The organism is Pseudomonas sp. Pseusp11, assembly GCF_047304405.1.
Lineage (GTDB): Bacteria > Pseudomonadota > Gammaproteobacteria > Pseudomonadales > Pseudomonadaceae > Aquipseudomonas.
In genome coordinates this window covers 1-57671 of the sequence record NZ_JBGLZF010000027.1, presented here as the reverse complement: position 1 = coordinate 57671, position 57671 = coordinate 1, and the positions used below count along the sequence as shown (strand labels likewise).

The 57671-nt window shown below is 59.7% G+C and carries 47 protein-coding genes (1 of these 47 running past the window's edge); 18 read left to right on the top strand and 29 right to left on the bottom strand.

The genetic code is table 11. From position 1 onward, the window contains the following. From glgX to ACCC96_RS21010, 10 genes are all read right to left on the bottom strand, one after another. Positions 1-1371 carry the 5' portion of a glycogen debranching protein GlgX gene (gene glgX / locus ACCC96_RS21055; protein ID WP_413696800.1) on the bottom strand. It extends 786 nt beyond the left edge of the window, so 1371 of the gene's 2157 nt are visible here — the first part of the coding sequence; it begins with the start codon at positions 1369-1371; its stop codon lies beyond the left edge, outside the window. 206 nt (positions 1372-1577) lie between these two features. Continuing rightward, positions 1578-1919, bottom strand: coding sequence for a DUF2934 domain-containing protein (locus ACCC96_RS21050; RefSeq protein ID WP_413696799.1), 342 nt, complete (start codon positions 1917-1919; stop codon positions 1578-1580). A gap of 21 nt (positions 1920-1940) precedes the next feature. Next, positions 1941-4727, bottom strand: coding sequence for a malto-oligosyltrehalose synthase (locus tag ACCC96_RS21045; RefSeq protein ID WP_413696798.1), 2787 nt, complete (start codon positions 4725-4727; stop codon positions 1941-1943). After that, positions 4724-6802, bottom strand: a complete 2079-nt coding sequence (gene malQ / locus ACCC96_RS21040) for a 4-alpha-glucanotransferase (RefSeq protein ID WP_413696797.1) — start codon at positions 6800-6802, stop codon at positions 4724-4726. The genes ACCC96_RS21045 and malQ overlap by 4 nt, the downstream gene beginning before the upstream one ends. Then, on the bottom strand, positions 6799-8595 hold the full coding sequence (treZ, locus tag ACCC96_RS21035) for a malto-oligosyltrehalose trehalohydrolase (RefSeq protein ID WP_413696796.1): 1797 nt from the start codon (positions 8593-8595) through the stop codon (positions 6799-6801). Before treZ ends, malQ begins: the two co-directional genes overlap by 4 nt. 13 nt (positions 8596-8608) lie before the next feature. Beyond that, positions 8609-10195, bottom strand: coding sequence for a glycogen synthase GlgA (gene glgA, locus ACCC96_RS21030; protein ID WP_019579255.1), 1587 nt, complete (start codon positions 10193-10195; stop codon positions 8609-8611). Between the two features lie 570 nt (positions 10196-10765). Further along, complete coding sequence (locus ACCC96_RS21025; RefSeq protein WP_413696795.1) at positions 10766-11719, bottom strand: D-2-hydroxyacid dehydrogenase family protein; 954 nt, start codon at positions 11717-11719, stop codon at positions 10766-10768. Between the two features lie 36 nt (positions 11720-11755). Continuing rightward, positions 11756-12202 carry a YqaA family protein gene (locus tag ACCC96_RS21020; protein WP_019649993.1) on the bottom strand — a complete coding sequence of 149 codons (447 nt, stop codon included), beginning with the start codon at positions 12200-12202 and terminating at the stop codon, positions 11756-11758. Beyond that, positions 12202-12648, bottom strand: coding sequence for a DUF411 domain-containing protein (locus ACCC96_RS21015; protein WP_123722935.1), 447 nt, complete (start codon positions 12646-12648; stop codon positions 12202-12204). Before ACCC96_RS21015 ends, ACCC96_RS21020 begins: the two co-directional genes overlap by 1 nt. A 145-nt stretch (positions 12649-12793) precedes the next feature. Continuing rightward, complete coding sequence (locus ACCC96_RS21010; protein WP_019649991.1) at positions 12794-13789, bottom strand: aldo/keto reductase; 996 nt, start codon at positions 13787-13789, stop codon at positions 12794-12796. A 115-nt stretch (positions 13790-13904) separates the two neighbouring features. Here ACCC96_RS21010 and ACCC96_RS21005 point away from each other — a divergent pair, with 115 nt between their 5' ends. Then, positions 13905-14831 carry a LysR family transcriptional regulator gene (locus ACCC96_RS21005; RefSeq protein ID WP_413696794.1) on the top strand — a complete coding sequence of 309 codons (927 nt, stop codon included), beginning with the start codon at positions 13905-13907 and terminating at the stop codon, positions 14829-14831. Here ACCC96_RS21005 and ACCC96_RS21000 read toward each other — a convergent pair. From ACCC96_RS21000 to ACCC96_RS20975, 6 genes are all read right to left on the bottom strand, one after another. Then, complete coding sequence (locus tag ACCC96_RS21000; RefSeq protein WP_413696793.1) at positions 14820-15779, bottom strand: GNAT family N-acetyltransferase; 960 nt, start codon at positions 15777-15779, stop codon at positions 14820-14822. The two genes, ACCC96_RS21005 and ACCC96_RS21000, sit on opposite strands and share 12 nt — an antisense overlap. Further along, entirely contained in the window at positions 15779-17068 is a 1290-nt protein-coding gene (locus ACCC96_RS20995) for a phenylacetate--CoA ligase family protein (RefSeq protein WP_413696792.1), read from the bottom strand. The genes ACCC96_RS21000 and ACCC96_RS20995 overlap by 1 nt, the downstream gene beginning before the upstream one ends. Positions 17069-17107: 39 nt before the next feature. After that, positions 17108-19510 carry an aldehyde dehydrogenase family protein gene (locus tag ACCC96_RS20990; protein WP_413696791.1) on the bottom strand — a complete coding sequence of 801 codons (2403 nt, stop codon included), beginning with the start codon at positions 19508-19510 and terminating at the stop codon, positions 17108-17110. A gap of 1 nt (position 19511) precedes the next feature. Continuing rightward, complete coding sequence (locus ACCC96_RS20985) at positions 19512-20642, bottom strand: acyl-protein synthase (RefSeq protein ID WP_413696790.1); 1131 nt, start codon at positions 20640-20642, stop codon at positions 19512-19514. A 21-nt stretch (positions 20643-20663) separates the two neighbouring features. Then, on the bottom strand, positions 20664-21905 hold the full coding sequence (locus tag ACCC96_RS20980; RefSeq protein ID WP_413696789.1) for an MFS transporter: 1242 nt from the start codon (positions 21903-21905) through the stop codon (positions 20664-20666). 296 nt (positions 21906-22201) lie between these two features. After that, positions 22202-22339 (bottom strand): hypothetical protein, encoded by a 138-nt coding sequence (locus tag ACCC96_RS20975; protein WP_177324953.1) that lies wholly within the window; start codon positions 22337-22339, stop codon positions 22202-22204. A gap of 158 nt (positions 22340-22497) precedes the next feature. Here ACCC96_RS20975 and ACCC96_RS20970 point away from each other — a divergent pair, with 158 nt between their 5' ends. Further along, the gene (locus tag ACCC96_RS20970; protein WP_007937845.1) at positions 22498-22686 is read left to right on the top strand and encodes a hypothetical protein; all 189 of its coding nucleotides are present in this window, start codon (positions 22498-22500) and stop codon (positions 22684-22686) included. On the opposite strand, the gene ACCC96_RS20965 is transcribed toward ACCC96_RS20970, so the two are convergent. Further along, a complete protein-coding gene (locus ACCC96_RS20965; RefSeq protein ID WP_019649983.1) occupies positions 22676-23077 on the bottom strand; it encodes a hypothetical protein in 402 nt (133 codons plus the stop codon). The genes ACCC96_RS20970 and ACCC96_RS20965 overlap by 11 nt on opposite strands. Before the next feature lie 234 nt (positions 23078-23311). Here ACCC96_RS20965 and ACCC96_RS20960 point away from each other — a divergent pair, with 234 nt between their 5' ends. Beyond that, entirely contained in the window at positions 23312-25657 is a 2346-nt protein-coding gene (locus ACCC96_RS20960) for an acylase (protein WP_413696788.1), read from the top strand. A gap of 55 nt (positions 25658-25712) precedes the next feature. Here ACCC96_RS20960 and ACCC96_RS20955 read toward each other — a convergent pair whose 3' ends face one another. Both ACCC96_RS20955 and ACCC96_RS20950 read right to left on the bottom strand, forming a co-directional pair. After that, positions 25713-26714, bottom strand: a complete 1002-nt coding sequence (locus tag ACCC96_RS20955) for a FecR family protein (RefSeq protein WP_413696787.1) — start codon at positions 26712-26714, stop codon at positions 25713-25715. A 98-nt stretch (positions 26715-26812) separates the two neighbouring features. Beyond that, positions 26813-31636 (bottom strand): dermonecrotic toxin domain-containing protein, encoded by a 4824-nt coding sequence (locus ACCC96_RS20950; RefSeq protein ID WP_413696786.1) that lies wholly within the window; start codon positions 31634-31636, stop codon positions 26813-26815. A gap of 229 nt (positions 31637-31865) precedes the next feature. Between ACCC96_RS20950 and ACCC96_RS20945 the strand changes: the two genes are divergently transcribed. After that, positions 31866-32906 carry an Ldh family oxidoreductase gene (locus ACCC96_RS20945; protein WP_413696785.1) on the top strand — a complete coding sequence of 347 codons (1041 nt, stop codon included), beginning with the start codon at positions 31866-31868 and terminating at the stop codon, positions 32904-32906. Positions 32907-32929: 23 nt separating this feature from the next. Here the strand turns inward: ACCC96_RS20945 and ACCC96_RS20940 are convergent, their stop codons facing one another. Continuing rightward, positions 32930-33247, bottom strand: a complete 318-nt coding sequence (locus tag ACCC96_RS20940; RefSeq protein WP_413696784.1) for a DUF883 family protein — start codon at positions 33245-33247, stop codon at positions 32930-32932. A 166-nt stretch (positions 33248-33413) separates the two neighbouring features. Here ACCC96_RS20940 and ACCC96_RS20935 point away from each other — a divergent pair, with 166 nt between their 5' ends. Then, complete coding sequence (locus ACCC96_RS20935; RefSeq protein WP_007937833.1) at positions 33414-33665, top strand: hypothetical protein; 252 nt, start codon at positions 33414-33416, stop codon at positions 33663-33665. Here ACCC96_RS20935 and ACCC96_RS20930 read toward each other — a convergent pair. Continuing rightward, positions 33658-34578 carry a LysR substrate-binding domain-containing protein gene (locus tag ACCC96_RS20930; RefSeq protein WP_413696783.1) on the bottom strand — a complete coding sequence of 307 codons (921 nt, stop codon included), beginning with the start codon at positions 34576-34578 and terminating at the stop codon, positions 33658-33660. The genes ACCC96_RS20935 and ACCC96_RS20930 overlap by 8 nt on opposite strands. 85 nt (positions 34579-34663) lie before the next feature. Between ACCC96_RS20930 and ACCC96_RS20925 the strand changes: the two genes are divergently transcribed. Together ACCC96_RS20925 and ACCC96_RS20920 are read left to right on the top strand one after the other, a co-directional pair. Next, the gene (locus ACCC96_RS20925; RefSeq protein WP_413696782.1) at positions 34664-35587 is read left to right on the top strand and encodes a carbon-nitrogen hydrolase family protein; all 924 of its coding nucleotides are present in this window, start codon (positions 34664-34666) and stop codon (positions 35585-35587) included. Positions 35588-35831: 244 nt separating this feature from the next. Then, positions 35832-37394 carry an alkaline phosphatase D family protein gene (locus tag ACCC96_RS20920; protein WP_413696781.1) on the top strand — a complete coding sequence of 521 codons (1563 nt, stop codon included), beginning with the start codon at positions 35832-35834 and terminating at the stop codon, positions 37392-37394. A gap of 7 nt (positions 37395-37401) precedes the next feature. Here ACCC96_RS20920 and ACCC96_RS20915 read toward each other — a convergent pair whose 3' ends face one another. The 3 genes from ACCC96_RS20915 to ACCC96_RS20905 form a co-directional block, all read right to left on the bottom strand. After that, positions 37402-37875 carry an LEA type 2 family protein gene (locus ACCC96_RS20915; RefSeq protein WP_413696780.1) on the bottom strand — a complete coding sequence of 158 codons (474 nt, stop codon included), beginning with the start codon at positions 37873-37875 and terminating at the stop codon, positions 37402-37404. A 55-nt stretch (positions 37876-37930) separates the two neighbouring features. Next, positions 37931-39406 (bottom strand): nucleobase:cation symporter-2 family protein, encoded by a 1476-nt coding sequence (locus ACCC96_RS20910; protein WP_258674185.1) that lies wholly within the window; start codon positions 39404-39406, stop codon positions 37931-37933. A gap of 231 nt (positions 39407-39637) precedes the next feature. Continuing rightward, positions 39638-40540 carry a LysR family transcriptional regulator gene (locus ACCC96_RS20905; RefSeq protein ID WP_258668555.1) on the bottom strand — a complete coding sequence of 301 codons (903 nt, stop codon included), beginning with the start codon at positions 40538-40540 and terminating at the stop codon, positions 39638-39640. A 101-nt stretch (positions 40541-40641) separates the two neighbouring features. On the opposite strand from ACCC96_RS20905, the gene ACCC96_RS20900 reads away from it, so the two are divergent. The 7 genes from ACCC96_RS20900 (at position 40642) to ACCC96_RS20870 (ending at position 46481) form a co-directional block, all read left to right on the top strand. After that, a complete protein-coding gene (locus ACCC96_RS20900; protein WP_258668554.1) occupies positions 40642-41733 on the top strand; it encodes a polyamine ABC transporter substrate-binding protein in 1092 nt (363 codons plus the stop codon). Between the two features lie 22 nt (positions 41734-41755). Beyond that, positions 41756-42715, top strand: coding sequence for an agmatinase (gene speB, locus ACCC96_RS20895; RefSeq protein ID WP_258668553.1), 960 nt, complete (start codon positions 41756-41758; stop codon positions 42713-42715). Between the two features lie 276 nt (positions 42716-42991). Further along, complete coding sequence (locus ACCC96_RS20890; RefSeq protein WP_019579228.1) at positions 42992-43708, top strand: helix-turn-helix transcriptional regulator; 717 nt, start codon at positions 42992-42994, stop codon at positions 43706-43708. A gap of 52 nt (positions 43709-43760) precedes the next feature. Continuing rightward, a complete protein-coding gene (locus tag ACCC96_RS20885; protein ID WP_008010768.1) occupies positions 43761-44102 on the top strand; it encodes a nuclear transport factor 2 family protein in 342 nt (113 codons plus the stop codon). 49 nt (positions 44103-44151) lie between these two features. Continuing rightward, complete coding sequence (gene zapE, locus ACCC96_RS20880) at positions 44152-45270, top strand: cell division protein ZapE (protein ID WP_258668551.1); 1119 nt, start codon at positions 44152-44154, stop codon at positions 45268-45270. Between the two features lie 18 nt (positions 45271-45288). Continuing rightward, entirely contained in the window at positions 45289-45870 is a 582-nt protein-coding gene (locus ACCC96_RS20875) for a DinB family protein (protein ID WP_413696779.1), read from the top strand. 119 nt (positions 45871-45989) lie between these two features. Continuing rightward, positions 45990-46481 (top strand): GNAT family N-acetyltransferase, encoded by a 492-nt coding sequence (locus tag ACCC96_RS20870; protein WP_413696778.1) that lies wholly within the window; start codon positions 45990-45992, stop codon positions 46479-46481. 225 nt (positions 46482-46706) lie between these two features. Here the strand turns inward: ACCC96_RS20870 and ACCC96_RS20865 are convergent, their stop codons facing one another. Further along, the gene (locus tag ACCC96_RS20865) at positions 46707-48452 is read right to left on the bottom strand and encodes a phosphoethanolamine transferase CptA (protein ID WP_413696777.1); all 1746 of its coding nucleotides are present in this window, start codon (positions 48450-48452) and stop codon (positions 46707-46709) included. Positions 48453-48659: 207 nt separating this feature from the next. Next, positions 48660-48842 (bottom strand): DUF6026 family protein, encoded by a 183-nt coding sequence (locus ACCC96_RS20860; protein WP_008069248.1) that lies wholly within the window; start codon positions 48840-48842, stop codon positions 48660-48662. Positions 48843-49114: 272 nt separating this feature from the next. Between ACCC96_RS20860 and gnd the strand changes: the two genes are divergently transcribed. From gnd to ACCC96_RS20845, 3 genes are read left to right on the top strand one after another with little or no spacing between them, the layout of a single operon-like run. Further along, complete coding sequence (gene gnd, locus ACCC96_RS20855; RefSeq protein WP_258668549.1) at positions 49115-50095, top strand: phosphogluconate dehydrogenase (NAD(+)-dependent, decarboxylating); 981 nt, start codon at positions 49115-49117, stop codon at positions 50093-50095. Beyond that, the gene (gene zwf / locus ACCC96_RS20850) at positions 50092-51615 is read left to right on the top strand and encodes a glucose-6-phosphate dehydrogenase (protein ID WP_413696776.1); all 1524 of its coding nucleotides are present in this window, start codon (positions 50092-50094) and stop codon (positions 51613-51615) included. The genes gnd and zwf overlap by 4 nt, the downstream gene beginning before the upstream one ends. Next, a complete protein-coding gene (locus ACCC96_RS20845; protein ID WP_413696775.1) occupies positions 51612-52433 on the top strand; it encodes an HAD family hydrolase in 822 nt (273 codons plus the stop codon). Before zwf ends, ACCC96_RS20845 begins: the two co-directional genes overlap by 4 nt. Before the next feature lie 23 nt (positions 52434-52456). Here the strand turns inward: ACCC96_RS20845 and nhaB are convergent, their stop codons facing one another. The 3 genes from nhaB to ACCC96_RS20830 form a co-directional block, all read right to left on the bottom strand. After that, on the bottom strand, positions 52457-53959 hold the full coding sequence (gene nhaB / locus ACCC96_RS20840; RefSeq protein WP_064618114.1) for a sodium/proton antiporter NhaB: 1503 nt from the start codon (positions 53957-53959) through the stop codon (positions 52457-52459). Between the two features lie 67 nt (positions 53960-54026). Then, positions 54027-55316: a hypothetical protein gene (locus ACCC96_RS20835; RefSeq protein WP_258668542.1), complete on the bottom strand. Its 1290-nt coding sequence runs from the start codon at positions 55314-55316 to the stop codon at positions 54027-54029. Positions 55317-55599: 283 nt separating this feature from the next. Next, positions 55600-55866, bottom strand: a complete 267-nt coding sequence (locus tag ACCC96_RS20830) for a hypothetical protein (RefSeq protein ID WP_064618110.1) — start codon at positions 55864-55866, stop codon at positions 55600-55602. Between the two features lie 343 nt (positions 55867-56209). On the opposite strand from ACCC96_RS20830, the gene ACCC96_RS20825 reads away from it, so the two are divergent. Next, positions 56210-57535 carry a sigma 54-interacting transcriptional regulator gene (locus ACCC96_RS20825; protein ID WP_413696774.1) on the top strand — a complete coding sequence of 442 codons (1326 nt, stop codon included), beginning with the start codon at positions 56210-56212 and terminating at the stop codon, positions 57533-57535. The last annotated feature ends 136 nt before the right edge of the window (positions 57536-57671 follow it).

Genomic DNA, 57671 nt, shown 5'->3' with positions numbered 1-57671 from the left:
AGCATACGGTCGACGGCCGCGCTGGTTGAACATCTCTCCGGAGGCGGTCATGCGGCTGGCGAAGTCGGCGAGCTGGCCGTCGTCACCTTTCCAGAACGCGCGCACGGTGTCGCGGAATTTGTCGTTCCATTCGACCCAGCCCGGCGGGAAGTTCCCGACCTGATAACCGCCGGGGCCACAGTCCCAGGATTCGGAAATCAACTTCACCTGACGCAGCACCGGGTCCTGGCGACAGGCGACGAGGAAGCTGTGCCGTTCGTCGAAGCCGTCATGGTAGCGGCCGAGGATGGTTGCCAGGTCGAAACGGAAACCGTCCACGTGCATTTCCGTGGCCCAGTAACGCAGCGAGTCAGTGACCATTTGCAGCACGCACGGGTGGCTCAGGTCCAGGGTGTTGCCGGTGCCGGAATCGTTGATGTAGTAGCGTTTGTCGTCGGGCCTCAAACGGTAGTAGGAGGCGTTGTCGATGCCGCGCATGGACAGGGTCGGGCCTTGTTCGTTGCCCTCGGCGGTGTGGTTGTAGACCACGTCGAGGATCACTTCCAGATGGGCGTCGTGCAGGTGCGCGACCATCTCCTTGAACTCGGCGATCTTGCCGCTGGCCAGGTAGCGCGGGTCCGGGGCAAAGAACGCGATGCTGTTGTAACCCCAATAATTGGTCATGCCTTTGTGCAGCAGATGCTGGTCGTTGACGAAGGCATGGATCGGCAGCAACTCCACAGTCGATACGCCGAGCTTGCGGATGTGTTCCAGCACGTCATCGACCATCAACCCGGCGAAGGTGCCGCGCAGGTTCTCGGGAACGGCGGGGTGAAGCATGCTGAAACCGCGTACGTGAGTCTCATAAATGATCGTCTTGTCCCATGGCACGCTGACCCGATGGTCATGGCCCCAGGTGTGGGCAGGGTCGATCACTTTGCACTTGGGCACGAAGGGCGCGCTGTCGCGCTCATCGAAACTGAGGTCGGCGTCGGGGTGACCGATGGTGAAGCCGAACAACGCTTCGGACCATTTCAATTGGCCGACCAACTGTTTGGCATAGGGGTCGATCAGCAGTTTGTTCGGGTTGAAGCGATGACCGTTGGCCGGGTCGTACGGCCCGTACACGCGATAGCCGTAGATCAGCCCCGGATGGGCGTCGGGCAAGTAGCCGTGGTAGATCTCGTCGGTGTATTCCGGCAGCTCGATACGCTCCAGTTCCACCTCGCCGGCATCGTCGAAGATGCACAGTTCGACCTTGGTCGCGTTAGCCGAAAACAGCGCGAAATTGACCCCCAGGCCATCCCAGGTCGCGCCTAGCGGGAAGGGCAAGCCTTCACGGATTCGCGAGGCCTCGTGAGGTTCGGGCGCGGTTTTCTTTGGACTGGTCATAGCTGCTCCTGCAACGGTATTTTTCGAGGGCGCTCTGTGGCGAGGGGGCTTGTCGGAACGCCGCATCGCCCCGTTGGGTCGCAAAGCGACCCTTAAACCAGTCACCGCAATTCTTTAATCAGCAACGTGGCGTCTGGTTTACGACTGCTTCGCAGCCGAACGGGGGCAAGCCCCCTCGCCACAAATCAGGACAAGACAGTGAAGCGTCAGACCTCGGGTGGTTTACGCGCGGTGCGCGGCTTTTTCACGGTGGTTTTTTCGCCCGGCGGGATCACTGCCGAAGCGGCAGCGGGTTTGGCTTTGGGCTTGGCGCGGGGTTTGGTTTCGAGGCCCTTGCCATTGACCAGCTTGCCGTCGGGCTTGCCGGCCGCGGGCTTGCTTGCGGTTTTGCTGCTGTTCGTTTTGGCTGGTTTGCCGGGCGCCAGGGCTTCGGCCTCGGCGAGTTTGCAGGCCATCTCCCAATGGCGGGCTTCCTGGCCCTCGGGTTTTCCTTCGGATTCCCAGATTTGATAGGCAAATTCGCGAATGCGTTTTTCGTCGGTACTCATCGCAATGCTCCTGAACTGAACTCAAGTTTGGGTAAAGAGATTGACCGGGAAATCCCCCAGCGCGGCGCCGACCATCAGCTCCTTGTGTTTTGTGACTGCGACGCTGGTAAAAAGTCCCTTCAGATTTTCTTCGGTGGCCGTGAACGGCAATTTGATTCGGGTATCGCCCCACAGCGACGCGTCAATCTGGGGGGCGGCACTGTTTTCCAGCAGTCCGGCACAACGTATCGGTACGGCCACGATTGCCCGTTTTCCCTGCCATTCTCGAGCAAACGCCAGTACCCGGTGAGCCTGGCTGCCAATCACTTCAAGGGCTTGATAAGTGCCTTTTTGAAACAGTTCGGCATGCCCGGCACGCCGGTTCAGCGCCCGGGCGATCAAGGTTTGCTTGATGCGCCCGTTACGCCAGTTCGCCAACACATCGGGCAGGCCAAGCGGTAGGTGCATGGCCTGCTGACGGCTGACGTAATCCACCGGCCGGCGGTTATCCGGATCGACCAGCGAGAAGTCCCAGAACTCGTTGCCCTGATAGAGATCCGGCACTCCCGGCACGGTCATTCGCAGCAAGGTTTGCGCCAATCCATTCAGTGCACCCGGGACGGCAATGCGTTGAGCGGCCGCCTCGATGGCCGCGCGCAATGGCTGACCTTCGGGGCTCAGCAGCAGGCGTTCGAGAAACCCGTGGGTCGCCTGTTCATATGCCTCGTTTGACGCGCTCCAGCTGCTTTGCAACTTGGCTTCGCGCAGGGCTTTGCGTTGCCACTGCCAGAGGCGTTTGGCGAAGTCCTCAAGCGCTGGTTGATCGTCGCTACACAATTCCAGTGGCCAACTGCCGAGGATTGCTTGATAGAGAATCAGCTCGTCGCCCGCCGAGGGCGCGCCGGGGTCGCTGCGCAGTTCGCCCGCGAGGGTTCGCCAGTGCTCGACCTGTTCGGCGTACCAGGCGCTGCGCTCGCTCAACACCGCCAGCCGCGCGCGGGTGTCTTCACCGCGTTTGTGGTCGTGGGTCGCGGTGGCCAGCAGGTTGTCGGGGAACTCGGCGAGGCGATTGGCGCAGGCGGCATGGAAGTCGGCAACCGGGGCGCTGAACTGCTCGGTGTTGTAGCCGACATCGTTGCGCGACAGCAGCACCGCCGAGCGATAAAGCGCGGTGTCTTCCACCGCTTTGGCGGCCGTCGGTGAGGTCAGTTGCTGGAAGCGCACGCAGGCATGCTTGAGCAGTTTGCGTGGACGGCCCACCGGGCGCTTGCGCCAGGGTTGGCCACCGAGCCAGCCGGCCAGGCAATCGAGCACCGGCCAGTCGGCCTCGCCAAGGGTTTGCCTGGCACCGGCCATGGCCTGCTGGAAAAACACCTCGTCCTGGGCCGCGCGACCCAACGGGCTGATGTAAGTGCGGTACACCGGGAAGTGCACGATCAGTTCCTGCAAGGCCCGCCGGATCGCGCCGAGGGTCAGGTCCCGGGTCATCAGGTCGTCCCGAGCCATTTGCAACAGGGCGTGGGCAACACTTTCGAAATCGCCTGCGAGGGAGCCGTTGAGAATCTGCTGGCGCGCCAGTTGTGCCTCCTGGCGGAAATCGGCGGGCCGTTCGCTGTGCCGGCTCCAGAGTTCGCCCAAGGCCTGGGCGCCTTCGGGGTCGTGTTGCAGCAGCGACAACTGGTTCATGAATTCGTAACCGGTACTGCCATCGACGCACCAGTCGCGGTGCAGGGTTTCGCCTTCGCCGAGGATCTTTTCGACGTAGATCGGCAGGTGTCGGCCCGGTGCCAGGCGATCGACCCTGCGCCGCAGTTTGCGGCAGTAACCGCGCGGGTCGGCGAGGCCGTCGATGTGGTCGATGCGCAGCCCGTCGACCAGACCTTCGGCCACCAGCTCGAAGATTTTTGCATGGGTCGCCTCGAACACCGCCGGCCGTTCGATGCGCAGGCCGCCCAGTTCATTGATATCGAAAAAGCGCCGCCAGTTGATGTCGTCCGCCGCGGTGCGCCAACTGGCCAGGCGATAACTCTGGCGCTCCAGCAGGTTATGCAGGCGCTGGAAACCGTCGGGAGTGAGCGAGTCGTAAGTGTCGAGGGTGTGCTGGATGGCGTGCAGAATGGCCGGATCACTGGCCAATTCCCGCAGCTCGGATTTCAATGGAATCGCCAGGCTGTACACGTCGGACTGATAACTCAAGGTGTCGAAGCGATCTGCCAGGGATTTGAGCCGTTCAGCCTGCTTGGCATTCAATCGGTCATCGGCCTTGAGCAGTTCGCCGTAGTCGGTGGGGCATATCGGGAAGTGGTGTTCATAGTGCTCGACATGAAAGGCGCCGCGCCGGGCATCGAAACGCAAGGGCAGGGTGCCGTCCTGCAAGGCGATGCCGTAGTCGCTGCCCAGAAAAGGCAGCAGCAACTGGCCTTCCATCAACGGATCGGGCGAGTGCCATTGAATGTCGAAGAACTCGCCGTAAGGGCTCAGTCGTCCCCATTCCAGCAAGTCGAGCCACCAGGGATTGTCGCCCCCGCCGACGGCCATGTGGTTGGAAACGATATCGAGGATCAGCCCCATGTTCTGTTCGCGCAACGCAGCGACCAAACGGCGTAACGCCGCTTCGCCGCCCAGTTCAGGGTTGACCGTGGTCGGGTCTACCACATCGTAGCCGTGCATGGAGCCGGCGCGGGCGGCGAGTAGCGGCGAGGCATAGAGATGACTGATGCCCAGGCTGGAAAAATACGGCACCAGTGGCACCGCTTGATCCAGGGTGAAGCCTTGATGAAATTGCAGCCGCAGGGTCGCCCGCAGCGGCTGGCTGAGCGGTTGATTCATTGGTCACGCTCGGCCGCCTGAAGTCGCGCACAGGCGAGCAGTTCGAGGCGGCGGGCCGCATCCGGATCATCGAGCAGTGCCTCGCTGTCGCCGGGCAACCGGCGGGACCAGTTGGGGTGGGTGTCGGTGGTGCCGGGCAGGTTGGCCTGCTGTTCGATACCCAGGGCATCTTCCAGCGGCAACAACACCAACGGCGCGCGGGTATGACCGAGGAACCGGATGGCGGCGTCGAGTACCTGATCGGTTTCATGGGACTCTTCGCGAAAGTTCTGCGGGTCCTGGCTCAGCACCCGGCGCAAGCCCTCGCGCTCGCGTTCGCGATGTTGACGCCATTCGATTTCACCCGTGGCGTCGACCAGGCCCAGGCGTGCGCTCCAATCGATATCGCGGCCATGCCACCAGCCATTGAGCGTCGGCAGGTCGTGGGTGCTGGTGGTGGCCAGGGCGTTGTCCGGCCAGTCGAGAATCGGTTTGAAGTGTGTGTTGTCCTGTTCGAACAACAGCACGCGCATGCCGAGGATCGAGCGCGCGATGAGTTTTTCGCGCAGGCCATCGGGCACGGTACCGAGGTCTTCGCCGAGGACGATGGCCTGATGCCGATGGGATTCGAGGGTCAGCAGGCGCAGCAGGTCGTCCAGCGGATAATAAAGGTAGGCGCCGTCGCTGGGCGGCGCGTCTTTAGGGATCACCCATAGCCGTTGCAGGCCCATGACGTGATCGATGCGCAGGCCGCCAGCATGGGCGAAATTGGCCCGCAGCATTTCGATGAACGCACGAAAGCCATTGCGCACCAGGCCTTCGGGGGAAAAAGCGGAAATCCCCCAGCCCTGGCCGGTGCGGTTGAGGATGTCCGGTGGCGCACCCACGGTCAGCGAGGCGAGCAATTCGTCCTGGCGACTCCAGGCCTGGCTGCCGCCGCCGTCAGCGCCCACCGCCAGGTCGGCGATCAGGCCGATGCCCATGCCGGCACCACGGGCGGCGGTTTGTGCGCGCTCCAGGCTGCGCGCAATCAGCCATTGGCAGAACGCGTAATAGCCGATGCGGGCCGAGTTCTCTTCGGCAAATTGCGCCAGAGCGGCGCTGCGCGGGTTACGCCATTGCTCGGGCCACTCGCGCCAGTCGAGGCTTTCACCGCGCCTTGCACGGGCTTCCTGGATCGCTTCGAAGCGGCAATGATTCTCCAGCGCTTCGCCACCGGCGTGACGGAAGCTGCTGAAGTCGGCATGCAAGGGGTGTGCGCCGTGGGTGAATCCTTCGTACAAGGCTTCCAGCAAGCGATGTTTGGCCTCGGCGGCGGTGGGCCAGTCGATCAGCGGCAATGCCTCGAGGTGCTTGAGTTCGGCGGCAAGGTCGGTGGCGTCGATCGCGGTGCGCAGGGCACGCTCACCGAGAATCGCACCGGGCGCCGCGTACAGGCTATTGAGGAACAAGCGGCTGGACGGCGAGTAAGGGCTGTAACGCTTGGTATCGCCGCTGAACATCGCATGCAGCGGGCTGATCGCCAACGCTTCGGCGCCCCGTTCGCCGGCCACCCGGGCCAGATCTTCGAGGGCCTGGGTATCGCCGAAACCGCCATCGCCGGGGCGGCGCAGCGAATACAACTGCACGCTCAGGCCCCAGGCGCGCGGGGTTTGACTGTCAACGGCGTCGCCGACGCTGTAGCAGCGCTCGGGTGCCACCGCCAGGGTGAACGATTGATCGTCGATGCTGACGTGCTGATAACCCACCGGCACCAACCCGGGTAACACAGCGTTGTCATCGAGCTTGAGGCTGAGCCGCGAGCCGTCTTCGAGATGGATCTCACACGGGGTTTGCGGTGCGAAGTAGTGGGCCAGATCAAGACCGACGCCAACGTCGCAGGTCAGCAGCGGCGGCAGGTGCCGGGTTTGTTGCACCTCCTGCAGTTGCAGCAGGCTGGCGTCGATTTCCTGGGCGGTGCTGGCGGGATGGCCAAGCCCGATGAGCACCGAGCGCAGCACCGCCGGCGTGACTTTTTGTGGCCGGCCGTTGGCGTCGATCCAGTCGACGGCCAGGCCGGCTCGGCTGGCCAGTATTTCCAGTTGCGCATCGCTCATGGTCGCTCTCCATCCGGGGGTAGCAAAGGGGCTGCGGCTGTGAGGCTGACGAGCGCGCAATACGGGGCAAGGGTGCCCTGATCCAACAGACCGGCCGAGTGCGGCGGGTATTCGAACAGCAGCGTCGCGTCGGCCTGTGGGGTGTGGACCACGGCTGCGTCGCTGAGGTTCAGGTCAATGCGCAACTGACTGCCATCGCCCAGCCGCCAGCGTGCCGACACCGCGCCCTCGGCCAGTACCTGCGCGCCCAGCGCATGGGCGCCGGGCAACTGCGGGATGATGTGTTGATGGCGGATTTGCAGCAGTCGACGATACAGCTCATGAATGGCCGGTTGCCGGGTGGCGGTCAGCTTCGGCCGCGACGCTTCGAAAGTCTGCATCGCGTTCGGGTCGGGAATCTGCTTGCGTTTGTGCGGGTCGGCAAAGGCGCTGAAGGCCGCGAATTCGTTGCGTCGACCTTCGCGCACCAACTCCGCCAGTTCACCGTGGTGGCTGGTGAAGAACAGGAACGGTTGCTCGGCGGCGAACTCATCGCCCATGAACATCAGCGGGATCATCGGCGACAACAGCAGCAACACGGTGGCGGCGTTGAGGGCCTCGGAACGGGCCAGTTGATGCAGCCGCTCGCCAAAGGCGCGGTTGCCGATCTGGTCGTGGTTCTGCAGGAACAGCACGAAGGCCGTCGGCGGCAAGTGACCGCTCGGCTCACCGCGCGGCGTACCATGGCGGGTGATATGGCCTTGAAACACGAAGCCCTGGCTCAGGCAACGGGCGAGTTGTTCGGTGGGGTTTTGCGCATAGTCGGCGTAATAGGCATCGGTTTCACCGGTAAGCAACACGTGCAGGGCGTTATGGCCGTCGTCGTTCCACTGCGCGTCGAAACCTTGCTCCAGCAGGCTGGCCTGGTTGTGCTCGTTTTCCGCCATCAGCCACACATGCCGCGCCGGGTCGATTTGCCGGCGAACCCGTTGCGCCAGCTCTTGAAGGAAGTCCGGGTCTTCGATGGCGTGCACGGCATCCAGACGCAGGCCGTCGAAGCGGTATTCCAGCAACCACATCAGCGCATTGTCGATAAAGAAGTCACGCACCTCGCGCCGGCGAAAGTCGATGGCTGCGCCCCACGGGGTGTGTTGGTCTTCGCGGAAAAAACCTTTGGCATAGCGATGCAGGTAATTGCCGTCCGGGCCGAAGTGGTTGTAGACCACGTCGAGAATCACCGCCAGGCCATAGCCGTGGGCCTTGTCGATCAGGTGTTTGAGTTGTTCGGGCGAACCGTAGGAGGCCTGCGGTGCGTAAGGCAGAACCCCGTCATAGCCCCAATTGCGCTCGCCGGGAAACTGCGCCAATGGCATCAGTTCGATGGCGGTAATCCCCAACTCGACCAAGCGCGCCAGATGCTGCTCGACCTCGCTGAAACCGCCGAGCGCACCGACATGCAGTTCGTAGATCACCGCCTCGTTCCATGGCCGACCTTGCCAGGCACTGTGTTGCCAGCGATAGGCGAGGGGATCGACCACCACGCTGTGGCTGCCGATATCCCCTGCCTGCGCGCGGGAGGCCGGGTCCGGCACCTCCAGCTCGCCATCGATGTTGTAGCGGTAGCGGGTACCCGCGGGGCAGCGGGTCTTGATCACAAACCAGCCATCGGCCTGAGGCAGCAGTGGCAGGGATTGTCCGTTTTCCAGTTCAAGACTGACGTAAAACGCATCTGGCGCCCACAAGGCAAAACGCGTGTGTTCAGCGTCCAGCATGATTGCGCCGTGGGGCCAGGTTTCAAGAGTCCGTAACGGCATCGTTGAAAACCTCTTACTGTTTGCCCGATTTACCCAGCGCTTTAGCCACCAGTTGTTCGTAGAGTTCGGCGTAGGGTTCGACCGCCTTGCACCAGTTGAAAGGCGCCGCCATGGCCCGGCAACGCATGGCGTTGAGCAGGCCGGGGAAGGCGAACACCTTGAACGCGCGGCTCAGGGCTTCGCGATAGCTCTCCACGGTGGATTCGTCGAAAAGAAAACCGGTCACGCCGTTTTCAATGGTGTCGGCCAGGCCGCCGGTATTGCGCGCCACCGGCAATGAACCGAAGCGCTGGGCGTACATCTGGCTCAGGCCGCAAGGTTCGTAACGCGAAGGCATCAGCAGGAAATCACTGCCGGCAAACATCCGGCGGGCGTCGGTTTCATTGAAGCCGATGTGCACGCCGATTTGCCCGGGGAAGCGCAACGCCAGCTCACGCATGGCTTGTTCTTCTTCCGGTTCGCCACGGCCGATAATCGCGATCTGCCCGCCGTTGGCGACAATGTATTCGGCCACTGCTTCGGTCAGGTCCAGGCCTTTCTGGTAGACAAGCCGCGAGACCACGGCGAACAGCGGGCCTTCGGAATCATCCAGGCCGAACAACCGGCGAACGTGCGCCGCGTTGACTGCTTTACCGTCCCAGTCGCCGATGCCGAACGGGCAGAACAGGTGCGGATCGGTGGCTGCGTCCCAGCTTTCATCGATGCCATTGGGAATCCCGCTGAGCAGACCTTGCTGGGTCTTGGCGGCGAGAAAACCGTCGAGACCGCAGCCGAAGGCCGGCGTGGTGATTTCCTGGGCATAGGTGGCGCTGACGGTGGTGATGTGACTCGAGTAGGCCATGCCGGCCTTGAGGAACGACATCTTGCCGTAAAACTCCATGCCTTCCTGCTGCAAGGCATGTACGGGAATACCGAGTTCCGGGCACGAACCGAGGCTGGTGACGCCCTGGTACGCCAGGTTGTGGATGGTGAACAGGGTCGGGGTGCGTTGGCCACGCCAGTGCATATAGGCAGGGGCCAGGCCGGCGGGCCAATCGTGGGCGTGCACCAGATCCGGGCACCAGTGAATTTGTGCGAGGTTGGCGGCGATATCGGCGGCCGCAAGGCCCAGGCGGGCGAAACGAATATGGTTGTCTGGCCAGTCACGGCCGTTGTTGGCGCCGTAGGGTGAACCTTCGCGCTCGTACAGTTCAGGGCAGATCAACACGTAAATGACCAGGCCGTCAGGCATGTCCATGCGTCCGATCTTGCAGGGCGGCAACGCGGCGTGCCCGCCCAGTTCACCGATGATATGAATCGGATTTTCGCTGTTCAGCACTTGCGGGTAACCGGGGATCAACACCCGGACATCGTGCAGGTGAGCCATGGCTCGCGGCAGCGCGGCGGAAACGTCGCCCAGGCCACCGGTCTTCACCAGGTCGGCAATCTCCGAGGTAACGAACAACACTTTCTTCTTGTTGGGATTCTGACGGACTACCGGTGCCAACGCCTTGGTGACCGGGACGCTGACCGATTTGGCGGTAAGGGCTCCCACGGTGTTGGCTTCGCCGACCTGCTGAAGAGCACGTTCTCCCTGAACATCTAACGCCGTACTGATCATATGCATCTCCCCGTGTTGTTGATCTGATTCCAGGCCTGGCACAAACGGTGTTGGCCAATTCCTGTGGCCGGGCGCAAACGCGCTACGCATCGGTGAGCAAGTGCTGCCCATGCGCTGAAGCTCAATGGGTGGAGTGGCTGTTGCAAGGAATGCACCAGTCGCTGTGCCCTACCTTTCAGCTGACCTGAAGCCAGCACCAAAAGTTTCTATTTATTTCACCGAATGACCAGTCGGTTTTATTCCCCGAAAACAGTCTAGGCCAGAACCTAGAGCGGGGTGGTCAACCGGACAAATTGTTCGACAATCGGTTGGAGGAGGGTACAAAACACACGGGCTTTATGGGGAAACGCACCGACGAAGGGCAGGTTTGTTTTTTGGGGTGGGTCAAATCGGGACCGGGAAGTCACGATAGTTGGGCACGATGGAATAGGGATTGCACCATTGCGGTGCGCAGGATTCAGGAGGGTGTGGTGGATTTGAGGGACTCTTCGCGGGCAGGCCGCGCTCTCACAGGGGAATGCATTTCACATGTGGGGGCGCGGCTTGCCCGCGAAGAACGATAATGCCGTCTCAGCCCAGCAACCGAATCGGCGCCTCGGCCGCCCAAGCCTGAATGTCCTCGATCATCTGCGAAAAGAACAGCTGATAGTTCTGTCGGCTGACGTACCCGATATGGGGTGTGGCCAACACATTGTCCAGGGTTCTGAACGGGTGATGGCGGGGCAACGGCTCGTGCTCGAACACATCCAGCGCAGCACCCGCCAGACGTTGTTTCTGCAGGGCCTTGATCAGCGCCGCTTCATCGACAATCGGCCCGCGCGCAGTATTGACCAGCCATGCCGTGGGCTTCATCCAGTCCAGCGCCTGAGCGTCCACCAGCCCTCGGCTGCGCTCGCTGAGCACCAGATGGACCGACAGCACATCAGCCTGTTCGAACAGTTCCTGCTTGCTGACATAGGTCACGCCGACTTCGGCGGCCCGTTCACTGGTGAGGTTTTCGCTCCACGCAATGACGCGCATGCCGAACACCTGGCCGAATTGGGCGACCCGTTGACCGATGCTGCCCAGGCCGAGGATCGCCAGTGTCTTGCCCTGCAAGTCGCCGCCCAGGCCTTGCTGCCAAAGGCCCGCGCGCAAGGCGTTGGCTTCGACCACCAGGTTGCGGGTCGCGGCCATGATCAGTGCCCAGGTCAGTTCTGGCGCGGCATGTTTGTAGCTGTCAGTGCCGCAGACCTGGATGCCCAGCGCGGCGGCGGCCTTAAGGTCCAGGGCGGCGTTGCGCATGCCGCCGGTGACCAACAGTTTGAGGGTGGGCAAGCGGCGCAGCAGGTCTTCGTCGAACCGGGTGCGCTCGCGCATCACACAGATCACCTCGAATGCGCCCAGGCGCTCGGCCAGGGTTTCGTTATCGGCCGGGTAGTCATGGATAAAACTCACCTGGCCGATGCTGTCCAGCACTGACCAGTCCACCACGTCGCGCGCCACGTCCTGCCAGTCATCGATCACCGCAATCTGCACCGCCATCAGCCTTACCTCATCAACGAACGGGATTGGTTTTGTTCAGCCAGCCGGGAAACCCATCCAGCCTAGTGTGGCCATTGCCAGCACGCCATAGCGGGCACCCTTGGCGAGGGTCACGATCATCAGGAAACGCCCCAGCGGTTCGCGCATGACGCCGGCCACCAGCGTCAGCGGGTCGCCGATGATCGGTACCCAACTCAGCAGCAAGGACCAATGACCGTAGCGCAGATAATGTATTTGGGCTTGTTGAAGATGACGAGGGCTGACCGGAAACCAGCGCCGCTCGCGAAACCGCTCGATGCCGCGTCCCAGCCACCAGTTCAGCAGCGACCCCAGCACGTTGCCCAGCGTTGCCACTGCCAACAGCGACCAGAGCCAATACCGGTCGCTGAGCAACAACCCCACCAGCACCGCTTCGGACTGCAAGGGCAGCAGGCTCGCGGCGCCGAATGCCGCGAGAAACAGCCCGATGTAAGCGCCGAGCATCAATGGGCGGGGTAGTCCGCCACCACCACGTCAGTGCCGTCCTTTTTCAGACCGATTACCTGGTAGGCGTCGCTCATGCCGTCCATTTCCATCCCGGGCGAGCCCATCGGCATGCCGGGTGCGGCAACCCCCAACAGATCGTCACGCTTGCTCAAGGCCAGCACTTGGTCGGCCGGCACATGGCCTTCGACGAACTTGCCGTTGATCAAGGCGGTGTGACACGACGCCAGGCGAGGCGGCACGCCGTGTTGTTGCTTGAACTGGCTCATATCGGCTTCGACGTGGTCTTCGACCTTGAAGCCGTTGGCTTCCAGATGGCTGACCCATTTTTTGCAGCAGCCGCAATTGGCGTCGCGGTGCACTTCGATCGGGATCAGGTCGGCGGCCTGGGCCAGGGAGGAGATGAAGAGGGCGCTCAGGGCGGCCAGACGCAGGTGGGTTCGCATGGGAGTCTCGTCTCGGGTTGCGGCCAAAAAAGATGCATTTTGACCAATTTACCTGACAAGGAGACAGGGGATTGTTTCTAAGTAATACAGAACAGCTGCGCAGCGTTCGGCCGCTCACACAGCCGAACGCACGCTTCGCCAGCAGCTACCGGTCGAGCAACTTCATGACTTCCTCCGGATAACGCAGGCCTGCCGTGGCATTGGCCGGGAATATCGCTTCAAGGGCCTGCAACTCTTCGCGGCTCAGTTTCACCTCCAGCGCGGCCACATTTTCCTCCAGGTATTTACGCTGTTTGGTGCCCGGAATCGGGATCAGGTAATCCCCTTGAGCCAAGACCCAGGCTAAGGCCAATTGGCCGGCTGTCACGCCTTTGTCGGCGGCCAGCGTTTGTACCTGCTGCACCAGCAACAGGTTTTTGGCAAAGTTTTCCCCTTGGAAACGCGGGCTGAAGCGACGGTAGTCGTCTGCAGCGAAGTCATCCGGGCTTTTCAGTGCCCCGGTCAAAAAGCCCCGGCCCAACGGACTATAAGGTACAAAGGCCACGCCCAGGCGCTGGCATGCGACCAGGCAACCGTTCTCTTCCTGATCGCGGCTCCACAGCGAATATTCACTTTGCAGGGCGCTGATCGGATGAACCTTGTTCGCTCGCTCCAGTGTGTCGACCGAGGCCTCACTCAATCCCAGGTAACGCACCTTGCCGGCCTTCACCAGTTCGGCCATGGCGCCGACGGTTTCCTCGATGGCCACCTGCGGATCGATGCGGTGCTGGTAATACAAATCCAGGGTTTCCACGCCCAGGCGCTTGAGGGTGCCGTCGATTGCCGCGCGAATGTATTCCGGGCGACCGTTGACGCCACGCGCGCCGGGGTTGGACGGGTCGCGGACAATGCCGAACTTGCTGGCCAGAAACACCTGGTCGCGCTTGCCGACAATCGCCTTGCCGATCAGCTCTTCGTTGGTGTGTGGGCCGTACATGTCTGCCGTGTCGAGCAGGTTGATCCCCAACTCCAGCGCACGATGCAGCGTTGCCGTGGCTTCGCGGGTGTCCACGCCGGTGGTGTAGAAATCGGTCATGCCCATGCAGCCCAGACCGATGGCTGACACCTGTGGTCCGTTCTTGCCCAGTTGACGTGTTTGCATGAAATGAACTCCCTGTGGATGTAGGCGCTTAGTGTCGATCTCGACAGGACGAAGATAAACCGGCTAAAAGTGCTATCACTGTTCGTAATTTCTAAATAATCATCGAGTCCTGACCATGGATCGTTTAAACGCCATGCGTGTATTCACGCGAATCGTCGAACTGGGCGGCTTCGCCAAGGCGGCGGACAGCCTGCAATTGCCGCGTGCCTCCGTGACCATTCTGATCAAGCAACTTGAGGCCCACCTGGGCGTGCAACTGCTGCAACGCACCACTCGGCAAATCAGCCTGACGCTCGATGGCGCAGCCTATTACCCGCGTTGCGTGCGGTTGCTGGCGGATCTGGAGGAAACCGAAGCCGTGTTTTCCGCTGCTCGCCACAACCCCAAAGGTCTGCTGCGGGTGGATATGCCGGCGGGAGTGGGGCGTTTGATCGTGATCCCGGCATTGCCGCAATTCACTGCACGCTATCCCTTGATCGAGCTGGAAATCGGTTTGAATGACCGGCCCGTGGATCTGATCCGCGAAGGCGTCGATTGCGTGTTGCGGGGCGGCTCGGCTCTCGACGACTCACTGGTGGCGCGGCCGCTGGCCACACTGGATCAGGTCACGTGTGCCAGTCCCGAGTACTTGCAGCGTTGCGGGACTCCGCAGTGTCTGGAGGACCTGAAAGGGCATCAGATGGTGGAATACTTTTCCAATAGCACAGGCAAACGCTACGGACTGGAGTTTGTCGTCGATGACCAGCTGCGATCGATCGACCTGCCCAGGCACGTTTCGGTCAACAGCTCCGATGGCTATCTGGCGGCGTGTGAGGCGGGATATGGCTTGGTCCAGGCTCCGTATTATCACGTTGCCCACCAGCTGAAAGAGGGGCGTTTGATCGAGGTGCTGAGGAACGTGCCGCCACCGGGTATGCCGCTGACGGCGCTCTATCCCCCTCACCGCCAGTTGTCCCGGCGGGTGCGAGTGTTCGTCGACTGGATGGTGGAGCTCTGTGCGCAGTCGGATAATGGATTTTATAGAAAAGACTCAAGCGGCTGAGCGGGCACCGATGGCGTCGGCACAGCGGTGGCCTATCGTGGCGTTGGCGTTCTGCTGTAAATCGTCATGCAACTGTTGCATGTGTGCGCAGTTCAGGTTGAGGGGGCGAGACTGGATACCTCGATGAAACAGGGCGAACCAGCCATTACTACCCGGTGTGGGCATCAGGCCGGTGAAGGCGAAGCCCAGCGCCGAAAAGCTTCGCAAGTCTCGCGTGAAGTGCCGGGACAGTTCGAGTCTGGCGCAGATCGTCCACTGCCTGGGCAGCTGCCAGAGTTGTTGGAGCAAGTGTCTGTTCAAGCGCTGAATGACGATATCGAACCGATGCTGGTGTTGCTTTATTTGCAAAGGCATCTCGGACCGTGACGCCATATCCCGCCGGGTTCCGAACACCGAGCACAGGTGCTTCATGAACGCCCGGTAGCGTTCAGGCCAGGGGATGTCGGGGAGCGGGCGCTCGTGTCCTTCGACCATGCGACACCCCATTACGATGGTTTCAGGGAGTGGTTCTGCGAATGGCGAAGGGACATAGTCGGGAAGCAATCCAGTGCTGTGAAAACCGATCTTTTCTGCCATGCGTTGAGTGTAGGGATGGTGGGTCACTTGCTTGATCGAGACGCTCGTGAGCCCCAGAGAACCTGACTGCCTCAATAACTCGCGGCCCAGGCGGGTTGCGATACTTTGTCCCTGTGCGGTGGGATGCACCACGCTGAGCGCCAGTTCCGCGGTATTCGAAAGCGTGTCGCGACACAATGCGGCATGCCCCAGAACGCGTGCGTCGCCCACGGCAAGCATCGATTGCCAGCGCCCCGCGGCGTGGTGTTGACTGATCATACTCGGCAGGTAGACATCCGGCTGAACGTAATGATCGCCGTAGACCTCTCGAAACAGTTGGCTCACGGCACCTGCGTCGGAGGGGCGGTAGGCGCGAAATATCAACCGGGTCATCACACAGACCCCAGCGAGGGAGTGTCATACACTCGCAAATCCACCACCCTGAGTTGTTTGCCCGAGCGAGGGTGAAGCTTCAGCTCTGTGGTTGTGCAGGTCAGCACCCGCAATTCCAGCAGACCCTCGCGGCTTAGCTCGTCGATGGCGGGGTAGTGGGCAAGCAGCGCCTCACGCAGTGCACGGCGATCCGGTTCGACGGTTTGCAAGTGAGGTTCAGGCACCCACCTCACGCTCAACAGATCTTTGTGACCGGTCTGCTCGATCAGCAATTGCCATTGCTCTGTGCGTGCTGCACGTTGAACGATCTCGTGTATTTCTTCGGTAAACAGCGACAGCACACCTACTCGTATACGTTGACTATGGGCACTGCGGCCCTTGAGGGCGAATTTACGCATCGGGGTTGCGGTCGGTTCACGCCAACAAGCACGGTCTCCTACCGGGTAACGCAGCAGCGGCATGAGCTGGCGTGTAAGGTTGGTCAGTACCAACAACCCGATGCGATCGCATTCTTCAATCACTTCACCAGTGTGTTCATCGATGATTTCCAGCAAGGTTTGTGGTTCGAATACCCGATGCTCGCCCAATGCACAGTCGCGATCGCTGGCACCAATGAGTCCGGCGTCTACGCTGGCATAGCCAATAGAGGCAATGCGTGCGTTGGGGAACACTTCTGCGAGAATTGCCAACTGCGGAGCAAACAGGCTTTCACCGCCATACAGCAGCGTCTCGACCCCGCACAAGACACGCTGATGTTGCGCCAGGTAGGCCGCGAATCGCAGTAACTGTGCAGGCACTCCGGCCAGAACATTGATCCGATGTCGTGCGATGGCATCCGCCAGTACGTCGAGCTCGACGCTTCCGGTAAACGGAAATTCACAGATAGGTCGCCCGACATGAGCCAGGGAGTCGTGGATAAACAGAAAGCTGGCGTAGAGATCCCCTGAAAAAAACAGGTTGGCCACCCGGTCGCCGTTGTTCAGTTGAGCTGAGAGGCTGGCGCCGAACGTGCTGACCAAAGTTTGCCATTCCTCGGAGGAGTAAACCGCAAGTTTGCCCTGGCTGGTCGAGCCGCCGGTTTTAAATACCAGTGCGTCATCGACATCTCCGGTCAGGACTGACCAATGACTCAAGTCGTTGCTACCGGACCAATAGTCGGCCACATTGGTTAATGGGAGATCTTTTAAAGTAAGCCCGTTCGCGGGCAAGTGTTCCAGATGTTTACGGTAGAAGTTGGAGTGTTGTCTTATATAAGGTACAAGTTGTTCAAGCGAGTAAGTTGGCTTCACGGCGTTCTCTTTTATAGTGAGCGTCTTGCGTCGACTTTTTTATTTTCGTTGATCGATAATTAACGGTGTTTTGCCGCTGTGTTTGTTTCGGGTGAATGCTTGTTCAGCGCATGTCGTCACCTCCACAATTAAAAGTTCAGCGCGCACCGCATTCGCCAAGGCTTCGTGGGTCAGCAGTTTTTCGTGTACCCACGCGGCGTCTGCATCCGCGCGAACGTGCATTCGTTCGATCCCGTCGGCGTTGTGGTCCAGGACCACTTGAATGGGGGATCCCACACTGAGTTCCAGCGCCGCAGGCGAAATGAATTCCGTGCCAATCCGCACCAGCTTGCCGTGTCGACTCAGCAGTTCGAATCGCGGCGACTCCAGTCCGCAAGGGCAAATCCCGGGTATCCAGCGGCCGGTGTCGCCGATGTCATATCGGTGCACGCGCTGACCTTGTCGGGCGCGAGACGTAAACAACAGACGGCCGATCTCATCAGCCTGCACTGGAACATCCTGTTCGAGATGAACGATTTCCAGGTGCTGGGTTTCGCTCATCAAATGGAATACGCCGTCCGCCGTTGCCCGGCAGGCATGCCCCAGGGGGCCGGCATCGACGGAGCCATACAGGGCGGAGCGAATCGTCGACACCCCACAACTTTCCATCAGGCGCCGACTGGCTTCTCCCGGATGTTCGCCGCCAAGGAATACTTTTCCGATACCGGCATAAGCGCGAAGTCGGGCCTGCTCTTTGAGAAACAGGCGATGCAGCGTACTGGGCATGCCGATCAGCACGGTGACACGCTGCTCCACGATCAGTCGGGCGATTTCGCTGAAGTCATCGTCCTGGGGAGCCCCCATGGGCAAATGCACAACACCCATCTGTTCAAGAATGTTGGAAAAACTGAAAAAACCACCATAAAGGTTGCCGCCGTAGAACAGGTTCATCACCCGGTCCAGAGACGGATCGAGGCCGACGCAGAACATGCCATCGGCTGCGGCGCGCATTTGTCGTTGAAAGTCTGGATAGCTGAATCCAGCCAACGCCGGCGTCCCGCTGCTTCCGCCGGAACGGAAGTACAGCTGTGCTGCGGACCCGATTGGCTGGGCCATAAAAGTGCATTTGTCCATGATCGGGTCATTAGATGTGTCAGGGGCGGGCGGAACCGGGTCGAGCGTCGCACGGCCCGTCGACACATGCGGGGGCAAACTCACCGAGAGGCGGCGACTCAGACGCGACAGCGCGTAGAGGCCATCGTGGGGCTCACCGGTGTAGCCGTCATGGATCGACTCGCAAGGCGCAATGCGGCTGACGCCGGCATTGACTAATGTTCGAACGATCTCAGGCGTTTTTGCCGGGTGGCACATCAACGCGCAGCTTTGCAGGAAGTTGCGCCAGGGCTGCAGTGTCTCGGCGAGCAGATGCTGCGGAACCGGTTTGAGCAGAATCGTACGAAACAGTGGTGACGGCGCGAGGGTCTGATGGTGCTCCCAGATGACACGCCATCCGAGGCCAGTCCACACTTGGCCGGTCTGATTGGCAAAGCACTGGTCGAGCCGCGCCATGGCGGTGCGGGTGGTGATTTCCGATGCTTCCTGATCTGTCGGCGTTAACGCTGGCCAGTGTGGGGCGCGACGGATGAAGGCTTCGGCCAGTCGATCTCCGAGGTTCTGCAAGACGGCCGGATCGTTGCTGTCCACCAGCACCCATTGAGGGCTGGAGCACGCCTGCTGATCCAGTCGACAGACTTCATCCACCAACGCATCGAGCGCCGAAGAGGTCGCCGCGTCAGGTGAGAGATAGGCGAAGCTGATTTTGTGTCCCCAATCGATCCAGCGACAGCCGGACGGGATCTGCTGACGGATCGATTTAAGCGCCGTTTCCCCGCCCCAGGCGGACACTCCATCGGCCTTGGCGCAGAGTTGAGCGATGCACGAGGTCTTCACCGGCAGAACCGCTACGAATTCGGCCAGTCTGCCGCTGGTGTCGCACCGCACAAGGGCGGCGAGCAACTGTGCGGTCAAACCCTGATCGCTGGAGCTGGGGCGAAGCCAATTGATGTTGCCGGCCAGCAGGCTTTCGAGGATCGCGCAGAACGCCAGCATCGGCGCATTGCCCGGGGTGATATGCACCACCAGCCCCAACGGGTGCCAGCTTTCGAAGCAGGGCTGCCGGTAGTCGATGCGTCGTAGCGAACGCGGTAGCTGGCCCAGTTCCCGCTCAAGCTTGGTGCTCAAGTTGCTGTGTTGGCAGAAATCGATCAGCCCTTGATATTGATCGTCGTCGAGGGACAGATCCAGGCTACGAGTTTGCAACTGCGTCGCAAAGCGAGCGGCGGACTCGATCACGATATCGCTGTCGATCGGCGTAGCCAGCAGCCGGGGCAGCGGTTGCTGAAGGAGGTCGAGGGCGCTTTGGGCAGAGATGTCGTCGCGCAACTGGCCATTGATCAGGTACATATCAAGCCCCCCCGATCAGTTCTGAAGCGGCCATGGCACAGCTGCGACTGGCGGTGGTGCCGGCACGTCCATGCAGCTCGAACCAATCGGTCTTCAGGCCGCATCCGCAACTTGTGCCGGGGTGCAATGTCGCCAGATCGCCCATGACCACAGCATGAGCAGGGCTGGACGAAATGTACGGGGAGACGAATCCCAGCAAGCCGCGCTGGCCGTAGGGCTGGACGGTGAAATCGGATGGGTTGCGCACGAAAACCTTCGAGTAAATCGGTACATGAAAATGATGGTGGGCACACTGGATATAGGGCACGGCATGCTCTACGGCGCCGTAACCGTCCCGACAGCGGGACAGGTCGATAGCCAATTGCCGGTTGATTCGGGCATATAACTGATGCAGGGGAATCTCCTGCGCGGCCTGGGTTTTCCAGCCACCTCCCAGAAACACCAGTGACTGGGCAGGCAACTGCAAGTCGGCCACGCCGGTGTCTTCCATGTGTTGCAGTGCATGGGAAAGGAATGCCGGAAAACCGATAATGCGAACGGGCAATCCTTCCTCGGCAAACTCCCGCAAGGCACGAATCACACCGAAAAGGTCGAATTCGTGGCCTTTTCCGGTCAGGCGCAAGCCGTAAACGACTCGGTTGACGGGGGCATAGCTGCAAAGAAACTGATCGGTGTAGGCCGTACCCAACGTGGTGGCCGCTTCGGGTTCATAGCTCAGGAGCAGGTAATTGCAGGGGATGTCCGGGGTATCCCAGCCGTAATGCCTGAAGATATGGCTCACCATGCCTTGTGCCGCAGTCATGCTGCGCTGGTCGTAGCGCATGCGACTCTTCTGGCCACTGGTGCCGGAGGATGTCAGCTCCAGCGCATCTTCGCCTGTGGGGCCGAGCAGCAAATGACGTTTGAAGTAATTGGCGAAAATCGGCGGCAGCCTGGACCAGTCATCCAGTGTCTCCAGGGTGTTGACATCGAGCCCATTGGCATTCAGCCAGCGTTCGTATCCGGGCGTGTGATGACAATGAAACAGGCTGATTTCACCCATCGCCTGATCGAACAGACCTTCTGGCATGGATTCCAGGCAATAGGGTTGTGCTAACGCGCAAAGCGCATCGGTGTGGGGTAGATGGATCATCAAAAGACCTGTGGGGTGGTGTCAGACGGCAAGCGTGATATGAGAGCTGCGCAGAAACAGTCGCAAGGGCGCCAGGCACAAGAGTCCCGTGAGACCGGCCATCAGGGCGAAAGCTTCAAGGCTGTCACCGGCACCCAGTGCGGCGATAATCGAGCCGCCGCTACCCATGACGGCGATGGAGATCATGCCGATCATGGCCGAGACCAGGCCTTTGCTGTCGTCGCTGGAGAACAGGGCGAGCCGGTACAGCGCCGCATTGCTCATGCCAAGACCGATGGCGTAAAGCGATAGGCAACTGACCAACAGCACCGTTGAAGCACCGGTGAACGTTATGGTGATCAATGCAATGAGCCCGCCGCAAAATGGCCAGAGCGCATATCGAATCAGTTGGGGCAGTTCAGTGTTGGCAATCAATCGGTTGAGTATCAGATTGCCGAGAATGACGGCTGCAAATACCGGGATTTGCCACAGGCCATACTGCGGAGGAGAAAGTCCCTGGCTCTGGATCAGCAAGATTGGCGCCAAGCCGATCCAGGCAATCAACGGCAGGCTCATTAGTCCCAGGGCGACGCTAGCGCTCAGGAATTGTGTGTTGGTGAGCAACGCGGCATATCGGCGCACAGTGCCGTTCCATTCAAAGGGCACTGCGGCCAATTGTTGACCGTCCTGGCGCACAGTGCCCACGGTTTCCGGCATGAACAGGTAAAGCCCCAGCCAGACCAACGCACCGCCGATACCCAAGAGCAAGAACAGCTCTCGCCAGGAGATCCATTCCAGAACCAGGCTGCCGAGCAGGGGGCCAAGCAGTGGGGAGAGCAGGGCAACGTTCCCCAGCAACGCCATGATTTTTACCGCATCGGCTTCGCAGAATACTTCTTGCAAGGCTGGGTAACTGACTGCGATGACAAATCCCAGCCCCATACCCTGAATCAGACGCAAGCCGTTGAAGGCAACAATGCTCTGCGCGTAGAACGCAGCGGCACAGGCCAGGGCGAACCCGGCACAACCGAGCAGCAACAGCCGGCGGCGACCGTAGTGATCAGACAGCGGACCTATAAGCCATTGCAGAAGAATGCCGCCAATCAAATAAAGATTGAAGGCATATGGAACGTGGCTCGGGCCGGCACCCAGTTGATCGGTTACGGTCAACATGGCCGGCATGATCATGTCGCTGCCCATATAAGTCAGTAGTTCGAAAAGAGTGATTGCAAGGCAAAAGCCAAACAAATGATGGGGGCTGATATTGATTAACGGCTTGAGCATGGCATCCCTGTTTTACTCGAAGTTGGACGGCGGATTTATTTGTGATGTTCCGAGAGTAGACATTGATCCCGAACAGCTCAAACTCACGATTGAGACTTAAAGCTTCAATGGTTTTCGCTATATTTCGAGGTGTGGGAGCACGCAAAAAAAGGTGGATTTGGCTGACAGACTGATTGGAACAGTCATGTACGAAAAATGCCCGCTAGAGAGCGGGCATTTATTCAGTGGGCCAAAGAATGATTATTTTCTTACGAACGATTGGCTGAATATTCGTCGTTTATGTCAGCTGTTTTAGATCATCGATGTTGATAGTAGCCCGGTCCGCCACGGTCGTAATGGTGGCCGCCATGCCAGCCGTTATTAGGAAAAATGATGCAGCCACTCAGGGTCAGGAGGGCGAGCAGTGGAATCAGCCGTGTGATTCGACGGAGCATTTCAAAAATCCTCATGGTTATCGCCGCAATGAAGTCAAAACTCTTCATCGGCTGTAACATGAGACCCCGTTTGCAGCCTCTCATTCGCGCAGAACTGTAGGGGTTTGGTATGCAATCGGATACAAACCGGATACATTTTTTTGGTTCAGGAACCCGTAATGACCCAGTCACAACGTTTGAAATACTCGATTCTGATTTCCCTGGTGGTACTGGGGATCATGTTCGGCCTTTCCTGGCTGCAAAACGCAGGGTTCATCAGCGAGAAGCTGTTCCAGTACATCGCCATTGGCGTAGCGGTGATCGTGGTGGTGATCAATGGCGTGATGCGTCGCAAGGTCAAGCCTTGAGCGACGCCTGCTGGCCTGATTGCTCACCATGAAGGACGGCGACAGCCTGTGGATGCAGGCTGTAGCTTTTGTCTGGATTGAGCGTAATCACGCCTTCACTGCACAAGCGTTTCAACACTTCGCGGACACTGAGAAAGGACAGGGGAATGTCCAGGTCCAGCAAATGACTGTGCACACCGCGCACACCCAGGCTGCGGTCGCCTTCGGCGGCGCTTAGCAAGGCGTCGATGACTTTCAGGCGAATCAGGCTGGTCCGCAGGCCAAAGCATTTGAGCAAAAACCTGATCCGTTCGTTGCCCTGGCGTTCGGTCTGTTGATCGCAAGCACCGGAGCTCATGGCGCTGCCCTTTGATGCATGGCTACCATCCGTTGGCAGTTGCGGGTTGTACATGCAAAAACTCCTTTCCAGAGCCTGATCATTAAAATGTGATGGGTGCTCTTGATCAATAAGACGAACGAGCCGGGAAATAATGAAGACCTGCATGTAGAAAATTTGTCGCCGCGACGTCAGCGCTCTGTGAGAAGGGCATTGGGGATGCCCTCAAAGACCTAATTTTTTTGGTGTTTGCTTCGTTTTTCTGGAAGGCGCATTGCGTGTCATACGTCTTTTCGATCAGGAGCGAGCGTGATTATTTCCAGGCAGTTAACCAGGTTGAGCCTGGCGGGTGTGTTTCTGGGGCTGAGCCTTGCGGCAAACGCGCGCAGTCAGCCAGAGCAGGCGACGGCCGACATCCGTCGAACCAGTTTCGGCGTACCGCATATCCGCGCCGAAAACGAGCGCGGGCTCGGCTATGGCATTGGCTATGCCTACGCTCAAGATAACTTGTGCTTGCTGGCCAATGAGATCGTCACCGTCAATGGCGAGCGTTCGCGGTATTTTGGCCCGGAGCAGGTGACACTCGAGGAGCGCGGCAACCTGGCCAGCGATCTGTTTTTCAACTGGCTGAACACCCCCGAGGCTGTCGCCGGTTTCTGGCAGGCGCAAACTCCTGAAGTACGTGAGCTCATTGAAGGCTATGTGGCGGGTTACAACCGTTCGCTGACAGAGCGTCGAGCGCAAGGTTTACCGCAGCAATGCCAGGGCGAATGGGTGCGCGCAATTACCGCCCAGGACCTGGTCAAGTTGACTCGTCGATTGTTGGTCGAAGGCGGCGTGGGGCAGTTTGCCGAAGCGCTGGCCGGCGCGACTCCGCCTAACGCCGTCGCTCATGTGGCAGGCGACCCGGACTCGTTCCAGTTGGCGGCTTCGCGCATGCAACGCTTCGCTCTGGATCGCGGCAGCAACGCCGTGGCGGTTGGCAGTGAGCGTTCGTTCAACGGTCGCGGAATGCTGCTGGCCAATCCGCATTTTCCTTGGGCGGGCGGGATGCGTTTCTATCAGATGCACCTGACCATTCCCGGCAAACTGGACGTGATGGGCGCCGCGTTGCCCGGTCTGCCGATGATTAACATCGGGTTCAATCAGCATCTGGCATGGACCCACACCGTGGATTCGTCCAAGCACTTCACCTTGTATCGCCTGCAACTCGATCCGAAGGAGCCGACCCGCTACCTGCTCGATGGCAAGTCTTTGCCGATGAAAAAGCAGACGCTGGCGGTCAGCGTGAAGCAACCCGATGGCCAGACCCGGCAGATTTCCCATGTGGTCTATAGCTCGGTGTTCGGGCCGATTGTGCAATGGCCCGGAAAACTGGACTGGAATAATCAGTTTGCCTACAGCCTGCGCGATGCCAACCTGGATAACGACCGGGTCTTGCAACAGTGGTACGCGATGAACCGTGCCACCAGTCTCAAGGATTTACAGGCTTCGGTGCACAAGATTCAGGGGATCCCGTGGGTCAACACCCTGGCGGTGGACGATCAGGGGCAGACGCTTTACATGAACCTGTCGGTGGTTCCGAACGTCGGTGCCGAGAAGTTAGCCAAGTGCAGCGATCCGCGAGCGGGGTTACAGATGATCCTGCTCGACGGCTCCAACAGTGCTTGTGCCTGGGACATCGACCCGCACGCCGCGCAAAAAGGTATTTATGCGGCAGACAAATTGCCGCAACTGCTGCGTAAGGATTTTGTGCAGCACTCCAACGATTCGGCCTGGATGGCCAACCCGGCGCAACCGCTCACCGGTTTCTCGCCGTTGATCAGTCAGGATAGCCAGCCATTGGGGCTGCGTTCGCGCTTCGCACTGGAGCGTCTGGGCAGCTTGAACAAGGCCGGCCCTGTCGCTGCGGCGGATCTGCAACGCATGGTGATGGACGATCAGGTGTATCAGGCGGCCCTGGTGATGCCGGACCTGCTGCAATTCTGTGCCACGGACCTCGGCACCGATGCGCCGACGCTGACGCCCTTGTGTGCGAGTCTCAAGGCTTGGGATCACCGAGTGAATCTGGACAGTGGGCTGGGCTTTGTGCATTTTCAGAACGTCATGCTGGCGTTGCAGCAAACCCCTGACTTCTGGCGTGTGGCGTTCGATCCGAAGGACCCGCAACACACCCCGAGTGGCCTGGCAACCGAACGGCCGGAAGTCGCCAAAGCGGTTCGAGCGGCGATGCTGGCTTCGGTAGAGAAGGTCGAGACCCTTGGCCTGAAGGCCGACAGCCGCTGGGGAGATATCCAGGTGGCCAGCAGTGGCGGGCAGCAAACGCCGATCCACGGCGGGCCGGGCACGCTGGGTGTGTATAACGCTATTCAAAGTGTGCCGAGAACCGACGGCAAGCGCGAAGTTGTCAGTGGCACCAGCTATTTGCAGGTGGTGACGTTCGATGACAAAGGGCCGCAGGCCCAGGGTTTGCTGGCATTCTCGTTGTCCAGTGACCCGGCGTCGAAGTATTCCCGGGACCAGACACAGGCCTTTTCGAAGAAACAGTTGAGTGTGTTGCCGTTCACTGAGCAGCAGATCACGGCTGATCCGCAGTACCAGGCTCAGACGATCCGCGAGCAGGATGAAAAGGTGGGGAAGATCGTCGCGCAGTAACAGCAACAGCGTTTAAATGAAAAGTGAAGGCCGCACCCCGCAAGGGTCCCGGCCTTCAGCTTTTTGGGGCTTGTTGCGGCATTGAGTTGAGGACCGGATTGCCGTCCTGGTTGCGGGTCAGGTAGACCGGTAGCACCTTGGGCAACGAAGCCACCAGGCTGTTGAGCTCTTTGATGTTGTAGATACCGCCGAGGCGAATCGAACCAGCGCTGTGGTCCGCGAGCATCACCGGTTTGTTCAGATAACGATTGATCAGGGGCAGGGCATCGGTCAGCGCCAGGTTATCAAGCACCAGTTTGCCGCTGCGCCAGGCCAGCGACTGGTCGTTGGCATAGGTCTGGCTGACTTGCGGGGTGAAGTCACCGTGTCTGTAACGCGCCTGCATCGCAGGTTCCAGACGTAGACCGTCGCCGGGCAGGGCATCGTTGCTGGTCACCAGCACGGAACCCTCGATCAAGTTCACGCGGACCTGGTCTTCATACATCCAGACGTTGAATTGGGTGCCGGTGACGCGAATCCTGCCGTCGCCCGCCCTGACAATGAACGGATGCTGCGCATCGTGGCTGACGCTGAAGAAGGCTTCGCCTTTTTTCAGCGTGACACGTCGTTGATCCTTGTAATTGCTGAACGTCAGTTCACTGCCCAGGTTCAGCTCCACCTGGCTGCCGTCGCCCAGCGTGACCTGACGAACATTATCGGTCGCCTCGAAATGCTGGTAGGCATTGGGCAGCCACCCCAGGTTCCATCCGGTATACGCCGCCAGGGGCAGCGCCAGGGCGCAGACGGTGGCGGCGATGCCGAAGGTGCGCCAGGGCGTTGCCGGTTTGAGCCGAACAGCCGGTATGGCGGATTCAGGACGAGGCAAATCCCCCGCAACATCCCAGATCTCCAGCATGGCTTCGTACTCGAAGGCGTGCAGCGGATGAGCATCACGCCATCGCTCGAACGCCAGGCGTTCCTCGGCCGTGCAGTCGGTGGCATGCAGACGCATGCACCAGTGCGCAGCGGCATCGGTGATGGCGTCGTATTGGGCTTGGGAGAGAGAGTGGTCGGTCATTGACTCATCCTGATTTCCTGCATTCTAACCTTGAGGGGAAGCCTGCGAGAACAACCGTCATGGCATTTCCCCATCAAAGTGGCGCTTATTTTTATGGTTCAAGGCGTGCCGGTGTGCAACTGGCGCCCTAACTGACCGATTAACCAGGACACGCTATCAGCATTGCCGAGTTGCACAGCCAGTCTGGTCGTCGAGTCCCTCATGAAGCGCTTGCGGGCATCGTCCAGAGTCTGTTCACCCGTTAATTTCAAAACATGTTCCAGCATCCGATCAGTATTCTCGTAAGTGGTACTGCCAAAATCTTCCCATAGCCCGGAATCAGCATTCTCGAGCCTGAACAGCTGATTCAAGGGTGACTTGCTCGATAAGGCGGTCCGCTGAACATCAGTCAATGCTTTTTTGAGCTGCCTGGCCCGGGCGCTCGACGTTTCTATCAAGTCGGCAAAAGGTCTGGAGGCGTCGAGATAACCAAGGTCTTCTGTGTCGCACACTATGTGCGACAGTTCGTGGATCAAGGTGGAGGCGCGGGCATGAGGCCGGATGGGGAAGGATGCATCAGACATATAATTGCGGTAATGGTCTAGCTGCGGGAGAAAGAATTTCTCTGCCAGGTAGACTTTCCGCTGGAGGTCCGTAGGAATCGTGAAGGCGAAAGTACTTTCCCTTTCTTCATGGGTTCTCCCGACCACAAACCGCCTGGACTTGGCATCCCTGAGTGTGGGATCCAGCAAAGCACCAAAAATATCGCCGACGACTTTTTCGAGCATCGTCATATGCTCGGGCAGCACGGTCGGTACATCGAGAAACTCCATAATGAGCTGATGTACAGGAGTGTCCTTGTTACCCGAGGTTCTGAGTAGTTGCAGGTTGCGAAAAGCGTTCCAGGCATACGTGGTCGCCTGGTCAAGACTTTCGTCGATCACTCGAGCCCTGACGGGAAACAGCATGCGGATTTCTGCCATTCCATCGGCTTCGACATTCATGCTTTCCCTTACAGCAAGAGCGGTCTCCAATCTGTTGCGCCTGCTGTAACGCGGAGCCAGCGCTTTCAAATCCAGCACCCATTGTCTGGAGGTGTTCTGGCGAAGATCGGGACCATGGGCATCGTCGCCACCGATGCACCAACGCGCGCCCCGTTTTTCGAGTGGATACACTTTGCCTTCAACCGGGGCATAGTGTTTTTTTGTCGTCGGATGGGTGTAAAGCCCAAGCGTCGGGCTCGGCGTCAACGAGCCCAAGTCGACATCGGGACTCTCATAGCGCTGCAAGTGAGTGCGTTCGGGAGCGGTGATGTCGACGTCTTTCCATTTGAACCGGGTGTCGGGTGTTGCGGGTGTCGGCTCATTCGCGGACAAGGATGAGGGCGTCTGGTTTTCCATCGATTGTCGCAAGGTGGCGAGTTGCCCGATGCCGCTGATGAAAGCCTTTATCGCGGGGCCCCACTTGTGCGTTTGCAGGTCTTCGGCGGACTGCTTGATGTCCCGGTAACTGCGCCATACCGTGATCGGATAAGCGAGCTTACCCATGCAAAACGTAAAAGCCTGATGCAAGTCCTCACCCAATACATGCTTGATGGTTGCCCATTCGCCCTGAGCATGGTTGTCCGACTGACACCCCAGTAAACGAGCGAGTAACGCAGCATTGTCGTTGAACAAGTGCCTGAACAGGTTTCCCTTGATCGGACTGGACGCCAGAGTGACTTCGCTGAGGGGATGACTGGTGTGCGCCATCCGGTTTTCCACCAGGATCCGATCAGGTTGCGGCAGATTCTTGAGTACCCAGTGATGCAGCGCGCCCCGGGTCTTCATTTCGGTCACCAGTTGTCGTTCATTTTCATATTCTTTCACGCCATGCCGAGGACTATAGGGCGCTATAAGCACCTGTGGCCCTGCGTTGTCCGACGTTGAACCGATCAAATAGAGGCCTGGCACTTTGATGGTCTGCCCACTCTTGATACCGATGAACTCAAGTGGGCGGATGATCGCCTTTGCGCCGTCGACTGCGGCACGGGCGATGGCGTCGGGCATGTCCATGACTTGCCGGATCAGATCAAACCCGGTCTCGCTCAGGCGCTCCTGCAGTTTTTCCGAATGGGCGTAGTGCATCAATTGCCAGGGCAATTGCGTGGCGAACCGCTTTCTGCGATCCGCCGCACTGACGTGTGTATCGGCAAACGCAGTGTTCAATATCGCTTGCTGATGCTCGCCCAGCTTCAGGTTACGTATCAGGTCTTTGATGTAACTCTGGTCCATGTCGTCAGGAATGGCGGTGGCATTAAGCGACATCAGCTTGAAGGCGGTTTGTTCCAGATCCTTAATGTGGGTCAACGCAAACTCGGTCAGGGTTTGTATCACTGCCCCGGATGTCGGACGTGGGCGGATGTGTATCTCGACATTGTCTGGGTCAATGTCGAAGGCGTCTGCCTTGAGTTGCTTCTGCAATTCATGGTGTGCCGTGCGCGCCAACGTGCGAATGCCGCTCAGGTAGTCCTTGTCATCGGTGGCGTTATTCAGATATTGCTGAAGCAGCTCGCCGTGCAGCATCTGGTCGGCGATAGAGGCCTTTGCCAGCCATGCCGGAAGCAATTGCTGGGTTGTCAGGGACCTGGCGATGTCCGTTGCACGTTGTAACCCCGTCTTCGGTTCGCGCAGTGCCACCAGGTTCAGCAGTCTGGATAGGTTCGTAACGGAAAGCGGTGTCTTCAGTGCATCCTCGATGGACGTCAGGTCGAGGTGGACATTGGGCCTTTGTACATGATCGAAGAAATTGCCGTGTACCCGCTGCAGAGGTGCCAGGCTCACTATCTGCCTGGGCAATCGCTGGCCGCGTTCGAGGTTTTCCAACAGCGTGCTACGTTCATCTTCGTCTTGCAGGCGTCTTTCAAGTTCGGTCAGCAAGGGTTTGAGTGACGGGAATGCTTCAAAGCCAAGCGCCGGGGTCCATACAATGGCCTTGCCCGAATGTATCGGGTCCAGTCCGCCTCGTTCAGTCAGCACAAAACAACTGGCCAGTTTCAACAAGTCGGCGGAGTTGCCCACCTTAAGCGCCAGAGAAAAGACGTCGGGCAGAAAGCCGTTAAGTGCAGTGCGTTGCAGGCGTACCGGGGTATCGAGCACCGTTTTGATGATCGCCTGTTCCGTTGCACCTAACGTATGGGCGACGGTTCGCAGTTTGAGTTCGCTGCGTAGCGCCGTCGACAGGGTATGGGTGAAGCTTGATTGCAAGCCTTCCAGCGATGAACCGACGAGACGTTGTGCTTCAGCGACCGTGCGGGTTGCGGTGGGAATGGCGGGGTGGTTTTCAAGGCGTTGTTCGAGCGCCTGTTCGACCGTGGAGAGCAGGTTCAGCTGTTCTTTGGCCGACTCGGCGCGCACGGTGGCCGGTTGCGCGCTCCAGCGCTGGTCTGCTTGGGTGCTCCAGCGCCCGGCGGCGTCGGGGACCAGCAGCCGATCGTCGATCAGACCTCGAACATCCAGTGCTTTGTCGAGCAGGGCGTGGAGGTTGAGCGTGCCTTCGCTTTCACGGTACCGGCTCAAGGCGTAGCTCAGGTTTTGCAATTGTTTGGCAAGCACGTCTGCCATCAGTTGTTCAAACACCGGACCGACAATCAGTTCACCGATAATCACTGGATCGTGGGGTTTCAGGTCAAGAAACGTGCTGCGCTCATCCAGCGACATGAAGTTGAGCAGCGTGTCTTCATGGCCTTCGCTTTTCAGCATGCGCAACACGATGTTCTTGATGGCGGACAGGTCGCTCGTGGCCTCGATGCCTCGGGATTGGGTGTACAAAAAACCGAGAGTATCGTCACCGCCGATCATCAAGGTCGAGGCCAGTTCTGCATAGTGCTTGTAGGGGGCGGTGACACGCACTTTTTCGATACGCAGAGAAGCGCCCGGGGTGGGCATGAGGCTGATGTTCATAAGGCGCAGGTGTTGCTGCACGGACAAAACACCTTGCTGGCATTTGAGCAACAGATTCACGTGATAGGTGTCGCGCATGCACTCGGTTAAAAACTCGGCGCGTGATCGTCCGCCATCCATGGGCATGTTCCAGAACGTCTCGAGCAGGCTTTGCAGGTGCGGTGTAAAACTTTGCGCGATTTCCGTGATCGCACTTTCCCATGCCCGGTTATCGGCGTCGCTGCTCATGCCGTGTCGGGGGTTGGAAAAGATCCGGTAGTCGCCAACGGGCCATTGATTGGTCAGGTAATACTGCAGAAGGGCGGCGTCCAGCGGTAGCGCGGACGTCTTATGGCTATATTCGGTATTGTCGAAGGCCGAAACGGTGCTGATAAAACTCTCTACTCGCGTGTGGCGCTGATCCAATCCAGGGAAGGACCTGGCCAAGGCAATCTTGAGGGTTTCATCGAGCATCGACTGCAGGGTCGGAGTCTTTATCAGCTCGCCCATCATCGCCTGGATGTTGTGTGCCCCATTGCGCTCGAGGATAGCCTCCTGATCCTGAAATACCGCCCCTTCGATGGCTTGTATGGTGATGTCTGGCGTGGCGGCGGCCAGCACAGCGGTGCGTTGTTCGATTGAGAGGTAGCGCAGTAATTCTCGCTTTCCGGTGTCCTGCACCAGCCACTCCTTGAGTTTGCTTTTCGCGTCGTCCATGTCGGCGAATTTGATCAGACCTTTCCAGGGTGTGTAGAGCGTTACCTCGCCGTCATTGGGCCGGCTTATGGCAAAGGCACCGGCCAATGGAATGTCGGCCGCGCCAGTCTGGCTTAGAAGCAATCGGTCGACGTGCATAGGTTTGTTGTGTGTCTTGCGCGCTACCTGGGTCGGGAGGTAAACGCCCTTTAACCATTTCAGGTCATCAAGGGTGAAATTCAGCGCTTTCTCGCGATCACCGGGCTGTTTGGCATTGGATGCACGTTCTGCCTCGTCGAAAAAATACGGCAGTGCTGGAGCAGTCATGATTTTTCCTCGATGGGCTGCGATCGATGGCGATCGCAGGTCGTTGGCTCGAGGGAAAACAGTAGGGCCAATGGAAAGCCCGGGTGCGGTACATATTGCTTGAGCTTATCCTTTGTCGCAGGCTTGACAGGACGCCGGTAAAACAGCGCTTAATCGACGACTTTTTTCGGTTGCCCTGCAACCTCGCTTGACCTGTTGCCCATACCCAATAATAAAACCGGAGCTTCAGATGACCGCATCGCCTGAAATGGCCGTCAACTCGAACACACAAAACCTCGATTTCGACGCGCTCGTTCAATTGCTCGAACAGATTTTCCTGCGCCATGGCACCTCAGCCGATGTCGCCAGAACCCTGGCCCTCAACTGCGCCAGCGCCGAGCGTGACGGGGCTCACAGTCACGGTGTTTTCCGTATTCCCGGTTATGTGTCGACGTTGCAGAGTGGCTGGGTCAATGGCCAGGCCGTGCCGGTGGTCGAGGACGTGGCCTCGGGTTTTGTCCGGGTTGACGCCGGCAATGGATTTGCCCAACCGGCCCTCGCGGCGGCGCGGCCCTTGCTGGTGGAAAAAGCCCGCAGTGCCGGCATTGCGGTGTTGGCGATCCGCAATTCCCATCACTTCGCCGCCTTGTGGCCGGACGTGGAGCCGTTTGCCGATGAAGGATTGGTGGCGCTGAGCGTGGTCAACAGCATGACCTGCGTGGTGCCGCACGGTGCCGATCGTCCGCTGTTCGGGACCAACCCGATTGCCTTCGCCGCGCCCAGGGCCGACGGTGCGCCGATTGTCTTCGACTTGGCGACCAGTGCCATCGCCCATGGCGACGTGCAGATCGCCGCGCGTAAAGGCGAACGCTTGCCAGCGGGCATGGGTGTGGACAGCCTCGGCCAGCCGACTCAGGACCCGAAAGCCATCCTCGAAGGCGGCGCGTTGCTGCCGTTTGGCGGGCACAAGGGCTCGGCGCTGTCGATGATGGTGGAGTTGTTGGCGGCGGCGTTGACCGGTGGCAACTTTTCTTTCGAGTTCGACTGGTCGAACCATCCGGGGGCCAAAACCCCCTGGACCGGGCAACTGCTGATCGTGATCGATCCGAACAAATCGGCGGGGCAGAATTTTGCCGAACGCAGTCAGGAACTGGTCCGGCAGATGCATGGTGTGGGGCTCAAGCGTTTACCGGGTGATCGGCGTCACCTGCAACGCGCCAAAGCCAATGTTGAAGGCATTGCGCTCGATCCACAGACGCTGGCGAATCTGCGGGAACTGGCTGGGCTCTGAGCCCGCTCCCACAGGTCAATGGCTCACCGCCGACCCAACAAAAGACCAACCACCAGGCCGAAACCCGCAGAGATGGCCACGGTTTGCCATGGATGGCCGCCAATGTAGGTTTCGGTGGCGTCGACCGCGGGTTGGGTCCGGTCACGAACACTGGATAACGAGCTTCGGGCCTGCTGGAGTTTCTGGGCGATTTGCCCGCGAAGGGTGTCCGCTTCTTCTCCGACCAGTGAGGCACTGCTTTTCAGCAGTTTTTCCGACTCTTCGATCAGGGCCTGAAGTTCGCTGAAGACCTGATCCTTGATTTGATCTCCGGCGACTTGATCGGCGGTTTTGCGAGCCATTTGGTGTACTCCTTACAGTGAATGGACAGTGAGCAATGGAGTCTGTGGCGATTGAAAAAGTTGCAGCAGTTTTGCGCGGTGGCGTAACCCTGAAGAAAAATCCAGCGCAGGACATTTCTTCCTACAGTGTAAGATGTCGCCTATTTTACGCAGCAGGTAATTCCCCATGAGCTTCAATCTGGCCGACAAACCCCTCGCCGAGCGCGCAGCGCTTGAAGATGAAAAATCCCGTCTGTTCGAACTCTGGCAAAACAACCTGGGCAAAGCCAAGGGCGAAGCCGCTCGGTTGTTCGGTGAGCGCGCCAAGCGCAAAGGCAAATGGGCGGAATGGGTACGCTCCGAACTCGACGGCATGTCGCCGCCGGAATTCGCGAACATGGTGCGCAGTGAAGTCAATCGCTTGATGGCCGCTAAATAAACGCCCCGGAAAAGATCGCGGCAATCGCTTCACGCACTTTCAACACCACCGGATCGAGCTGTGTGCTGGTGCGCCAGCCCAGTTCGATTGGGTAACGCGGCAGCGCCAAAGGGCAGGGCAGCAACGCCAGTTCACTGAGCGCCGCAATGCTTTGCGCCGCATGGGCCGGAATGGTCGCCACCGCCTGACTGCCCTTGAGCAGATACGGCAACGCGGCAAAATGGGTGGTCGACGCGCATACCCGCCGACTCAATCCCAGCGCCGCCAGGCCTTCATCGGTAATCCCGATAAAACCGCCCGAAGACACCAGAATGTGCTCGCGGGCGACGAACTCATCAAGGCTGAGGATTTGTTGCCCCTCGGCCAGGCTGAGGGGATCCACCAGGCACAGATAACCCCCTTCACCCAACACCTGACGGCTGAGCAGCCGCTCGGCAAACCCGCCTGCGGTGATCGCCAGATCGATACTGCGTTCCATCAAGGCCCGGGCGACGATCTGGCTGTGGGTCTGGCGAAAGATCAGCCGCAGTTTCGGCGCACGGTGAGCGATGTCTTCGATCAATCGTCGCCCGTAGGCGATTTCGAAATCATCCGACAAGCCCACCGTGACCGAGCGCCCGTCGTAATGATGGGCCGCTGGATCGACCATCGCCAGGCTCTGGCGGCATTTGTTCAGTGCATCGCTGACCACCGGTTTCAGCTGGTTGGCCTTGAGCGTCGGCGCAAGACCTCGGCCAGTGCGCACGAACAATTGATCGCCATACACCTCGCGCAGCCGGCGCAATGCCGCGCTGACCGCCGACTGCGTCACGCCAAGACGTAGCGCGGCACGGCTGGCGCTGGACTCCTCATGCAGCGCTTCGAAGACTTTGAGCAAGTTGAGATCGACGGTGGCGATATTCATTTGGTTCATATCATTCAGCAGTGAGTCGGGCTTTATTCATGATCCTGTGGCGCCGGAGAATGAGCAACACCTCATTACTGACGGAGCCACCGTAATGCCCAAGTCAATTGTTGCTGCCCTGCAAATCGGCGCCTTGCCCGGCGGCAAGGCCGACACCCTCGATCAAATCCTCTCCTGGGAAACCGCCATTATCGAATCCGGCGCGGCGTTGGTGGTCATGCCTGAGGCGTTGCTCGGTGGCTACCCCAAAGGCGAGAGCTTCGGCACGCAACTCGGCTATCGACTGCCGGAAGGTCGTGAAGCGTTTGCCCGGTATTTCGCCAATGCCATCGACGTGCCCGGTACCGAGACCGACGCCTTGGCCGGGTTGTCCGCCCGCACCGGGGCCAACCTCGTGATCGGTGTGATCGAACGCGCCGGCAGCACCTTGTACTGCACCGCGCTGTATTTCGACCCGCAGGCAGGGCTGGTTGCCAAGCACCGCAAACTGATGCCCACCGGCACCGAGCGACTGATCTGGGGCAAGGGTGATGGCTCGACCTTGCCGGTGATCGACAGCCAGGTCGGGCGGATCGGCGCGGTGGTGTGCTGGGAAAACATGATGCCGTTACTGCGCACCGCGATGTACGCCAAAGGCGTGGAGGTCTGGTGCGCGCCGACCGTGGACGAGCGGGAAATGTGGCAGGTCAGCATGCGCCACATCGCCCATGAAGGACGCTGCTTCGTGGTCAGCGCCTGTCAGGTTCAGGACTCGCCGCAAGCCTTGGGCGTGGACATCGCCAACTGGCCGGCGGAGCGCCCGCTGATTGCCGGCGGCAGCGTAATTGTTGGGCCGATGGGCGACATCCTCGCCGGGCCACTGCGCGACGAGGCGGGATTGCTGACTGCGGAAATCGACACCGATGACCTGATCCGAGCCCGTTATGACTACGACGTGGTCGGGCACTATGCGCGCCCGGACGTGTTTGAGTTGACGGTGGATGAACGAGCCAAACCGGGCGTGCGGTTAAACACATAAACCCAGTAGAAGGGCCAATGCAGTTCACTTAGGAGTGTCTCGAGTCAGAGAAACCTGTGGCGAGGGAGCTTGCTCCCGCTTGAGTGCGTAGCACTCACAAAAACTCGCAGTGGTTGTCAGATTTTTGGGGCCGCTACGCAGCCCAGCGCGAGCAAGCTCGCTCGCCACAAGGGTAGGCATGACTGATGAGTGCGCTTCGTCTAGTCTTCAGGTGTTCACACCCCTGTCAACGGATGGACTCGCCATGAGTTTGTTACTAGGCCCGATTCTGCAGTTTCGTGGCATCAACAATAATGTCTACAACGTGTCTGCCCTGGTGGTTTCACCCTTGGGCGGGCCACCACCCACGGTAAAAGTGCCCAAGGGTGTGACTGCCGACACACCCTTGGCCATCGCCGATATCCCGCTGCTCAACCCTAATTCCCGCGTCTGGCGCATCGATTTCAAAGCGGCGCAGGATCAGGCCGTTGCCACCAGTTACACGGTTACCGTAGACGGTGCGCAGGCCAACTTCGTCGTTCCGGCCAAGGGCCAGTCGCCGCGCATTGCGTATGTGTCGTGCAACGGTTTCTCCGACCCTAAGGAAATGGAGAAGGTAGACCGGAACAACGAGCGTTGGGAGCACATGTGGGGCGCTCACCAGGGCGAGCCCTACCATCTGCTGTTGATGGGCGGCGATCAGGTTTACAGCGACGACATGCGCAGCAGTGTGCCGTCGATGAAAGCATGGTTCGCCAAACCCTTCGCCGACCGTCAAAAGGCTGCTTACAGCAAGGTGATCGAAGCCGATCTGGACAAGTTTTTCACCAGGCTCTACCTGGAATGCTGGAAACAGCCCGAGATGGCCAAGGTGTTTGGCGCCATTCCGACGGTGATGATGTGGGATGACCATGACATCATCGATGGCTGGGGTTCCTACGATGAAATATTGCATTCAAGCCCGGTGTTCCAGGGGCTGTTTGCCACGGCCAAACGCTATTTCAGGATTTTCCAGCAGCAACTGATCCAGACACATCCTCACCTCAAGCCGTCCGCTGATACCCATCCCTGCGCGATTCCCGGCACTGCTGATGGCTTTCACCTGGGGTTCACCGGCCTGGGCGAGCTGGCTTTGCTGGTTCCCGATCTACGCAGCGAACGTGCGCCGGACTTGACCACCCCGCAGGCCCAACAAACCCGGGTTATTTCCCCGGTCAGTTGGGATGCGATTTATGCCTGGCTGGACAAGGTCCCTGCGCACAAGCACCTGTTGCTGATGTCGAGTATTCCGGTGGGTTACCTTGATTTGCAGGCGGCCGAAAAGGCGCTGGACGTGATGGTGGGGCAACAGGAGCTCGAGGACGATTTACGCGACCACTGGCGAAGCCTGCCGCACCGCAGTGAACGCAAGCGGTTGATCATGCGGCTGCTGGATTTCGCCAATGCCCAATCATGCAAGGTCACACTGGTGTCTGGCGACGTTCATGTGGCCGGGGCCTGCGTGATCGAATCGAAGTTGCCCCGGCATGGCATCGATGGCGCAGGGAAAATCTACCAATTAATTTCCACCGGCGTCGTGCATCCTGCGCCGCCGGTGTTGGCGGTGCACTTTCTGGAGTCCATCGGTGGCAACCAGGAACAGATCGACTACGGCATCACCGGAACCATGTTGCCCGTCGGCGCCAGGGGGCGTTACCTGATCGCCGCTCGCAACTGGCTGGCGATTGAGCCGGATGCAGGCGGCAACGGCAAGACCCGACTGTGGGCCAACTGGCACGTAGAAGGTCTGAAGCATAGTGTGACGCAGGTGATCGACCCCGTTACCTAGCGGGGCGTTACCAGGTGCCGGAGATCGAGCCCGGCAGGCTGAGCTTGCCGCTATCGACAAAACGCATGGTGCCGAACGCCCCACCGGCCAGTTTGCCGCGAAGTACGTAAGGCAGATTGTCCAGTGTCTGCGTCTGACTCAGCCCGAGGGTCTGACGCAGCACCGAGAAGGCCGAAACGCTCACCGGCACCACTATGACTGCTTCGGAGAATCGCGGGATCGAGCCCGACTGGTCGCTGACGCCGGAGGCGAGTGGTCGGCCATTAACCTCTAGATCCAGCGCCACGCCGTTGTAGGCGATCGCGGTTTCATTGGGGTTCTGCACGCGCAGTTTTACCGCGAAGCGCACTTCCAGCTCCTGGCTTTGCAGCGGCTCGATACCGACCACGTTGATGTGCAGCGGGTCGCGACTGGGGAACAAGGCGCAGGCGCTCAGGGAGAGCAATAGAAGGGATAGGGACAGGGCTAGCAATCTGCGCATGAACATATTCTCGTAAAGAAAAAGGCCGAACCGCTCAAAGCTCGGCCTTTGAGCATTACGGACGGTTCAACTGTGCGACAACCACAGGCGACGTGGGTTCACCTTTGGCCGGAACATCCGGGTTCTGCATCACCTGAAGCACCGAGGCTTCCGGGTCGAACTCGTCTTCTTCCAGCTCGATGAACTCTTCGGGCAGGAAGATATTCAGCACGATAGCGCACAACGCACCGACAGTGATCGGCGATTCGAAGATGTTGTGCAGCGCCTTCGGCAGCTCGCGCAAGACTTCAGGCACCGCCGCGACACCCAGGCCCATGCCGAGGGAAATCGCCACGATCAGCATGTTGCGCCGATGCAGGCCTGCCTCGGCGAGGATCTTGATTCCGGCCACCGCTACGGTGCCGAACATCACCAGTTCGGCACCGCCGAGCACCGGTTTCGGCATCAATTGCAGCACGGCGCCGATCATCGGGAACAAGCCCAGCAGCACCAACAGACCGGCAATGAAAAACGCCACATAACGGCTGGCCACGCCAGTGAGCTGAATCACCCCGTTGTTCTGGGCGAAGGTCACCATCGGCATGCTGTTGAACACCGCCGCCATGGCTGAATTGAGGCCGTCGGCCAGCAGCCCGGACTTGATCCGACGGATATACACCGGGCCTTTGACCGGCTGCCGGGAAATCATCGAGTTGGCGGTCAGGTCACCAGCGGCTTCGAGGGGCGACACCAGGAAAATCACCGCCACTGGCACAAACGCCACCCAATCGAAGGAGAAACCGTACTTGAACGGCACAGGCACGCTCATCAGCGGCACGGCGGGCAGGCTGGCGAAATCGACCTGGCCCATGAACCACGCGACCGCATAGCCGAGGGCGAGGCCGATGACGATTGCTCCCAGGCGCAGGAACGGCACGTCCACCCGGTTCAACACCACGATAGTCCCCAGCACCAGTGCGGCAAGCGCCAGGTGGCTGGCCGCACCGAGATCCGCCGCACCGAAACCGCCAGCGATGTCGGTCATGGCGACCTTGATCAGCGACAGGCCCATGAGGGTGATGATGGTGCCGGTCACCACCGGGGTGATCAGCATCCGCAGCTTGCCGATGAACTGGCTCAACACCACTTCGATGAACGCGGCGAAAAAGCACACGCCGAAAATCGTCGACAGGATTTCATCGGTGCCGCCGCCTCGCGCCTTGACCATGAACCCGGCGCTAAGAATCACGCTAATGAACGAGAAACTGGTGCCTTGCAGGCACAACAGGCCGGAGCCTACCGGACCGAACCGCCGCGCCTGCACAAACGTGCCCAGCCCCGAGACGAACAGCGCCATGCTGATCAGATAAGGCACTTCACTTTGCAGGCCCAGGGCGCTGCCCATGATCAGCGTCGGAGTGATGATGCCGACGAAACTCGCCAGTACGTGTTGCAGGGCGGCGAAGACCGTGGCAGTCAGGTGAGGGCGGTCGTCGAGGCCGTAAATCAGATCGTTGTGGCGTGGGGAAGCGGTTTGTTCAGCTGCGGTCATGGTCAGGTGCGTGCCAGAAGGCGGGCCGGTCGGAAAAGGGAGCGCAGGATGCCAGCCGTGGGCATCGAGGGCAACGCTAAACGGTACAGGGGGCATGCACAACACCTGTGGCGAGGGAGCTTGCTCCCGCTGGGCTGCGAAGCGGCCCCAAAATCGGCCAGTCAAACCGCATATAGTGGGTTTGCGACTGCTGCGCAGCCGAACGGGAGCAAGCTCCCTCGCCACAGGAGATCAAACGGGCGCCGCGAATGCCGCAAGCAGATCCTCTTCAAAGGCCTTTTGCGCATCCCCCGGCACTTGTGCGCGATGGCGCGCCAGGTGGAACGCCACCTCGAAACTCATATCGCCCTGGCGCACGGCACGGAGCAACCCTTTGTCTTCCCAGCTACGGGCGAAGTGATCGGGCAAGTAACCCACGTGCTTGCCGGACAGAATAAAGGCAAGGGTGCCTTCGACCTGTTCGGATCGCGCTGAACAGAGCTTCCCCTGAAACGGCTCATCGCTGCGCAGGAAACGATAGGGGTGATCGACCCGGTCGCAGGCCTGGAGCGCTTGATCGTCAGGTGCGTCATCGGTGAACAGCGGATGCCCGGAGGCGCAGTACAGGTGCTGGGTTTCGGTGAACAGTTCACGGTAGTCAAAAGCACGCTGCGCCTGTGAGAAATAGCCGATCGCCAAGTCCAGCCGTTGTTGCAGCAACAGCCGTTCCATTTCGCCGGGCATGGCGCTGATCAACTCGATGCGCACCGATTCGTCCCGATCGCGAAAGCGTCGGATCGCCTCGGCCACCCGTTGCAGCACCGACTGATCAAGCGCTTCGGACAAGCCCAGGCGCACTTCGCCAATCAAGCGTCCGGCCACGCCGTTGGATTGATGGCGGAACGCTTCGATTGATTCGAACAAGGCGCGGGTGGCAACGAGCAACTGTTCGCCCTTGGGCGTGATCTTGAACCCGCCCTTGCCGCGACTGCACAGGCGATAACCGAGCCGGGTTTCGAGCTTGGCCATCTGCTGGCTGATGCTCGACTGGCTCAGCCCCAGCTCACCCTGGGCCGCGCTGAAGCCTCCGCATTCCACCACGCTGACAAACAGGCGCAGCAGGTGCAGGTCCAGATCATGCAGTTGGCCAAGCATCAAACATTACTCCGCAATAAAGTCAGGATAACTAACCTGGTATTTTTCCAATGTAACCGACGACGCATCCTGCAACCACTTCCTCCGGTCAGGTGTTCGTCATGGCTCCGCTCTTCAAGCTGTGTTTACCCGCGCTGTTCCTCGCCATGGCCATGCCGGCCCAGGCTGAGGAAAAAGTCCTCAATCTCTACAGTTGGGCCGATTACGTGGCGCCCGAGACCTTGCAGCGCTTCGAAAAGGAAACCGGCATCCACGTGCGCTACGACACGTTCGATACGCCGGAAGTGCTGGAAACCAAACTGCTCACCGGCGGCAGCGGTTACGACGTGGTGGTGCCGTCGTCCAGTGTCCTGGCGCGCGGCCTGGCGGCGGGAGCGCTGAAGGAAATTCCGCACGATGGCCTCAAGGGGTACGCCAACCTCGACCCGGACATGCTGGAAAAACTGGCGGCGGTCGATCCCGGCAATCGCTATGGCGTGCCTTACACCTGGGGCACGCTCGGGCTAGGGATGAATGTTGAAGCGGCAAAACAACGCTTGCCCAACATACCGCTCAACAGCCTGGACCTGCTGTTCAAGCCCGAATACGCCAGCAAACTGAAAGACTGCGGCATCGCGATTCTCGATTCGCCGCAAGAGGTGATTGGCCTGGCGTTGCATTATTTGGGTAAAGATCCCTACAGCACCGACAAGGCTGATCTGACAGCCGCCGACGCCCTGTTGCGTCAGCTACAGCCGTCGGTGCTGTACGTCGCCACCGGGCGGCAGATCAATGATCTGGCCAATGGCAGCGTTTGCCTGGCACTGACCTACAACGGTGACGCGAGCATGGCCGCCGATCAGGCGCGCAAGGCCAATAAACCGTTCGAGGTGGCTTACCGCATTCCACGTGAAGGCACACTGGTATGGCAGGACAACCTGGCAATTCCCAAGGATGCGCCGCACCCCGAAGCCGCTCGAGCCTTCATCGAGTTCATGTTGCGCCCCGAATCCGTTGCCGCACTGACCAATACGCTGTTCTTCGCCACGGCCAATCAGGCGGCGACGCCACTGGTGGATGAGGCGGTGCGCAGCGATCCCGACATCTACCCGCAGGCCGAGGTGCGTGAGCGGCTGTACGCCGACCGCAGCATGAGCCTCAAGGACATGCGTCAGCGCACCCGCCTGTGGACCACTTTCCGTAGCCGTCAATAAGCCAACAATAAGGAACACACCCATGGATGTCCCTGCACAGAACGATCAGGCCATGACCCGCGACAGTCTTTACGGGACTGCCGCCGAAAGCACCTACGCCGGAATCACCAGCTTCATGCGTCGGCGCTACAGCCGCGACTTGCGTGGCGTCGACGTGGTGGTCAGCGGCGTGCCGTTCGATACCGCCACCAGCAACCGCCCCGGTGCGCGTTTCGGACCACGCGGCATTCGGGCGGCGTCCACCGGGATCGCCTGGGAACGCCATTGGCCGTGGACGTTCGACCCGTTCGATCACTTGGCGGTGATCGACTACGGCGATTGCGCCTTCGATTACGGCGCGCCGCATTCGGTGCCGGAAAGCATTGAAGCCCACGCCGGGCACATCCTGGATAACGGTTGCGCGATGCTGACCTTCGGCGGCGATCACTTCATCAGTTATCCGCTGCTCAAGGCCCATGCCCGCCAGCATGGCGCGTTGTCATTGATTCACTTCGATGCCCATAGCGACACCTGGCCGGATGAAGAGGGCAAGCGTGTCGATCACGGCACGATGTTCTGGCATGCGGCCAGGGAAGGGCTGGTGGATCCGTCGCGTTCGGTGCAAATCGGCTTGCGCACCACCAATGACGATCATCAGGGCTTTCAGGTGCTGGATGCGCGGCAGGTTCATCGGCAAGGGTGCGAGGCGATTGTCGAGGCGATTCGTGCGCGGGTCGGCGATCACCCGGTGTATTTGACCTTCGACATCGACTGCCTCGACCCAGCCTTCGCGCCCGGCACCGGGACGCCGGTGTGCGGCGGCTTGAGCACGGTGCAGGCGCTGGAGATTCTCGGCGGCTTGCGCGGGATCAACCTGGTGGGGATGGACGTGGTGGAGGTGGCACCGGCCTACGACCACGCCGACATTACCTCACTGGCTGCGGCGACCCTGGCCATGGAAATGCTGTGTTTGTATGCGGCCAGGCATAAGGTCGATCGGTAACGGGCAAGCCGATGTGGCGGGTGGGGCTTGTGTGGCGAGGGGGCTTGTCGGACCGCCGCACCGCCCCGTTCGATTGCGAAGCAATCGTAAACCGGTCACTGCATTTTCTGATGCAAGACCGCGAAGGCTGGTTTTAGGGGCGCTTCGGACCCCAACGGGGGCAAGCCCCCTCGCCACATAAACCCGCTCCGGGCTGTGTCAGACTTTCGCTCCTGCCACTTTCTGACAGTAGCCTCTGCTAAGCTCCGGCGACTTCCAGAAAGGAGCCTGCCGACCGTGTCGCGAACCACTCGTTTACTGACCTTGTTACAAGTGCTGCGGGGCAAAAGTCGTCCGGTGACTGCCGCGACATTGGCCAGCGAGCTGGAGATTTCCGAACGCACGCTGTACCGAGACATCGCTGAACTCACCGCACTCGGCGCGCCGATTTTTGGTGAAGCGGGGATCGGCTATGTGTTGCGCAGCGGTCTGTTTCTGCCGCCCTTGATGCTCAATGCCGATGAAACCGAAGCCATCGTGCTCGGTTTGCGCTACGTGGATCAGCGTGGCGATGAGGTCTTGAGCAAAGCTGCGGCCGATGCCCTGGCAAAAATCGCCGCGGTGCTCGACCCGACGGCCCAGGACGCCTTGCGCAACCCAACGGTGCTGCCGGGCCCGCCGGGATATGGCTATCCGCAAAATGCCGTGCCATTGAATGTGTTTCGCCAGGCCATCCGCGATCAGGCCAAGTTGCATATCGATTACGCAGACGCCAACCAGGTGCCCAGCCAACGGTTGATCTGGCCACTGGCCCTGGGGTTTCTCAATGAGGTGCGGATCATCGTCGCCTGGTGTGAGTTGCGCAGTGCCTATCGCACGTTCCGCACTGACCGGATCTCGGCTGCCAGTGAACAGGGTGAGCGCTATCCGGGGCGGCGCAGCGACCTGTTGCGCACCTGGCGCAAGCAGATGCAACTGGACGAAGCAGGGCGTTTCACTCCTGACAAGAACTGACACTGGCTTGTTTTAGCATGGCTCCAGAATCAACTCACAAGGAGCCGTAAACATGTCCAATCCAGCCTCTTCACTGGCCCCCGCCATTGCCGCCTACATTGCTGCCGCCAATGCTCGCGACACCTCGAGGGTCGCCAGTTTTTTCGCTGAGGATGCCAACGTGTTCGATGAGGGGCAGCATCAGGTCGGCACGCAAGCCATCGCCCAATGGATGCAAGACACAGCACAACGTTATCAGCCGCGGGTCGAGGTGCTTGACGTTCAACAGCGCACCGGCAAAGTGCTGGTGCACAACCTGATCTCCGGCACTTTTCCCGGCAGCCCGCTGGAATTGCGCTATATGTTCCGCCTCAATGAACAGGGCAAGATCGCCCGGCTGGACATCTCTCTGTAACCACCGGCCCAGGCTTGGCGAGCCGCTATAGAGACGTATACTGCCGTGCATGAATGTCGACTCTCCCTTAACCGCCTGGCAACACGCCATCGAACAGAAGGGCTTCGTCCAGGACGAAGCCCAGGAACATGCCGTGTGGGCGCTGCAAAAATGCCACGAAGCCTTGCAGGAAGGCCGCGCGCCCATCACCGGCGTGTACCTCTGGGGCCCGGTCGGGCGGGGCAAGACCTGGTTGATGGATCAGTTCTATCAAAACCTGCGCGTCCCGGCCCGGCGGCAGCACTTTCACCACTTTATGGGCTGGGTGCATCAGCGCTCCTTCCAGTTGACCGGCACCGCCGACCCGCTGAAGGCCCTGGCCCGCGAGCTGAGCCAGGAAGTGCGGGTGCTGTGTTTCGATGAACTGTTCGTCAACGACATCGGTGACGCGATCATTCTCGGGCGCTTGTTCCAGGTGATGTTCGAACAGGGCGTGGTGGTGGTCTGCACCTCCAACCAACCGCCGGATCAGCTGTACGCCGATGGCTTCAACCGCGACCGCTTTGTGCCGGCGATTAGCGCGATCAAGCAGCACATGCAGGTGATTGCGGTGGACGGTGGAGAAGATCATCGTCTGCACCCCGGCGCCGGCCTGCAGCGTTATTGGGTGAACGTTTCGGGTCAGCCCGGCGCACTCGGCGACGTGTTCAAGGCCTTGACCGTCGGCCAGACGCTGTCCAGCGCTCCGGTGCAGATCGGCTACCGTTCGGTCAATGTCATGCAGGCCAGTCGAACTGTGCTCTGGTGTCGTTACGCCGAGGTCTGCGAGCAGCCTTTTGCCGCCATGGACTTCATGGCCCTGTGCGACACCTTCAGCGCTATTCTGTTGAGTGACGTGCCTAATCTCAGCGCGCAAAAACGCGAAGGGCGCATCGCCCGCGGCACTGAAGACGGTGTCGAGCGGGTGGCGGCGGGGGATCGCGAGTTGCCGCAGTTATCGGTGCATGACGACGGTGTGCGGCGGTTCATTGCCCTGGTGGACGAATGCTACGACCGCAAGGTGCCGCTGTACCTCGAAGCGCAGGTGCCGATGGAGGCGCTGTACACCGAGGGCTATCTGGAATTCCCGTTTCGCCGCACCCTCAGCCGTTTGCAGGAGATGCAGCTAAAACGTTTTGCCGAGGCTTGATGTCCGGGAGCAGTGAACATGAATCAGCCCTTGTCCCACCATTTGCTGACCATGGCCTATCAGAACGCCTGGGCCAATCACCGACTGGCCAAGGCCTGGATGCAACTGAGCCCGGCTGAGCTGGCGGCGCCGCGCGTCAGTTTCTTCCCCAGCCTGCGCGCAACCCTCAACCACATTCTGACGTGCGACTGGTTCTATGCGGACGCCCTGGAGCGGGAGTTGCGCGGTGACGAGCCGCATCCCGATTGCTATGTGTTTTTCAACCAGGATGAGCCATTCACCGACGGCGCCGATCTCAAGCGCGAGCAAGCGGTGGTCGACCGTCGACTGATCGCCTACTGCGAGCAATTGCGTGACGCAGAGCTCGGGCGAATCGTGACCATTGCGCGCGATACCCCGCAACACGACAGCCGATTACGCCTGCTGTCCCATCTGTTCGAGCACCAGATTCACCATCGCGGGCAGGTTCACGCGATGCTCAGCGGCACGTCGGTCAAGCCGCCGCAACTGGACGAGTTTTTCTGTGCCGGTGAGGCGGGGTTGAGGGCCGAGGATTTTACCGAGCTGGGATGGACCGAGGCACTGATCTGGGGTGCTTGAGCGCGCGCGATCGCAACAGGATCCAGTTGTCGGCACCCCGGTGCTCGCGATAAGGTCGCAGGACCTTTCAGTGCGCAAGAAGCGAACTGGGGCAACTTCATGTGTGATCGAGGGTGGAAATGGAATCCGCAGAAATTCTTGTGCTTCAGGCCAGTTACAGCAACCCGACACATGCCGAGGCGATTTGTCTTGTATTGAACCATTACGCCGAAGACCCAATGGGTGGCGGTAAGTCGTTGCCTACCCATGTGTTGCAACAACTGCCGGGGGAGCTGGCCAAGCGGCCCCATGCCTTCAGTGTATTGGCGTTTGTCGGTGGCGAGCCGGCAGGGCTGGTCAATTGCTTCGAAGGCTTTTCGACCTTTGCCTGTCGGCCATTGGTCAACGTGCACGATGTGGTCGTGGTGTCGAAGTTTCGCGGGTTGGGACTGAGCCAGAAGATGCTGCAAAAAGTCGAGGACATCGCACGCCAGCGCGGCTGCTGCAAAATCACCCTGGAAGTACTGGAAGGCAATCCAGTGGCCCAGGCGTCTTATGGAAAATTCGGTTTCTCGTCAGGCATGTTCGACCCGGCGCATGGCCGGATGCTGTTCTGGACCAAAACGCTTTAGTCCGCAATCCATGCAAGAGTGTGTGGCGAGAGCGCTTGTGTGGCGAGGGAGCTTGCTCCCGCTCGGCTGCGAAGCAGTCGTAAACCCTTTACATGCGGTTTAACTTTGAAATACCGGGGTCGCTGCGCGACCCAACGGGAGCAAGCTCCCTCGCCACAGAAACCCCTTGCCACGCAGGTCCTCTTTGCCACACAAGCCCGCACCCCACAGGGGGGCGCGCCAGAACTACTGCTTAACGACCGTCGGAGTGACAGGCGCGGCCTTGGGTTTCATCAGGCTGAAGTCGATCAACGGCCGCTGCTCACGCTCGTAAGGGTTGCCAATCATCAATGGCCGAGGCTTGAAGCTGTCGCTGACCAGGCTTTTGCTGCGGTCCAGTTCATCGAAACTCAGTCCGGCCAGATCCGCCCAGGTGTGGATCAGCTGGGAGCTGCTGTACGGCCGACCCAGATCAGCGGCAAAACTCCAGTCATGGGTTTCGCGCCATTTCGGCGAGGCCCAGGCCACGAATGGAATGGTGTACATCGGCGCGGTCGGCTTGTTCTCGTTGCGGCCCAGGGTGTTGTGGCCAGCGGAGTCGAACACGTCTTCGCCGTGGTCGGAGAGGTACAGCAGGAAGCCGTTCGGATCGGTCTTGGCGTAGTCCTTGATCAGGCTCGAGACCACGAAGTCGTTGTACAGCACCGCGTTGTCATAGCTGTTGTACGTCGGCACCTGATCGTCACGTACACCGTCCGGCACGCCTTTGCGGTCGGTGAACTTGTTGAACGTTGGCGGGTAACGGTACTGGTAGCTCATGTGCGTGCCGAGCAAATGCACGACGATCAGCTTGCGTGGCGCCGCATCGGCCAGCGCCTTGCTGAACGGCTCGATCACATCGCCATCGTACTGGGCGGCGTTCTGGTTGCGGTTGTTGTTCAGGTACACCTGCTCGTCGGCCTGTTCGGAGAAGGTCGTGAGCATGGTGTTGCGCTTGGTCATGGTCTGCTGGTTGGTGATCCAGAAGGTTTTGTAACCCGCCTGTTTCATCATGCTGACCAATGACGGCGTCGTCAGGTAGAGGTCCGGGTTCTCTTCGTCGGCGAACGTCAGCACCTGCTGCAATGCTTCGATTGTGTAGGGGCGTGGGGTAATGACGTTATCGAAAACCGCCAGTTGGTCCTTGAGCTTGTCCAGTTCCGGAGTGGTTTCCCGCGGGTAGCCGTACAGGCTCATGCGCTGACGGTTGGTGGACTCGCCGATCACCAGCACCAGGGTCGCCGGCTGATTGGCCATTGAATCGGTGAAGTTCTTCAGCGGCGGGATCTTGCTGGCGCTGTCGAGCATGTCTTGCATGCCGGCCAGGGTGCCGAGGTAACGGTGATAGGCCACGGCCATCTGCCACGGCACCGCGGGCTCGATGCGGGTTTCGAATTTCTCGAAGCCTTCTGCCAGGCTGCCGGTGTGCGCGGTCTGCTTGATCAGCGGGTAACCGATCACGGCCAGCACAATCGCCGTCGCGGCAATCAGCGCCTGGGCGCGTGGCAGGTACACCGGGCGCACGCGGGTCCAAAGGAAATACGCGAACGCGGTGTGGGCGAGGAACGCCAGTACCATCCACCAGGCAAAGTATTGCGTCATGTACTCGCCGGCTTCAGACACGTTCGATTCGAACATGATGAAGATGACGCTCTGGGAGAATTCCTGCTGATAGATGAAGAAATAACCCAGGCTGGCCATCGAACAGGCCCACAGCACCACGCCGATCAGCGCGGACATTACACGGGTTTGTTTGGGGAATAACAGCATTGGCGCGAGCCAGACGGCGCTCATCACAAAGGCCTGGCGGAACCCGCTAAAACCGGAGGTGCCCGTCAGTTGAATCAGCAGTTGGGTGATACCGGAGAAATACCAGAAGAACAGAAATAACCAGAGAAATCCTGCCCAATCAAAACCATTCGCAGACGTTTTGCTGCGTTTAAACAAAGCCATTCAACACTCCAGCCTGATGATCGGCCGTCGGCACTCTCCTTGTTACAGACGAACGGATGCCGCTCGCAAAGCAAGCAGCCACAAAGGGCCGGAGTATCGCCAAGCAAGTGTGAAAACTTTGTGAGTTGTCGAAGCGGTCAGGATTGCAGCGAGAAGGAAACAGCGGCGGCTGATCCCTTCTCTCAAACGAAGGAGCCGGCGAGGAGATCAGGCGTGAGGAGCACGTTGGGTGACGGGCAAGGGCTGAGCCTGATTGCCTTGGGTCAGCAGGCGCAATTGCGCAACTTCCCGTTTCAACTGATCGCGCTCGTCTTTCAACTGGCGCAGTTCATCGCGACGGATCGTGACGTAAAGGGTTTGTGCTGGCAGTGCGGTGTGTACGGTGCCCATTGCTCACCTCGCAAATGGCGGTATCAACTGTAAGTCGGCTCCCGAAATCGGGTGCTCACTTACTATCGGCGCCAATTTTGATTTCTTTTGCCCCTGAAGGGAACTTTTTTATTTTTCATTGTCGTTGTGTCTTCGGCACGATTCCCGACGTTATCAGTCTGGATCGGGCACAATGCCCGGAAACTTCATCCCGCCGCTCTGGACTAACCTTCACTAGTCGCGTTGGGCTATAACCTTAGACACACTTTATTTGTAGTAGGGAGCATCAGTACATGCAACTCGGGATTATTGGACTGGGCCGCATGGGCGGTAATATTGCGCGGCGCCTGATGCTCAACGGGCACACCACCGTTGTTTACGACCGCAATACCGCTTTTGTCGACACCTTGGCCGAAGAGGGCGCTACCGGCGTCGCCGATTTGCCAGCCCTGGTCGCTGGCCTGGCCAAGCCGCGCGCGGTGTGGGTCATGCTGCCCGCCGGCGCACCGACCGAAGACACCATCGACACCCTGAGCACCCTGCTTGAAGAGGGCGATACCATCATCGATGGCGGCAACACCTTCTATAAGGACGATATCCGTCGGGCCAAAACCCTGTCGGAAAAAGGTCTGCATTACATCGACGTCGGCACCTCCGGCGGCGTCTGGGGCCTGGAACGTGGCTACTGCATGATGATCGGCGGCGATGCCGAGACGGTTAAGCGTCTTGACCCGTTGTTCGAGTCCCTGGCCCCGGGTATGGGCGACATTCCGCGCACCAAGGATCGCAAGTCCGATGACGATCGCGCCGAGCGCGGTTACATCCACGCAGGCCCCGCCGGCGCCGGCCACTTCGTCAAGATGATCCATAACGGCATCGAATACGGAATGATGCAGGCCTTCGCCGAAGGCTTCGACATCCTCAAGACCAAAGCCAGCACCAACCTGCCGGAAGATCAGCGTTTCGACCTGAACGTGGCCGACATCGCCGAAGTCTGGCGTCGTGGCAGCGTGGTCTCGTCCTGGCTGCTCGACCTGACCGCCGATGCCCTGGCGTCCGATCCGAAACTCGACGGCTACTCGGGTGAAGTGGCCGACAGCGGTGAAGGGCGCTGGACCATCGAAGCCGCCATGGAACAAGCGGTGCCGGTACCGGTGCTGTCGAACTCGCTGTTCTCTCGCTACCGTTCGCGCGGGCAAGGCAACTTTGGCGACAAGATTCTCTCGGCCCAGCGCTTCGGCTTCGGCGGCCATGTGGAGACTGCGAAAAAATGACCCACGTGATCCGCAGGAAATCCAAGGCAGAACCCGCACCGCCCACCACGCTGTTTTTGTTCGGTGCCCATGGTGATCTGGTCAAGCGCCTGCTGATGCCAGCGCTGTACAACCTGAGTCGCGATGGTTTGCTGGGGAATGGACTGCGGATCGTCGGCGTTGATCACAACGCCATCAGTGACGAAGCCTTTGCCAAAAAACTCGAAGATTTCATTCGGGCGGAAGTGGCAGCCAAGGTCGGCAAGGGCGATCACGCCCTTGATCCGGCGTTGTGGGCCAAATTGGCCAAACACATCAGCTACGTCCAGGGCGATTTCCTGGATGAACGCACTTATGACGCGCTGGCGGCGAAAATCGACGCCAGCGGCACCGGCAACGCCATCTTCTACCTGGCCACCGCCCCGCGCTTTTTCAGCGAAGTGGTGCGGCGTCTCGGGGCTGCCGGATTGTTGCAAGAAGCCCCTGAAGCGTTCAGAAGGGTGGTGATCGAAAAGCCTTTCGGCTCGGATCTGTACACCGCCGAAGCCTTGAACGCGTGCTTGCTCAAAGTGATGACGGAAAAGCAGATCTACCGGATCGATCACTATCTGGGCAAGGAAACCGTGCAGAACATTCTGGTCAGCCGATTCTCCAACAGCCTGTTCGAAGCCTTCTGGAACAACCATTACATCGACCACGTACAAATCACCGCCGCCGAAACCGTCGGCGTGGAAACCCGTGGCAGTTTTTATGAGGTCACCGGCGCCCTGCGGGATATGGTGCCCAATCACCTGTTCCAATTGTTGGCGATGGTCGCCATGGAACCACCGGCCGCGTTTGGCGCCGATGCGGTACGCGGCGAGAAGGCCAAAGTCATCGGCGCGATTCGCCCCTGGTCGACCGAGGAAGCGCGAGCCAACTCAGTGCGCGGCCAATACACCGCCGGCGAGATCGATGGCAATCCGTTGCCCGGTTATCGCCAGGAAACCAACGTCGCGCCCGACAGCACCACCGAAACCTATGTCGCGCTCAAAGTGATGATCGACAACTGGCGCTGGGTCGGCGTGCCGTTCTACCTGCGTACCGGCAAGCGCATGAGCGTGCGCGACACCGAGATCGTCATTTGCTTCAAACCGGCGCCGTATGCGCAGTTCCGCGATACCGAGGTCGAAGAATTGCAGCCGACCTACCTGCGGATCCAGATCCAGCCCAACGAAGGCATGTGGTTCGACCTGCTGGCCAAACGGCCGGGGCCGGCGTTGAACATGGCCAATATCGAGCTGGGCTTTGCCTACAAGGATTTCTTTGAAATGCAGCCGTCCACCGGCTACGAAACCTTGATCTACGATTGCCTGACCGGCGATCAGACGCTGTTCCAGCGTGCCGACAACATCGAGAACGGCTGGCGCGCCGTGCAGCCGTTCCTCGACGCCTGGCAGCAGGACGCAACCGTGGAGAGCTATGCGGCCGGTGAAGACGGACCCAAGACCGCTGACGAACTGTTGACCCGCGACGGTCGCGTCTGGCATAGCCTCGGATGAGTGACGTCACGCTACAACCCATCCGTTTTCTGCTCAGTGACATGGACGGCACGTTGTTGCTGCCCGATCACAGCCTCAGCCAACGCACCATCGAGGCCGTCCGCGCCTTGCGTGACGCCGGCGTGCTGTTCAGCCTGGCCACCGGGCGTCCACCAAAAGCCATGTTGCAGCAGATCGAAGCCCTGGGCGTTGATTTGCCAACGGCGGCGTTCAATGGCGGCACGATCGTCAACCCGGACGGCAGTTTGCTGGTGGCGCATTATTTGCCGGCAACGGCGGCGCTGACGGCGCTGGCGCTGTTTGCCGATCAGCCGGATATTGAAGTCTGGGTGTTCAGCGGTGGTGACTGGCTGTTGAAGGACTCGAACGGCCCGATGGTCCCGCGAGAACAACATGGCCTGGGTTATCCGCCGGTGGTGGTCGAGAGTTTCGAGCCTTGCCTGGCACGCATCGACAAGATCGTCGCTGCCAGCAACAACACCGAACTGTTGATCGAGCTGGAAGCGCGGTTGCTGGCCAAGGTCGAAGGCCAGGCGCAGGTGTCGCGTTCGCAGCCGGTCTATCTGGACGTGACCGCGATGCAGGCCAACAAGGGCGCGGCACTGGCGACACTGGCCGGGTTTCTCGGGGTGTCGCTGGAACAGACCGCCGCCATGGGCGACGGCGGCAATGACCCGGCGATGTTTCATCGTGCCGGGTTGTCGATCGCCATGGGGCAGGCGGAAGAGGCGGTGAAGCGTCAGGCCGACGTGGTGACCGGGGCCAATACCGAAGACGGCGCGGCCCAGGCGATCGAGCGATACATCCTCAAGCGCTGAATACACAACCGAGTATTGCGGTGTTACAGCCAGTAGCTTACGGCGTACCAGCCAAGAACCCCCATCACCACGGTGTATGGCAGCGCCATCCACACCATCCGCCCGTACGACAGACGAATCAGCGGGGCAATCGCCGAGGTCAGCAGGAACAGGAACGCCGCCTGGCCATTAGGCGTCGCCACGCTCGGCAGGTTGGTCCCGGTATTGATCGCAATCGCCAGGGTTTCAAAGTGTTCGCGGCTCATGTGGCCGGAGATGAATGCCTGTTTCACTTCGGTGATGTAAATGGTCGCGACGAACACGTTGTCGCTGATGGCCGACAGCAAGCCATTGGCAATAAACAGCATGCCCGGCTGCTGGTCCGCCGGCAGCGTCAACACCCACTGGATCAGCGGCGCGAACAGTTGCTGATCGTGAATCACCGCCACCACGGCGAAAAATACCACCAGCAGCGAGGTGAACGGCATGGCGTCCTTGAAGGCGGTGCCGAGGCGGTGTTCGTCAGTGATACCGGTAAACGCGGTGATCAGCACGATCACCATCAAGCCGATCAGGCCGACTTCGGCGATGTGAAACGCCAGCCCGGCAATCAGAATCAGCGCCGCCGCCCCTTGAACCAGCAATGCGGCGCGCTGACGCGAAGTACGCTCGGCGTTGTCTTCGGCGGCGTAGTTGGCCAGCACCGCTCGCACGTTGTCCGGCAGCAGCGTGCCGTAACCGAACCAGCGCAGTTTCTCCAGCAGTACGCAGGTCACAAGGCCCGCTGCCAGCACCGGCAACGACACCGGGGCGATCTTCAGAAAGAACTCGGCAAAGTGCCAGCCCATCTCATGGCCGATCAGCAGGTTTTGCGGCTCGCCAACCAGCGTGCAAACACCACCCAACGCTGTGCCGACCGCGCCGTGCATCAGCAGGCTGCGCAGGAAGGCGCGGAATTGTTCGAGGTCGGCATGGTGCAACGTCGGCAACTGCCGGTCATCGCCGAACTCACTGTCCTGACGCGGATCGTTGCCCGAGGCGACGCGGTGATACACCGAGTAAAACCCCACGGCCGCGCTGATGATGACCGCGGTCACGGTCAATGCATCGAGAAACGCCGAGAGAAACGCTGACAGGAAACAGAACATCAACGCCAGCAGCGCCTTGGAGCGAACTCCCAGCAACAGGCGGGAGAACAGAAACAGCAGCAGGTCTTTCATGAAGTAGATGCCCGCCACCATGAACATCAGCAACAGGATCACCGGGAAGTTGTGCACCAGTTCGTCATAGAGCGCCTGGGGCGTGGTCATTTTCAGCAGCAGAGCTTCGATCAGCAGCAACCCGCCGGGCATCAGCGGGTAACACTTGAGCGCCATGGCCAGGGTGAAGATGAACTCCAGCACCAACAACCAGCCGGCCGCCACCGGACCGATCGTCCACAACACCAGGGCGTTGAGAATCAGGAATCCGATAATGCTGGCTTTGTACCAGCGGGGTGAATGCCCAAGAAAATTGTGTGCGAAGGCCTGGGCCATTGAGCCGGACATCGGCTACTCCTTGTATTAAGAAGCGCGCAACTTGCCGTAAGCGGAAGGGAAGATCAAGTGCAGGAAACTAGGGTTGATAACGGGCGACGACGGCGCGGTAGTTGCCATCCAGTGAATAGCCGCCGACGACGATGCAACCATCGGTCTGCACGGCCAATGAAGTGGCGGTGTCGGGGCCTCGACTCAGGCGTGTGCGGACCCAGCCCATGCCATTGGCGAAGCTGCGATCCAGCGCCCCATTGGGTAAATACCGGGCGAGAATGAAATCGCCTTCGAGCCCGCCGCCCGTCGCTCCGACCGTCAGCACACAGTCGTCCGGTTGTATCTGGGCGGCGGTCCACTGGCAGCCGCTGTGGCTGATTTCCAACAGTTGTGGCTGGCCGCTATTGCAATGCATGTCAGGTCGGCCATTGCTGTGAACATTCAGGGCGAGGCAGTGCATCGGGTCGCGACTGCTGCCAAAACAATGCAAATCACCATTTTCGTGCTGGACGATCTGGCAGACCTGGGCACTCTGACCCCAGGCCTTGAAGGTCATGAAGCCATCCACGGCGAAGCCGTCATCCAGCTGGCCATCGGTGTGATAACGCGCCAGCAAACCTTCCTCGGGGAAGTTGATCGATCCGCCCACCAGGATTCGGCCGTCATATTGCACCATCAGACTGTTCAGCCAGGTGTTCATCAATAAGTGCCGGACCATGACAAAGCCACGACCATTGAAGGTACTGTCCAGCGAGCCGTCGGCATTGAGCCGAATCAGCATGCCGACGTGATCGGCCAATTCAAAGTGATGATTGGCCAGCAGCAGGATTCGACCATCGTCCTGCACGCAGATATCACAGGCTTCGGTACCCGGCACGCCGGGTGGTAACCAGGCGTCGCGAGCGCCTTCGGAAAGCTTCCCCGGCAGGCGCACCACGCAGCGGCCGTGCTCACCAAAACCCTGTATCGGGCAGCCTCGTTGATCAAACATCGCCACGGCGGGCAACGTACGATGAGCATTTTCGTAGTGCAGGCCGGCCACCAGAATGTTCCCGTCGGCCAGCACCCGCACCGTGCCCGCCATGGCCTCGTAGCCGTGGGCGAATTGCCCGATGATGCTGCCTTGTTTACCGAAGGCCAGATCCGCCGAACCATCCTCACGCAGGCGTGCCAGGCCAAAGCGGCAGCCACCTGGCGTGCCGACCTTGGCTGCCACCAGAATTCGGCCGGTGTGGTCAATCGCCACACCATTGACCCTGCTGGAGGTACTGCCGGCGAAATACACTTGAGTCTTGCCGCTGCCGGCGAAATGGCTATCGAGTTGCCCGGCGTCTTTCACCGCTGCCGGTATGGCAAAAGCAGTCTGGAGTGGCATGCACGCATCTCCTTGCCAGTCGTCCTTGTCCGGGTGCCCGGAGGTTGACTGCATGAGAAGAACATTCAATCCCTGAATGCGATGATGCGCAACTGCCATTACGCTCGGGAGGAGCGGCGTTTTGTGCCAGAACAGTGTCTTCTCGAACCACTGACAAGCCTGCCAAGTAATCTGGCGGCTAGAAGTTGGAAAACGTAAATGGCGTTATGCAGCTGACCGTAGAAAACCGTCAACTAAGGAGAAGCAGGGACGCGGATTACCGGGCGGTAATCCGCGAAAAAGATTAATGCGGCATGGACCACGATTGCAGTGTGTAACCTTCCTCGCTCAGCTCGGCGCGGGCTTGTTCCAGCAAGTGTGCAAGTTGCTGCGGATCGGAATAGGCACTGCTGGGAATTTGTTTGCGGCTGATACGAGTGTTAGTGCGATCAATGATGGCCAAGCTGAGCTCGCCATTACCGTCTTGTGGGGCCCAGGCCACGCATTGAAAGGGTTGGAATGCGCGGTCGGCAATCAAAAGAGCTTCGTTGATACGGAGCGGGGCGTTCATGGGGTCTTCTCTCTGTGTGCCCAATCAAGTGATGTGCCGTCGGTTGGGCTTACCGTTCGGCTGGTTACTTGTACTGATGTCCGCAACCGGGGGTTGGGTCACACACAATCAAAAGAAATTTCAACTTTCTTTGATTCGCCGGCGATTCAGGCAGTTGCTGAAAGCTGAATGAAAGGTTCAATTCGTTAGGCAACTCATTAAGTGATTTTTTATAACTAATAAGCCGACGTCCCTATAAGCAATCGATACAAGCCAGCGTCAATTTTTTGCTAGTGTTACACCGAAGCCCGCCAAATGACTGTTTTTAATAATATTTCCTAAAATTTGGCGCCAAGGAACAGTCATGATCGAAGCGCCTGCTTTACGACGTCTTTTAGTAGTGGATCCTTGCGACGACTGCCACCGTTTGCTGCCGGGTTTACGCGCTGTGGGTTGGGATGTCGACAGCTGTACCCTGGAAAACGCCGCGGAACGAACCTGCGACGTCGGCCTGTTGCGCTTGCAGCCATTTCATCTGGAACGTCCGGAAGCCGTCAAGGAACTGATCACCCGTAGCGGTACCGAGTGGATCGCCGTGCTCGATCAGGATGTCCTGCGAATGCAGAATGTCGGGGATTTCGTCTGCGAATGGTTTTTTGACTTCCATACCTTGCCGTTCGATGTTTCAAGGGTTCAGGTCACTCTGGGCCGAGCGTTCGGCATGGCGCGCCTGCGCGGGCAGGGCACGGTTCATATCGATCAGCCTGAACACGAACTGCTCGGCGACAGCAAACCGATTCGCGAGCTGCGCAAATTGCTGAGCAAACTGGCGCCCACCGAATCGCCGGTGCTGATCCGCGGCGAAAGCGGCACCGGTAAAGAATTGGTCGCCCGTACCCTGCATCAACAATCCCAGCGTCACAGCAAGCCATTCGTGGCGATCAACTGTGGCGCGATTCCCGAACATTTGATCCAGTCCGAATTGTTTGGTCACGAGAAGGGGGCCTTTACCGGCGCCCATCAGCGCAAGGTCGGGCGGATAGAAGCGGCCAACGGCGGCACCCTGTTTCTCGATGAAATAGGCGATCTGCCACTGGAGCTGCAAGCCAATCTGCTGCGCTTCCTGCAGGAAAAACACATCGAGCGGGTTGGCGGTCATCAGCCTGTTCCGGTGGATGTGCGGGTATTGGCGGCGACGCACGTCGACCTTGAAGAGGCCATCGAGAACAAACGCTTTCGCGAAGATTTGTACTACCGTTTGAACGTCCTGCAAGTAGTCACCGTGCCGCTGCGGGAGCGCCATGGTGATCTATTGATGCTGGCCAACCACTTTTCCCATTTCTACAGTAGTGAAACCGGTCGTCGTCCGCGCAGCTTCAGCGAAGATGCATTGGTCGCCATGGGCAAGCACGACTGGCCGGGCAATGTCCGCGAGCTGGCCAATCGGGTACGTCGTGGGTTGGTACTTGCCGAAGGCCGGCAGATCGAGGCGCGAGACCTGGGGCTGCTCAGTCAACACGCCTTCGCCACCCCGATGGGCACCCTGGAAGACTACAAGACCCGCGCCGAACGCCAGGCGCTGTGTGATGTGTTGAATCGGCACAGCGACAACCTGAGTGTTGCCGCCCGAGTCCTGGGCGTGTCGCGGCCGACTTTTTACCGATTGCTGCACAAGCACCAGATCCGCTAGGGCGGGTAAACGAAAAGGGCCCCAGCGCCAAACAACCCAGCCGGCCGATTACAAATGGGTGGAGGTGTAGATTAAAAAAAAAAACCAACCCCACAGACGAAAAATGATATCGTTGTTGGGAGAGTGTATTATAAAA

What these genes read in the sequence shown, in the direction of transcription:
- ACCC96_RS21000 (WP_413696793.1), bottom strand. Translation starts at nt 15,779, where the DNA reads ATGACCCGGTTGATATTTCGCGCCTACCGCCCCTCCGACGCAGGTGCC.
- ACCC96_RS20860 (WP_008069248.1), bottom strand. Translation starts at nt 48,842, where the DNA reads ATGGGCACCGTACACACCGCACTGCCAGCACAAACCCTTTACGTCACG.
- speB (WP_258668553.1), top strand. Translation starts at nt 41,756, where the DNA reads ATGGATGTCCCTGCACAGAACGATCAGGCCATGACCCGCGACAGTCTT.
- ACCC96_RS21025 (WP_413696795.1), bottom strand. Translation starts at nt 11,719, where the DNA reads ATGGCGGTGCAGATTGCGGTGATCGATGACTGGCAGGACGTGGCGCGC.
- ACCC96_RS20825 (WP_413696774.1), top strand. Translation starts at nt 56,210, where the DNA reads ATGATCGAAGCGCCTGCTTTACGACGTCTTTTAGTAGTGGATCCTTGC.
- ACCC96_RS20940 (WP_413696784.1), bottom strand. Translation starts at nt 33,247, where the DNA reads ATGGCTCGCAAAACCGCCGATCAAGTCGCCGGAGATCAAATCAAGGAT.
- ACCC96_RS20845 (WP_413696775.1), top strand. Translation starts at nt 51,612, where the DNA reads ATGAGTGACGTCACGCTACAACCCATCCGTTTTCTGCTCAGTGACATG.
- ACCC96_RS20935 (WP_007937833.1), top strand. Translation starts at nt 33,414, where the DNA reads ATGAGCTTCAATCTGGCCGACAAACCCCTCGCCGAGCGCGCAGCGCTT.
- ACCC96_RS20930 (WP_413696783.1), bottom strand. Translation starts at nt 34,578, where the DNA reads ATGAACCAAATGAATATCGCCACCGTCGATCTCAACTTGCTCAAAGTC.
- ACCC96_RS20985 (WP_413696790.1), bottom strand. Translation starts at nt 20,642, where the DNA reads ATGATCCATCTACCCCACACCGATGCGCTTTGCGCGTTAGCACAACCC.
- ACCC96_RS20925 (WP_413696782.1), top strand. Translation starts at nt 34,664, where the DNA reads ATGCCCAAGTCAATTGTTGCTGCCCTGCAAATCGGCGCCTTGCCCGGC.
- ACCC96_RS20835 (WP_258668542.1), bottom strand. Translation starts at nt 55,316, where the DNA reads ATGCCACTCCAGACTGCTTTTGCCATACCGGCAGCGGTGAAAGACGCC.
- ACCC96_RS20950 (WP_413696786.1), bottom strand. Translation starts at nt 31,636, where the DNA reads ATGACTGCTCCAGCACTGCCGTATTTTTTCGACGAGGCAGAACGTGCA.
- zwf (WP_413696776.1), top strand. Translation starts at nt 50,092, where the DNA reads ATGACCCACGTGATCCGCAGGAAATCCAAGGCAGAACCCGCACCGCCC.
- gnd (WP_258668549.1), top strand. Translation starts at nt 49,115, where the DNA reads ATGCAACTCGGGATTATTGGACTGGGCCGCATGGGCGGTAATATTGCG.
- ACCC96_RS20970 (WP_007937845.1), top strand. Translation starts at nt 22,498, where the DNA reads ATGACCCAGTCACAACGTTTGAAATACTCGATTCTGATTTCCCTGGTG.
- ACCC96_RS21010 (WP_019649991.1), bottom strand. Translation starts at nt 13,789, where the DNA reads ATGCAAACACGTCAACTGGGCAAGAACGGACCACAGGTGTCAGCCATC.
- ACCC96_RS20915 (WP_413696780.1), bottom strand. Translation starts at nt 37,875, where the DNA reads ATGCGCAGATTGCTAGCCCTGTCCCTATCCCTTCTATTGCTCTCCCTG.
- ACCC96_RS20990 (WP_413696791.1), bottom strand. Translation starts at nt 19,510, where the DNA reads ATGTACCTGATCAATGGCCAGTTGCGCGACGACATCTCTGCCCAAAGC.
- treZ (WP_413696796.1), bottom strand. Translation starts at nt 8,595, where the DNA reads ATGCCGTTACGGACTCTTGAAACCTGGCCCCACGGCGCAATCATGCTG.
- ACCC96_RS21015 (WP_123722935.1), bottom strand. Translation starts at nt 12,648, where the DNA reads ATGCGAACCCACCTGCGTCTGGCCGCCCTGAGCGCCCTCTTCATCTCC.
- ACCC96_RS20885 (WP_008010768.1), top strand. Translation starts at nt 43,761, where the DNA reads ATGTCCAATCCAGCCTCTTCACTGGCCCCCGCCATTGCCGCCTACATT.
- ACCC96_RS20830 (WP_064618110.1), bottom strand. Translation starts at nt 55,866, where the DNA reads ATGAACGCCCCGCTCCGTATCAACGAAGCTCTTTTGATTGCCGACCGC.
- ACCC96_RS20900 (WP_258668554.1), top strand. Translation starts at nt 40,642, where the DNA reads ATGGCTCCGCTCTTCAAGCTGTGTTTACCCGCGCTGTTCCTCGCCATG.
- ACCC96_RS20875 (WP_413696779.1), top strand. Translation starts at nt 45,289, where the DNA reads ATGAATCAGCCCTTGTCCCACCATTTGCTGACCATGGCCTATCAGAAC.
- nhaB (WP_064618114.1), bottom strand. Translation starts at nt 53,959, where the DNA reads ATGTCCGGCTCAATGGCCCAGGCCTTCGCACACAATTTTCTTGGGCAT.
- ACCC96_RS21050 (WP_413696799.1), bottom strand. Translation starts at nt 1,919, where the DNA reads ATGAGTACCGACGAAAAACGCATTCGCGAATTTGCCTATCAAATCTGG.
- ACCC96_RS20955 (WP_413696787.1), bottom strand. Translation starts at nt 26,714, where the DNA reads ATGACCGACCACTCTCTCTCCCAAGCCCAATACGACGCCATCACCGAT.
- ACCC96_RS20920 (WP_413696781.1), top strand. Translation starts at nt 35,832, where the DNA reads ATGAGTTTGTTACTAGGCCCGATTCTGCAGTTTCGTGGCATCAACAAT.
- ACCC96_RS20975 (WP_177324953.1), bottom strand. Translation starts at nt 22,339, where the DNA reads ATGCTCCGTCGAATCACACGGCTGATTCCACTGCTCGCCCTCCTGACC.
- ACCC96_RS20865 (WP_413696777.1), bottom strand. Translation starts at nt 48,452, where the DNA reads ATGGCTTTGTTTAAACGCAGCAAAACGTCTGCGAATGGTTTTGATTGG.
- ACCC96_RS20910 (WP_258674185.1), bottom strand. Translation starts at nt 39,406, where the DNA reads ATGACCGCAGCTGAACAAACCGCTTCCCCACGCCACAACGATCTGATT.
- ACCC96_RS20905 (WP_258668555.1), bottom strand. Translation starts at nt 40,540, where the DNA reads ATGCTTGGCCAACTGCATGATCTGGACCTGCACCTGCTGCGCCTGTTT.
- zapE (WP_258668551.1), top strand. Translation starts at nt 44,152, where the DNA reads ATGAATGTCGACTCTCCCTTAACCGCCTGGCAACACGCCATCGAACAG.
- ACCC96_RS20945 (WP_413696785.1), top strand. Translation starts at nt 31,866, where the DNA reads ATGACCGCATCGCCTGAAATGGCCGTCAACTCGAACACACAAAACCTC.
- ACCC96_RS20965 (WP_019649983.1), bottom strand. Translation starts at nt 23,077, where the DNA reads ATGTACAACCCGCAACTGCCAACGGATGGTAGCCATGCATCAAAGGGC.
- malQ (WP_413696797.1), bottom strand. Translation starts at nt 6,802, where the DNA reads ATGAGCGATGCGCAACTGGAAATACTGGCCAGCCGAGCCGGCCTGGCC.
- glgA (WP_019579255.1), bottom strand. Translation starts at nt 10,195, where the DNA reads ATGATCAGTACGGCGTTAGATGTTCAGGGAGAACGTGCTCTTCAGCAG.
- ACCC96_RS20980 (WP_413696789.1), bottom strand. Translation starts at nt 21,905, where the DNA reads ATGCTCAAGCCGTTAATCAATATCAGCCCCCATCATTTGTTTGGCTTT.
- ACCC96_RS20870 (WP_413696778.1), top strand. Translation starts at nt 45,990, where the DNA reads ATGGAATCCGCAGAAATTCTTGTGCTTCAGGCCAGTTACAGCAACCCG.
- ACCC96_RS21020 (WP_019649993.1), bottom strand. Translation starts at nt 12,202, where the DNA reads ATGCTCGGCGCTTACATCGGGCTGTTTCTCGCGGCATTCGGCGCCGCG.
- ACCC96_RS21005 (WP_413696794.1), top strand. Translation starts at nt 13,905, where the DNA reads ATGGATCGTTTAAACGCCATGCGTGTATTCACGCGAATCGTCGAACTG.
- ACCC96_RS21045 (WP_413696798.1), bottom strand. Translation starts at nt 4,727, where the DNA reads ATGAATCAACCGCTCAGCCAGCCGCTGCGGGCGACCCTGCGGCTGCAA.